Source organism: Polaromonas sp. P1_A2, assembly GCF_056406895.1.
In genome coordinates this window covers 1115528-1173198 of the sequence record NZ_JBFTZI010000001.1, presented here as the reverse complement: position 1 = coordinate 1173198, position 57671 = coordinate 1115528, and the positions used below count along the sequence as shown (strand labels likewise).

48 protein-coding genes and 1 other RNA gene (2 of these 49 running past the window's edge) are annotated in these 57671 nt (G+C 64.9%); 18 read left to right on the top strand and 31 right to left on the bottom strand.

Annotated elements, in window-relative coordinates; genetic code table 11:
- Positions 1–12932, bottom strand: the 5' portion of a protein-coding gene (locus AC1D09_RS05565; RefSeq protein ID WP_477700969.1) for a LysM peptidoglycan-binding domain-containing protein. Its footprint begins 295 nt before the window's first position; the window shows 12932 of its 13227 coding nt (coding positions 1–12932); its start codon is at positions 12930–12932; its stop codon lies beyond the left edge, outside the window.
- Positions 12933–13327: 395 nt separating this feature from the next.
- On the opposite strand from AC1D09_RS05565, the gene AC1D09_RS05560 reads away from it, so the two are divergent.
- The 6 genes from AC1D09_RS05560 to AC1D09_RS05535 all read left to right on the top strand — a co-directional run bounded on the left by AC1D09_RS05560 (position 13328) and on the right by AC1D09_RS05535 (position 18691).
- Entirely contained in the window at positions 13328–14449 is a 1122-nt protein-coding gene (locus tag AC1D09_RS05560; protein WP_477660796.1) for a hypothetical protein, read from the top strand.
- On the top strand, positions 14446–16755 hold the full coding sequence (locus tag AC1D09_RS05555) for a YcaO-like family protein (protein WP_477660795.1): 2310 nt from the start codon (positions 14446–14448) through the stop codon (positions 16753–16755). The genes AC1D09_RS05560 and AC1D09_RS05555 overlap by 4 nt, the downstream gene beginning before the upstream one ends.
- 29 nt (positions 16756–16784) lie before the next feature.
- On the top strand, positions 16785–16976 hold the full coding sequence (locus AC1D09_RS05550) for a hypothetical protein (RefSeq protein ID WP_477660794.1): 192 nt from the start codon (positions 16785–16787) through the stop codon (positions 16974–16976).
- A gap of 68 nt (positions 16977–17044) precedes the next feature.
- Positions 17045–17674 carry a 2OG-Fe(II) oxygenase gene (locus AC1D09_RS05545; protein ID WP_477660793.1) on the top strand — a complete coding sequence of 210 codons (630 nt, stop codon included), beginning with the start codon at positions 17045–17047 and terminating at the stop codon, positions 17672–17674.
- The gene (locus AC1D09_RS05540; protein WP_477660792.1) at positions 17658–18242 is read left to right on the top strand and encodes a hypothetical protein; all 585 of its coding nucleotides are present in this window, start codon (positions 17658–17660) and stop codon (positions 18240–18242) included. The genes AC1D09_RS05545 and AC1D09_RS05540 overlap by 17 nt, the downstream gene beginning before the upstream one ends.
- A 29-nt stretch (positions 18243–18271) precedes the next feature.
- Positions 18272–18691, top strand: a complete 420-nt coding sequence (locus tag AC1D09_RS05535; protein ID WP_477660791.1) for a hypothetical protein — start codon at positions 18272–18274, stop codon at positions 18689–18691.
- A 28-nt stretch (positions 18692–18719) separates the two neighbouring features.
- Here AC1D09_RS05535 and AC1D09_RS05530 read toward each other — a convergent pair whose 3' ends face one another.
- The 30 genes from AC1D09_RS05530 to ompA all read right to left on the bottom strand — a co-directional run bounded on the left by AC1D09_RS05530 (position 18720) and on the right by ompA (position 43815).
- Positions 18720–19895: a hypothetical protein gene (locus AC1D09_RS05530; protein ID WP_477660790.1), complete on the bottom strand. Its 1176-nt coding sequence runs from the start codon at positions 19893–19895 to the stop codon at positions 18720–18722.
- A 47-nt stretch (positions 19896–19942) separates the two neighbouring features.
- Positions 19943–20776: a sigma-70 family RNA polymerase sigma factor gene (locus tag AC1D09_RS05525; RefSeq protein ID WP_477660789.1), complete on the bottom strand. Its 834-nt coding sequence runs from the start codon at positions 20774–20776 to the stop codon at positions 19943–19945.
- 20 nt (positions 20777–20796) lie between these two features.
- The gene (gene fliP, locus AC1D09_RS05520; RefSeq protein ID WP_477700968.1) at positions 20797–21696 is read right to left on the bottom strand and encodes a flagellar type III secretion system pore protein FliP; all 900 of its coding nucleotides are present in this window, start codon (positions 21694–21696) and stop codon (positions 20797–20799) included.
- Positions 21693–22253 (bottom strand): flagellar biosynthetic protein FliO, encoded by a 561-nt coding sequence (locus AC1D09_RS05515; protein ID WP_477660787.1) that lies wholly within the window; start codon positions 22251–22253, stop codon positions 21693–21695. Before AC1D09_RS05515 ends, fliP begins: the two co-directional genes overlap by 4 nt.
- Complete coding sequence (locus tag AC1D09_RS05510) at positions 22250–22690, bottom strand: FliM/FliN family flagellar motor switch protein (protein ID WP_477660786.1); 441 nt, start codon at positions 22688–22690, stop codon at positions 22250–22252. Before AC1D09_RS05510 ends, AC1D09_RS05515 begins: the two co-directional genes overlap by 4 nt.
- Before the next feature lie 37 nt (positions 22691–22727).
- Positions 22728–23666: a FliM/FliN family flagellar motor C-terminal domain-containing protein gene (locus tag AC1D09_RS05505; protein WP_477660785.1), complete on the bottom strand. Its 939-nt coding sequence runs from the start codon at positions 23664–23666 to the stop codon at positions 22728–22730.
- Complete coding sequence (locus tag AC1D09_RS05500) at positions 23663–24853, bottom strand: flagellar hook-basal body complex protein (protein WP_477660784.1); 1191 nt, start codon at positions 24851–24853, stop codon at positions 23663–23665. The genes AC1D09_RS05505 and AC1D09_RS05500 overlap by 4 nt, the downstream gene beginning before the upstream one ends.
- A gap of 33 nt (positions 24854–24886) precedes the next feature.
- On the bottom strand, positions 24887–25297 hold the full coding sequence (locus tag AC1D09_RS05495; RefSeq protein WP_477660783.1) for a flagellar hook assembly protein FlgD: 411 nt from the start codon (positions 25295–25297) through the stop codon (positions 24887–24889).
- Entirely contained in the window at positions 25294–26058 is a 765-nt protein-coding gene (locus tag AC1D09_RS05490) for a hypothetical protein (RefSeq protein ID WP_477700967.1), read from the bottom strand. Before AC1D09_RS05490 ends, AC1D09_RS05495 begins: the two co-directional genes overlap by 4 nt.
- 17 nt (positions 26059–26075) lie before the next feature.
- Positions 26076–26597 carry a hypothetical protein gene (locus AC1D09_RS05485; protein ID WP_477660781.1) on the bottom strand — a complete coding sequence of 174 codons (522 nt, stop codon included), beginning with the start codon at positions 26595–26597 and terminating at the stop codon, positions 26076–26078.
- Positions 26594–28039, bottom strand: a complete 1446-nt coding sequence (locus tag AC1D09_RS05480; RefSeq protein ID WP_477660780.1) for a FliI/YscN family ATPase — start codon at positions 28037–28039, stop codon at positions 26594–26596. Before AC1D09_RS05480 ends, AC1D09_RS05485 begins: the two co-directional genes overlap by 4 nt.
- A complete protein-coding gene (locus tag AC1D09_RS05475) occupies positions 28036–28806 on the bottom strand; it encodes a FliH/SctL family protein (RefSeq protein ID WP_477700966.1) in 771 nt (256 codons plus the stop codon). The genes AC1D09_RS05480 and AC1D09_RS05475 overlap by 4 nt, the downstream gene beginning before the upstream one ends.
- Positions 28803–29444: a hypothetical protein gene (locus tag AC1D09_RS05470; protein ID WP_477660778.1), complete on the bottom strand. Its 642-nt coding sequence runs from the start codon at positions 29442–29444 to the stop codon at positions 28803–28805. The genes AC1D09_RS05475 and AC1D09_RS05470 overlap by 4 nt, the downstream gene beginning before the upstream one ends.
- A complete protein-coding gene (gene fliF / locus AC1D09_RS05465; protein ID WP_477660777.1) occupies positions 29441–30865 on the bottom strand; it encodes a flagellar basal-body MS-ring/collar protein FliF in 1425 nt (474 codons plus the stop codon). The genes AC1D09_RS05470 and fliF overlap by 4 nt, the downstream gene beginning before the upstream one ends.
- 44 nt (positions 30866–30909) lie before the next feature.
- Positions 30910–31218 carry a flagellar hook-basal body complex protein FliE gene (gene fliE / locus AC1D09_RS05460; RefSeq protein ID WP_477660776.1) on the bottom strand — a complete coding sequence of 103 codons (309 nt, stop codon included), beginning with the start codon at positions 31216–31218 and terminating at the stop codon, positions 30910–30912.
- Entirely contained in the window at positions 31215–31676 is a 462-nt protein-coding gene (gene flgC, locus AC1D09_RS05455) for a flagellar basal body rod protein FlgC (protein WP_477660775.1), read from the bottom strand. The genes fliE and flgC overlap by 4 nt, the downstream gene beginning before the upstream one ends.
- 35 nt (positions 31677–31711) lie before the next feature.
- On the bottom strand, positions 31712–32095 hold the full coding sequence (flgB, locus tag AC1D09_RS05450; protein WP_477660774.1) for a flagellar basal body rod protein FlgB: 384 nt from the start codon (positions 32093–32095) through the stop codon (positions 31712–31714).
- Positions 32096–32133: 38 nt separating this feature from the next.
- Positions 32134–33318 carry a flagellar basal body P-ring protein FlgI gene (locus AC1D09_RS05445; RefSeq protein WP_477700965.1) on the bottom strand — a complete coding sequence of 395 codons (1185 nt, stop codon included), beginning with the start codon at positions 33316–33318 and terminating at the stop codon, positions 32134–32136.
- 2 nt (positions 33319–33320) lie between these two features.
- The gene (locus tag AC1D09_RS05440) at positions 33321–33950 is read right to left on the bottom strand and encodes a flagellar basal body L-ring protein FlgH (RefSeq protein ID WP_477660772.1); all 630 of its coding nucleotides are present in this window, start codon (positions 33948–33950) and stop codon (positions 33321–33323) included.
- Entirely contained in the window at positions 33947–34966 is a 1020-nt protein-coding gene (gene flgA, locus AC1D09_RS05435; RefSeq protein WP_477660771.1) for a flagellar basal body P-ring formation chaperone FlgA, read from the bottom strand. Before flgA ends, AC1D09_RS05440 begins: the two co-directional genes overlap by 4 nt.
- Positions 34967–34976: 10 nt before the next feature.
- A complete protein-coding gene (gene flgG / locus AC1D09_RS05430) occupies positions 34977–35771 on the bottom strand; it encodes a flagellar basal-body rod protein FlgG (RefSeq protein WP_477660770.1) in 795 nt (264 codons plus the stop codon).
- A gap of 35 nt (positions 35772–35806) precedes the next feature.
- Positions 35807–36601, bottom strand: a complete 795-nt coding sequence (locus AC1D09_RS05425) for a flagellar hook-basal body protein (protein WP_477660769.1) — start codon at positions 36599–36601, stop codon at positions 35807–35809.
- A 39-nt stretch (positions 36602–36640) separates the two neighbouring features.
- Positions 36641–38725 (bottom strand): flagellar biosynthesis protein FlhA, encoded by a 2085-nt coding sequence (flhA, locus tag AC1D09_RS05420; RefSeq protein WP_477660768.1) that lies wholly within the window; start codon positions 38723–38725, stop codon positions 36641–36643.
- A complete protein-coding gene (locus AC1D09_RS05415) occupies positions 38722–39807 on the bottom strand; it encodes an EscU/YscU/HrcU family type III secretion system export apparatus switch protein (RefSeq protein ID WP_477660767.1) in 1086 nt (361 codons plus the stop codon). The genes flhA and AC1D09_RS05415 overlap by 4 nt, the downstream gene beginning before the upstream one ends.
- On the bottom strand, positions 39797–40645 hold the full coding sequence (locus AC1D09_RS05410; RefSeq protein WP_477660766.1) for a flagellar biosynthetic protein FliR: 849 nt from the start codon (positions 40643–40645) through the stop codon (positions 39797–39799). The genes AC1D09_RS05415 and AC1D09_RS05410 overlap by 11 nt, the downstream gene beginning before the upstream one ends.
- 15 nt (positions 40646–40660) lie before the next feature.
- Positions 40661–40903: a flagellar biosynthetic protein FliQ gene (locus tag AC1D09_RS05405; protein ID WP_477660765.1), complete on the bottom strand. Its 243-nt coding sequence runs from the start codon at positions 40901–40903 to the stop codon at positions 40661–40663.
- A gap of 404 nt (positions 40904–41307) precedes the next feature.
- Positions 41308–41694: a transfer-messenger RNA gene (ssrA, locus tag AC1D09_RS05400) on the bottom strand.
- 12 nt (positions 41695–41706) lie between these two features.
- Positions 41707–42372 (bottom strand): phosphoglycolate phosphatase, encoded by a 666-nt coding sequence (gene gph / locus AC1D09_RS05395; RefSeq protein WP_477660764.1) that lies wholly within the window; start codon positions 42370–42372, stop codon positions 41707–41709.
- A gap of 33 nt (positions 42373–42405) precedes the next feature.
- Positions 42406–43113 carry a bifunctional 2-polyprenyl-6-hydroxyphenol methylase/3-demethylubiquinol 3-O-methyltransferase UbiG gene (ubiG, locus tag AC1D09_RS05390; protein WP_477660763.1) on the bottom strand — a complete coding sequence of 236 codons (708 nt, stop codon included), beginning with the start codon at positions 43111–43113 and terminating at the stop codon, positions 42406–42408.
- A gap of 66 nt (positions 43114–43179) precedes the next feature.
- Positions 43180–43815: an outer membrane protein OmpA gene (gene ompA, locus AC1D09_RS05385; RefSeq protein ID WP_477660762.1), complete on the bottom strand. Its 636-nt coding sequence runs from the start codon at positions 43813–43815 to the stop codon at positions 43180–43182.
- 252 nt (positions 43816–44067) lie between these two features.
- Here ompA and gyrA point away from each other — a divergent pair, with 252 nt between their 5' ends.
- From gyrA to rfaD, 12 genes are all read left to right on the top strand, one after another.
- Positions 44068–46716: a DNA gyrase subunit A gene (gene gyrA, locus AC1D09_RS05380; RefSeq protein WP_477660761.1), complete on the top strand. Its 2649-nt coding sequence runs from the start codon at positions 44068–44070 to the stop codon at positions 46714–46716.
- Positions 46716–47285 carry a DUF2059 domain-containing protein gene (locus AC1D09_RS05375; RefSeq protein WP_477660760.1) on the top strand — a complete coding sequence of 190 codons (570 nt, stop codon included), beginning with the start codon at positions 46716–46718 and terminating at the stop codon, positions 47283–47285. The genes gyrA and AC1D09_RS05375 overlap by 1 nt, the downstream gene beginning before the upstream one ends.
- Positions 47282–48388 (top strand): 3-phosphoserine/phosphohydroxythreonine transaminase, encoded by a 1107-nt coding sequence (gene serC / locus AC1D09_RS05370; protein ID WP_477660759.1) that lies wholly within the window; start codon positions 47282–47284, stop codon positions 48386–48388. The genes AC1D09_RS05375 and serC overlap by 4 nt, the downstream gene beginning before the upstream one ends.
- Before the next feature lie 80 nt (positions 48389–48468).
- On the top strand, positions 48469–49551 hold the full coding sequence (pheA, locus tag AC1D09_RS05365) for a prephenate dehydratase (RefSeq protein WP_074575566.1): 1083 nt from the start codon (positions 48469–48471) through the stop codon (positions 49549–49551).
- 33 nt (positions 49552–49584) lie between these two features.
- Complete coding sequence (locus AC1D09_RS05360; protein WP_477660758.1) at positions 49585–50463, top strand: prephenate dehydrogenase; 879 nt, start codon at positions 49585–49587, stop codon at positions 50461–50463.
- A 10-nt stretch (positions 50464–50473) separates the two neighbouring features.
- Positions 50474–52456 (top strand): bifunctional 3-phosphoshikimate 1-carboxyvinyltransferase/cytidylate kinase, encoded by a 1983-nt coding sequence (locus AC1D09_RS05355; protein WP_477660757.1) that lies wholly within the window; start codon positions 50474–50476, stop codon positions 52454–52456.
- 152 nt (positions 52457–52608) lie between these two features.
- A complete protein-coding gene (gene rpsA / locus AC1D09_RS05350; protein ID WP_007869489.1) occupies positions 52609–54294 on the top strand; it encodes a 30S ribosomal protein S1 in 1686 nt (561 codons plus the stop codon).
- A gap of 67 nt (positions 54295–54361) precedes the next feature.
- On the top strand, positions 54362–54676 hold the full coding sequence (locus AC1D09_RS05345) for an integration host factor subunit beta (protein WP_007869491.1): 315 nt from the start codon (positions 54362–54364) through the stop codon (positions 54674–54676).
- Positions 54677–54738: 62 nt separating this feature from the next.
- A complete protein-coding gene (locus AC1D09_RS05340) occupies positions 54739–55023 on the top strand; it encodes a LapA family protein (RefSeq protein ID WP_477660756.1) in 285 nt (94 codons plus the stop codon).
- The gene (gene lapB, locus AC1D09_RS05335) at positions 55013–56158 is read left to right on the top strand and encodes a lipopolysaccharide assembly protein LapB (protein WP_477660755.1); all 1146 of its coding nucleotides are present in this window, start codon (positions 55013–55015) and stop codon (positions 56156–56158) included. Before AC1D09_RS05340 ends, lapB begins: the two co-directional genes overlap by 11 nt.
- Positions 56159–56179: 21 nt before the next feature.
- On the top strand, positions 56180–57115 hold the full coding sequence (gene rfaE1, locus AC1D09_RS05330; protein WP_477660908.1) for a D-glycero-beta-D-manno-heptose-7-phosphate kinase: 936 nt from the start codon (positions 56180–56182) through the stop codon (positions 57113–57115).
- Between the two features lie 26 nt (positions 57116–57141).
- Positions 57142–57671: the 5' portion of an ADP-glyceromanno-heptose 6-epimerase gene (gene rfaD / locus AC1D09_RS05325; protein WP_477660754.1), read on the top strand. It continues 478 nt past the right edge of the window; 530 of the gene's 1008 nt are visible here — the first part of the coding sequence; it begins with the start codon at positions 57142–57144; the stop codon falls past the right edge of the window.

Here is a 57671-nt window from a genome sequence, read left to right as displayed (position 1 = left end):
TTCCCACTGATTCCGCCTAACCTCTCATTAGGGACTATCTTCGGAACATCGATCATGTGCTCGGGGTACTTGTTGCCAAACAAGACCGCAGCGTCAGTATTGCTCGAATCAATGCCTACTTTCAAACGTGCCGGCGATGTTGCAGCGTTAACCTCTTGGCCAACCCGAATACCTTGAACTACCGAAACACCGAGCTTCGCCACACCATAACCGGCAGTCACAGCCTGCCCAACATCAAATCCCGCCTCAAACGTCGAGCCGATTCCGTATTTGCCACTTTCATAATCCAATTTCGGCACCCCAATTTGAGGTGTAGCAGCAATGGCTTCTTGCTGCGCATCAAATACATGAGGGCTCGTGCCGGCAGCAATGGTCATTTCGGGAGAATTGAGCATTGACTGCGCGCTAGATGTAAGAAGTCCATTGAAGCTGTTAATTATTGAATTCACACCCGCTTTTAGGGAGTCTTTAACATCAGAATACGTGAACTTCTGATCACCAAAGCTACTAGTGTCAAAGCCGCCGCCAAGTGCAGTAGCCCAATTGACGCCTTGATCGGGTGTCCCACTCGCATTCAACTGAGTAATCTCCTGGCGGCGCAGCTCATCAAATGTCAGCTTCTGGTCACCGGTATTCATCGTATCTTTCGGGTCTGCAAGTCCGGAGATCACAACGTATGTACCTTTGCCATTGGCTCGTCTTACGGCCCCGATAGATTTGGCCGTTGCCTCCCAGCTGTCGCCATACTCATCTCCATAGTCGGTAACTGTCTGCCCTAATTGCAGGCGCGTCTCCTGCGCATTGTTCAAGTACAGACCACCACTCGCCGATGCAGCCTGGAAGGGCCCACCAAGGTACTGATAACCCTCCTCGCGCCCAAAGCCGATAGCCGACTGTGCGGAATGGACGAGTTGCTCCTCCTGGCGATCAACAGCAGAGCCGCCAAGGTAGTGATAACCCTCCTCGCGCCCAAAGCCACTCACCGACTGCTCAGCCTCGAAGAGTTGCTCCTCCTGCTGACCGACAACAGGACCACTGCCCTGCCCAACATAACCCCTCAGGGACTCTCCTAGCGTATTACCAAACGCATCCATGGCAATCTGTTGCACGGTGACCCTGCCGCCACGGGCTATTGCGGTCGCGGCGCCCGAGGCCAGGCTCTTGATGGCCGACTTTGCGATGAACTCTCCCATGCCCATTCCCGGGGCCGGGCCATCGCCGGGCAGCCCCAGTGCATCCCCGACCCCCAGGCCCACGGCTGTGCCGACCGCAGCGGCGGCCACGCCTCTCCAGTCGAAGTGGTCCTGCAAGCCGGTGACGACACCAATGCCCTGCGTCAAGGCGTTGGCGGCCGCGGCCTTGACGATGGCCGTGCCTGTTTTACCCAAGGTCTCAACCACTTCCTTGGGAATAAATTCGCTCAGGCCTTCGCTGATGCCGGCGCTGACGCCAGCCAGGGCAATCCCTTCCCAGCTGATGCCGTCCTGCACGCCCAGCGCGTTTCCGGCGACCTGGCCCATGAAGGACCCCAGCATGGCGGCAGGTATGGCTGGCAGGGGCACAAAGATGGACACCACCACCGTAATGACAACCACGATGATCTGCCCAATGACACCGCAGCCATCATCATCCTGCGCCGGCGGCGGAGGCGTGGGCAGGTTGGGCGTGGTGTCGCCCACCATCGCGCTCGGGTCGTAGGGCTTGAAGGTGCTGGCGTTGTTGTTGATGGTCCCGACCCGGCTGGGGATGGTCAGGGTCTGGCCTATCCTCAGGTCGCTGTCGCCTGAGAGGCCGTTGGCCTCGGCGATGCGGTACCACAGCGAGCTGTCGCCGTAGGCGCCCCTGGCAATGCTTTGCAGGGTGTCATTGGGCGCGACGATGTAGGTGCCCGGGCTGGATTTCGGGTAGTTGCCGTTGATAGGCTGGTAGCCGAAGTTGAAGTCCACCACGTTGGCACCGCTGGCGGCGTTGCCGTAGCGGCCCAGCACCTCGCCGGCCACGATCAGCTGGCGCTGGACCTGGCCGTTCTGGGCGGTGTACAAGGCCTTGCCCGAGGCATCGTTGACGAAGCTGCGATTGGCGGCGCCGTTGGTGCTGTCGGTGACAGCCGTCAGGTAGCCGTTGGCGTCGTAGTAGCTGGTCGTCGTGCCGGGCTGAAAGTAGGTGCTGGTGCCGTTGACAGCGGCTTCCTTGTAGCCGTCAAACCGGTTCTGCGCGTAGCTGTAGTAGTTGGTGTAGGCCGTGCCCTCGTAGTTCTGCAGGGAATAGCTTTGCAGGTTGCCGGCGGCGTCGTAGCTGCTGTAGTTGATGTCGTATTTGGCGCTGTTGTCGCTTTTGAGGACGCGCTGGTACAGCATGCGGCCGTTGGCGTCGAAGCGGTTGACGCGGGTCTCGGAACCGCTGGCGCCCGATGCGCCGCCGGTCAACGCGTTGATGTAGGCGGTCGACAAGGTGCCGGCCGGACCGGTTTGCAGCACGCGGCTCGCACCGTCGTAATAGCGGTAGTCCAGCTGCACGCCGTCCTTGACCACACCGGTCAGGCGGTTCAGGCCGTCGTAGTTATAGACCTCGGTGCTGGTGCCTTGGTAGCCATAGAGATCGGTGCGGTAAACCGGGCTGTAACCGACGATGCCCCAGGTCGTGATCGGGTTGCCGGATTCGTCGTAAGTGGGCTGCCCATATTCATTGAGAACCGGAATGGCGCCGTAGACGGGGTTGTAGTGGTCCACCACCTGCACGCTGCCCACGCGGGTGCCCAGGAAGGTGTCGCTGGTGCGGTTGCCGTTGCCGTCGTAGGTGATGCGGTGGCCCACCGAACCAAGGTTGCCGGCGGCGTCCACCGCGTCGACCACGGTCTGGCGGTTCATGGCGTCGTACTGGAAGTAGCGGTCCGCGTCCGAGGCGCCGCTGCCGGTGATGACGTGGGTCTGGATACGCGTACGGTTGCCCATCTTGTCGTAGTCCAGGTTGATGAAGGCGCGGGTGTCGCCCACCCAGCGCAGCCGGCCCAGCGCATCGTAGGCCATGGAGTTGTCCTGGTAGGTGACCCCGCCCTGCACGACTTTCTCGCGCACGGAATGGCCGCCCAGGTCCCAGGCATAGGTCGTGACCTTGCCGAGCGCCGCATCAGTGTTGCGGACCAGCTGGCCCGCGGCGTCGTAGCCGTAGATCAGGTACTGGCCGCGGGTGCTGGTTTGCACCACCAGCTGGCGCGCATTGTCGTAGGCATAGCTGAACTTGGCCCCGCCCAGGTCGGTGTGGCCGTAGAGCTGGCCAAAGTAGTCGTAGCTCCAGGTGGCGCTGTTGTTGTTGGCATCCACTTCGGCGGACTTGCGCCCGCGCAGGTCGAAGGTGGCCTTGACGGTCTGGCCCAGGGGCTGGCGGGTCGCCACGACGTTGTCCAGCATGTCGTAGCTGTAGCTGAGCGTCTCGTAGTTGCCGTTGGTCGAGGTGAGCTTGCGCCCGGCCTGATCCCAGGTGTTGGTTTCCGTGATGGCGCGGCCGTTGACATAAGTCATCGAGTTGGAGGCGCCCACCGTATAGACACTCACCACCGGCCGCACCGTGCTGAGCAGCCGGTTGAGTTTGTCGTAGTTGAAGCTGGTGACAAAGCCGCGCGTGTCCTTGACCTGCACCTTGTTGCCGAAGACGTCGTAGCGGTAGCTCACCACGCCACCGTCGGCATGGGTCTCCTTGACGAGGTTGCCGGCGGCATCGAACTCCTGCAGGTTGCTGTTGCCGCGCGCGTCCGTTGTGGCCAGCTGCCGGCCCATGCGGTCGTAGTAGATGTTGGTGACCGGGCTGGCCGCGCTCTGGTTGCCGTCGGTGTCGGCCTGGCTCTGGCGCACGACCTGGTTGCCGGCGTTGTAGCTGTAAGTGGTCTTCCAGCCCAGGGCGCGCGGGTCGTTGATCTCCAGCACATTGCCCCAGCGGTCGGTCTTCTGGTTGACGACCGGCCGGCTCCACTGGCTGGTGCCAGCCGTCGCCCCGGACACGGGCACAGGCAGCCAGCCCGAACTCGTGGTGGCGCCGCCGGCCACCGTGGTCAGCACCTGGTATTCGTAGGCCGCGAGGTTGCGGCTTCCGCCGTCATAACGCAGCGCGTCGCCGAAATTGAGCAGGCTGACGGTCTCCACCGGCGTGGTGGCACCGGCCGGGCGCAGCTGCAACTGCAGCGTGGTCGATGCGTCGGCCGGCGCCGTCAGCTCTATGCTGCTGCCGCTGGTGCCGAAGCTGCCGCTGCTGCGGTCGGTGATGAGCCGCCAGTTGCCCTGGTAGTCTTTTTTGTACAGTTGCAAACGCGTCACGCTGGCGAGGCCGCCTTCGGTACCCGAGTCAATCCAGCTCATGGTCATGCCGCTGGCGGCCTGGTCCGCGGTCAGGGTGCGGGTGATGTTCCTGGCGGCCGCGGCCACCGGAACCCTGACTCCGATGACGTTGCCCGACTCGTCCGTGGCCGGGCTGTACATGCCGTTTTCGCCGAGGACCATGGTCTGGCCGAGGACGTAGGTATACGGCTGGGTCACATAGTCCATGCTGACCAGGATGTCGCCGCCGCCCAGATTGGCAAGGGACGACCAGGTCAGGTACACATTGTTGCTGCCGTTCCAGCCGGCGCTGTTGCCGTTCCAGTCGTAGGCGGGATAAGAAGCCGAGGCGATGCCGGCGTTGGCCTGGTTGGCGCGGACGGTGACGCCGCCCTGGGTCGTCAGGCGTTCGGCTTGCAGCTGCTGGGTGACGTGGCCGAGCTCGTCATACTTCACGTCGTTGCGCCGCACGTCGGCCAGGCCGGCCACCTGGTCGGCGCTCGCGTAGGCCAGCAAGTTGAGGTTGCCGCGCCCGGAGCCGGCGCTGCGGATATCCGCGGTCTGGTGCCCCTGCAGGTCATAGAGCGACACCTTGGCAATGCCGTCGCCGCTGTTGGTGCGCCAGAGATGGCCGGCGTTGTCGTAGTCAAAATACTCTTCGCGCCCGCCGTTGATGCCCTTGCGGATGACTTCGCCGAAGGCGTTGTATTCGACCGCGGTGTCGACCAGGCCGGCCTGCTGCTGGCTGACGTTGGTGATGCCGGAGCCGTTGGCCTGCGCCGGGCTGCCCTGCCACTTGATGACGAAGTTGCCGCTCGCATTCTGCTGCCACACGCGTATGGTGGACAGCTGCGAGATGCCGCCGTCGGAATAGCCGGCATTGAGCCATGAAAGCGTGACGCCGCCGCTCGCCGCCGCGGCGTTGAAATCCTGGACCACGGTGGCGGCGTGGGGCGCGCCCGGCACAAAAACAGGGACACCGTTCTCACCGGCCCCGACAAATTGGGGGACTGCAACGGTCTGGTAGTCGATCTGAACACGCACCAGGCCGCCGCTCGCATCAATCAGCGACGACCAGCCGAGGGTTGCGCTGTTGCCGGCCCCCGTGAACATATAACTGCCGCTTTCGTTGTACGCGACGTAGGAATAAGTGTCCGAGGTGAAGGTCGTGGTCAGCCCGCTCTGCAGCACCGTGGTCGAGGCCGGGTCTATGACGTGGGTCTGGCGACCCAGCTTGTCGTATTGGTAGGCGCGGAACTTGGTCCGGGTGACGCCGTCGTTGCCGGTGACGGCCTGCCATTCCTTGGCGATGTGGCCGTGCGCGTCGTAGGAGCTGTAGTGGTTGTAGCCCAGCGCGTCCGTCACCTGGGTGGCATGGCCCGCGCGGTCGTAGGCGGTCAGCGTGGTGCGGTCCGCGCCGGAGGCCGCGCCCTGCGTGAAGGCCGTGGCGGTCGCGGTCGCCGCGCCGTTGGCGAGTTGCACCTTGCTGACCACGTTGCCGTAGGCATCGCGGCGGAACAGCGTGAGCGGCGTGAGGACCACGTTGGTGCCTGGCGTGACCACGTCGATGCGCGCCGGTTCGGCCACGGCCGTCACGCGGCCCATCGCATCGTAATAGCTGTAGGTGGTGGCGCCGTTGGCGTCGGTGGTGGCCGTGGTGTTGCCGACGGCATCGTAGAGGTAGCTGGTGACCGCGTTGCCGCGCACGCCGGTGGTGCTGGCGGTGGAGACGCTGTACAGCACATTGACGCGGGTGTCCGAGACCTTGCGGTTGTTGCGGTCGAACACCGAGGTGATCTTGCGGTCGTCGTTGGCGGAAGTGACGGGCGCGGGCGCCGCGGCATGCGTGACGGCGCTGTTCCAGCCCGCGATGGCGGTGGCGTATTCGGTGTGGTCCACGATATTGCCGGCACCATCAAAAGCCTGGGTCGTCAGGTAACCCATGGCGTCGACGATGGCCGTCTGCCCTCCGCGCAAGTCGTAGAAATACTCGGTCGTGGTCCAGGTATCGGTGACGGCATTCTTGAGCAGCGCGACGCGGCTCAGGTCGCCGAAGGCGTTGTAGCTGTTGCGTGTGGTCTTGCCCGCGGTGAAGTACTGCGCGCCCGCGGCGGCCGTCGAATCGTAGGCGTAGCCCTGCGGCTCAATCACCTTGGCAACGCGGCCCAGGCGGTCGTATTCGGTCAGCAGGATGCGGTCCATGCTGTGGCTGAAGCCGGCCGCGGCCAGGGCGGTGCTGATCTGCGTGCCGCTGAGCTGCGCGGGGTTGCCGGTGAGCAGCGTGGTGGCCGAACCGTAACGCGTCAGCGTGGTGACCTCGCCCCAGGTGTTGCGCGCATAGCCGGTCACAAAGCCGAGGGCATCGACGTCATAGCGCACCCGGCCCAGCTTGTCGTAGGCCTTGTAGCTCATGGCGCCGGCGACGTCGCGGTTGGCGACGGCATTGCCGAACACGTCGTAGCTGGTGTGGCTGCTCAGCGTCTGCAGGGTTTCGGTCCGCGTGGCAAGGCCGGTGGCGCCGTTGACGGTGATGTTGTCGGCGGCGGCGTTGTAGACCGACACCGGCGGGTAGATGGTCTTGACCTGGTGGCCGACGGCGTCGTACTCGTAGCTGGTGGTGCGCTCTTCAGCGCGGCCCGAGGCTTCGGTGCGCGACAGCAGGTTGCCCAGCGAGTCGTAGCTCATGCGGGTCACGATGCTGGCATTGCCGCTGAGCGCGGGGTTGACTTCCAGCTGGCCGGTCGTGGCGTTGACCTGCAGGCCGGTCACCGCGACCAGGGGCGAGGTCTCGGTGATGAGGCGGCCGCCCGCGTCGTAGTCGTAGTTCCAGGTGGCGCCGTTCTTGTTGGTGAACGTGAGTTTTTCACCGAGGGCGTTGTAGGTGTTGGACTCGGTAAAGCCCAGGGCGTCGGTGCTGCCGGTCAGGCGGCCGGCGGCGTCATAAACAAAGCTGCTGCTGCGGTCGTTCGCGGTCGAGGTCACGATGGCGGCGGCGATCGCGCTGGCCGTGCCGGCGGTGGCCGCCGGGATGGCGGTGGCGTATTCGGTCACGCCCTTGATGGCGCCGGTGCCGTCGTACACCGTCTTGCGGACATAACCCAGGGCGTCCACGCCGTAGACCTGGCGGTTGCTGGCGTCGAACGCGCGTTTTTCCACGCGGTCGTTCGTTGCGTTGGCCACCACCAGCAGTGCGACGGCGGAGGCCGAGGCCACGGCAGGCAGGGTCGATACGTCGACCAGCGCTGCGTAGCGCCGGGTCTGCACGGCATTGCCGGCGGCGTCAAACGTGGTTTCGGTCGCGGCCCCGCCGGCGTCTATGCGGAAGACCTGGCGGTTTGCCAGGTCGTAGGCAAAGCGCTCCACGCGGTCGTTGGTGGCGTTGGCAACCAGGGAGGCCTGGATGGCGTCGGCATCGGGCGTGGTGGCGGCCACGGGCGGCGTGATGGCCGTGGCATAGGCCAGCTTTTGCGCCACATTGCCGTTGGCGTCGTAAATGTATTTCGTCACGCCACCCAGGGCGTCGACGCTAAAGGTCTGGCGGTTGGCCTTGTCGTAGGCAAACACGGTGATGCGGTCGGCGGCGGAGGCGCTGACGCTGGCCGGCGCGGCTGTGCCGGCGACGGCCGTGGCGTACTGGATGGTCTTGACGGTGTTGCCGCTGGCGTCGTAGACGAAGCGGGTGACGGCGCCGACACCGTCGGCGCGGTACACCAGCCGGTTGGCGGCGTCATACACATTGCGCACACGCGCATCGTTGCCGGATGCCACCACGGCGGCCGTAATGGCAGCAGCGGTGGCGGCGGTGGCCGGCGCAACCGGCTTGGCATAGGCCAGCCGCTCCAGCACATTGCCGTTGCCGTCAAAGGTCTGCTTGACGACGGCGCCCGTGCTGTCCAGGGAGAATATCGCGCGGCCCAGCTGGTCATAGACCGTGCGCATGCGCTGGTCGTGCGCCGCGTCGGCCACCGGCGCGGGCAGGGTTCCGGCCACCCAGGCGCTGCCGCCCGACATGGCCACGCGGTTGGCATAGGCCACACGCTCGATGACGTTGCCGGCCGCATCGTAGGTGTACTTGACCACTTCACCCAGGGCGTTGACGGTGGCGGTGAGCCGGCCGTCCTTGTCGTAGACGCGGTTTTCCACGGCGTCAAAACTCGCGGCGGCAACCACCTTGGCCTGGATCTGGGCCACGGTGGCGGCGGCCGGAAGGCCGGCCAGGTCTGCGGGCGCGAGGGCGGTGGCGTACACCGTGGTCTTGACGATCCGGCCTTGGGCGTCAAAGCCGTTCTGCCTGACGTTTCCGGACGCGTCCACGGTGTAGACCAGGCGGTCGCCGGCGTCGTAGGCATAACGCGTGAGCTTGCCGTTGGCATCGGTAGCGCTGGTGACGTTGCCGCCCTTGTCGTAGGCGTAGCTGCGCGTGAGGTTGAGCCCGGTGGGGTCGACCTGCTCCAGGGTGCGGCGGCCGAGCTTGTCGTAGGTGTAGCGGGTCACCGTGCCGCGCGGGTCGGTGACCGTCAGGGTCTTGCCGCGGCCGTCGTAGCTGTAGGCGGTGACGAGGTTCAGGCCGGCCGGGTCTATGGCCTGCTGGGTCAGCTGGCCCTTGAGGTCGAAGCTGAACTGGCTCACGTGGCCGGCGGGGTCGGTGACGGTGACCTGCTGGCCCTTGGCGTCGTAGCCGTAGGTGGTCGTGAGGTTCAACCCTGCCGGGTCCACGGTGCGAGTCAGGACACGGCCGGCCGCGTCATAGGCCAGCACCACCTGGTTGCCGTTGGCGTCCGTCGTGCTCGCCAGCCGGTTGTTCCGGTCATAGCTTTGGCTCGTGGTGGTCAGCGCCGTCGTGGTGCTGAGCAGGTTGCCGTTGAGGTCGTAGGCAAAGCTGGTGGTGTTGCCCAGCCCGTCGGTGACGCTCTGGGTCTGGCCCAGGCGGGTCTGCACCGTGGTGACGCTGATGCTCTCGGGCGTGGTCACCGTGATGCTTCTGAGCGCCTTGTTGTAGCTGTAGCTGGTGACCTTGCCGAGGCCGTCGGTCTGCGTGAGCACCCTGTCGAAGGCGTCGTAGCTGCTGCCGCGGCTGACGTTGAGCGGGTCCAGGCTGGTGATGACGCGGCCCAGCCGGTCGAAGCTGCGGCTGCTGACGTGGTTGTTGGCGTCGGTGCTGCTCGTGAGACGGCCGAAGGCGTCGTACACGGCGGAGCTGATGGCGTTGATGCCGCTGGCATCGAGCACGGTCCCGGTTGCCAGGCCGCGGCGGTCCACCGTGGTGGTCTTTGTCAGGGTCTGCGAAGCGCCCAGGTCCTGCACGCGGCTGACTTCGTCCCCGAAGGCGTTGTAGCCCAGGGCGGTGACATTGCCCAGCGCGTCGGTGCTGCTGGCCAGGCCGCCGTAGCTGTTGTAGGTGTAGCTGACCTTGCTGTCGAGCAGCACGTTGGCCGTGATGGCCGAGGTCAGCGCGGTGTTGACCAGCCCGCCGGCCAGCCCGGCCAGGCTGATGCGCGTGCCGTAGGTCACGGTGGAGGACAGCTGCCCCAGGGCGTTGTACTGGCTCTCGCGCACTTCGCCCAGGGCGTTGACGGTATGTGTCAGGTGCCCGTCGGCGTCGTAGAAGAACAGCGTCTTGTTGCCGTAACCGTCGGTGGTGCTGGTGCGCCGGCCCGCGGCGTCATAGCTGTGGGCCAGGCCGTACTGGCTCCAGACCAGGTCGATCTGGGCCTGCGTGAGGCCGCCGGTCAGCAGCGCGCTGCCGACGCCGGTGAGCTCACCGACCAGCCGGCCCTGCAGGTCGTATTTCGCGGTCAGCGTGCGGGCCTCCGACGTGCCGGCCGCGGAGACTTTTTGCGTCAGATTGCCGGCGGTGTCGTAAGTGAATTGGGTGACGGTCCCGGCAGCGTCGGTCGAGGTGGCGACACGGTTGAGCAGATCGTAGGTCGCGCTGCTGCTGCGATCTTCCGCGCTGGCGGCCGGGCGCAGGTCCGCGACCGTCGTGCTGGCGCTGAAGGCGGCCAGGGCGCCGGCACTGACCGCCGTGGCGTAGCGCACGCTCTGCGTGAGGTTGCCGTTGGCGTCGTAAACCTTTTCGGTCAGGTAGCCTTCGGCGTCGACCTCGGCCGCCACCTGCCCCTTGGCGTTGAGTACCAGGCGCGTGGTGATGTCCTTGGCATCCGTGGCCGGCAGCAGCTGGGCCAGCGTGCCGCTGGCGCGCTGGGCCTGGGCGGTCGCGGTGGCGTAGGCGGTGCGGCCGACCAGCCGGCCCGCGCTGTCATATTTGAACTCCGTGAGGTAACCCTCGGCATCCAGGCTTGCGCGCAGCAGGCCGTCGTCGTCGTAAAAACTTCTCTGCACCCGGTCGGCGCCCGCATTCGGGGTGGGGACGACACTGCCGGAGGCCGGGGCGGCGCCCAGGGCCGCGGTGGAAACCAGGTTGGCGTAACGCGTGACCGAAACAAGGCGGTTGGCCCCGTCGTATTTCATCTCGGCGACCGCGCCCTGCCCGTCAACCGTTTTCACCAGGCGGCCGGCGCTGTCGTAGATGCGCCAGGACTTGATGTCCGAGGCACCGGTGGCGGGGCGAACGCTGGCCAGGGCCGGGTTCAGCGGCTGGCCCGCGCCGTCGACCAGGCTCGCCACGTTCACCGCGGCCGCGTAGGCGATGCTCTGGGTGACGTGGTTGTTCGCGTCGTAGACGTATTCGGTCAGGCTTCCATTGCCGTCGATGTCGGCCGTCTTGCGGCCGGCGTCGTCATACAGCATCCAGGCCCGCACGCCCGTCGGGTCCTGCGTCATCGTGAGGCGGTTGTCGGCGTCGTAGAAATACAGCGTGGTGCCCAGGTTGGCCGTCTGCGCGCTGCTCTGCGTCACGCTGACGAGGCGGCCCGCGGCGTCGTACACGCGGCTGGTCGACAGGCCGTTGGCAAAACTGACGGTGGTCTTGTTGCCCGCGTCGTCGTAGCTGGTCAGCGTGGTCTGCAGCAGCGCGTTCTGGACCGACAGCACGCGGCCCAGGCCGTCGTAGGTGTACAGGTTGACACCCGAGGTTCCCGAGATGGTCTTGAGCAGCAGGCCGGCCTGGTCGTAGATGTATTGCGTCGTCGACTGGCTGCCGTCGGAAACGCCGTTGCCCGAGGCGTCGACCTTGGCGAACACCGTGACCGACTGCAGCTGGCCGCGCGCGTCCAGCACCCGGTCGGAGCGCGTGCTCAGGGCCAGGTTTTGCGAACCGGCCCAAGTCGCCATGGCCGCTTCCGTGGGAACCGCCGTGGCGCCCAGGGCGGCCACGTTGTAGGCCGCCGCGCCGTACTGGATGCTGCTGACCTGTTCGCCCCAGGCGTTGTAGCGGAACTCCGTCACCCGGCCCGCGGGGCTCAGCACAAACCGCAGCAGGTTTTTGTTGGCCGCGTCGTATACATAACGTGTCGTGAGCGGCGAGGACGGCTGGCCGGCGCCCGCGCCATCCGGGTCGGCCACGGTGTAGCTCGACTCCGTCAGCAGCTGGTTGCGGGCATCGTAAGTGCGCGTGATGGTGTTGCCGGCCGCATCGCGCTGCAGCACCTGGTTGCCGTTGGCGTCGTACTGCATGACCAGCGCCCGGCCCAGCGCATCGGTGACCTGGATAAGGTCGCCGGTGGCGTTGTAGGCGAAGTTGCTGACCTGCGACACGCCGCCCACCGCCGGCGCCGTGACCTTGGTGAGCTGGCCCGCGGCGTCGTACTCGTAGCGGGTGACCAGGCCCAGCGGGTCGGTCACCGTCGTGCGCTGGCTGGCGGTGTCGTAGCTGTAGCTGGTCGTATGGTTCAACCCGTCCGTGACGGTGGCAACACGGTAGTCGGCACCCACTTGCACATAGGTGAAGGCCAGGCTGGTGCCGTCGCTCTGCGTGACGGAGGCCACGCGCGTGCTGGCGCCGTCATAGGTGTAGCTCGTCTGGTAGACACGGTTGTCCGCCGTGCTGCCGTCTTCCGGGCTCAGGTCCACCGTCACCGACGACAGGCGGTTGCTGGTGTCGTAGGTGTAGGCCACGCGCGTGAGCGTCGTGCTGTCGGCCCTGACGGTGCGCACCCTGGAGACATTGCTGCCCACGTAGTCGAGGTAGGTCACATCCCCGCTGGCGCTGGTCATGCTGGAGAGGAAACCCGAGGCGTTGTAGGCATAGCTGGCCGTCGTGCCGCGGGCATCGGCGGTGCTGGTCAGCCGCCCGGTGGCGGCCTCATACGTCTCGGTGAGCCCGCTGTCGCCGTCGGTCCAGACATAGTCGCTGCCGACCGCCTTGAGGGTGTCGTAGGCGCCGGCGCCGTCGGTGCTGACATAGGCGAGCCGGGCCGCGTCCCAGGTGTAGATGGATTCGCTTCCGTCGCGGGCGGTCCGGGTGAGGGTGCTGCCGGCGGCGTTCAGCGTGCCCGTCAGCTTGACCTGCTGGGCATAAGCCCCCATGGACCAGTTGTCGGCGTTGTCGTCGTTGAGTTTGCCCTGGCTGTTGTAGGTGCGCAGCGCCGTGAGGTTGACGCCGTGGGCGACCAGGTAGTCGTCGCGGTCCTGCAGCACCAGGTTGCCGTTGGCGACATTGACAAAGGCCTGCTCGCCGTTGCGCCCCTGCCCGGCCGTGCCCAGCAAGCCGTTTCGCCCCAACACGGCCAAAGAAGTTGAACCCAAGCCCAGGCTATTGCCGCTGACGATTCCTACCATGTTGCTTCATCCCGATGTTGGTCGTCGCTGCGGCGGGATCGCTCCCGTTCGGCCAACCTTTTGACCAAACTCCTCAGCGGTACTACCAATACATCCGGCGTTTTTCCGATTTGTTTAGCGGCCCGGCCGGAAGGGGTGGGCGAAAGCCCGGAACAGGCAAAAAAAGCCGGCAAGGGCAAAAGACCTTGCCGGCGCCTCAGCCCGCGCTAAACAAACCGGAAAACCGGCGGATATATTGGTTGTGGGCATATCGGCCCCAAGCAAACGCTGCGGCCGGATGCCCGAGGGCAGCCGGGAGAAGCCGGTTTCGCCATTCCTGAAACCTCCATCCGAGTCACCGCATGTTTATCGTCATCACGCTAAATCACGTCAGGGCCGTCAAGGCATGGGCGGAAAAGCATGGCGGAAGCGCCAACCTGGACCTGGTCAGTTTTGAACTCGAGGTCAAGGCCAAAAACCGTTTCTACAAGCTGATGCCGCAATTCAAGGGCCTCATCAACGGAAAAATGGTGCACATCCCGGGGTTTTCCAAAGATTCCAGAGGCTTCATCGGCTGGCTGCCCTATCGGCCGCTGCGCTGGCCGCTTGCCGTGGACAAGCTGGCCTTCAAATCGCGCATGCGGGCGCAAGGCGTGCTCACGCCTGAATGGTGGCTGCCCGGTGAACCAAATCCCGGCCATGACTACATCTTCAAAAAGTCCGTCGGCTCTTTTGGCTACGAGATTCGCGGGCCGTTCCGCCAGGGCTCGCCCACACCCATGGCCCCTGGCGACGGCTTCTTCACCCAAGCCGGCGAGGGCGTGGTCTTCGCGGAGAGATTTATCCCCGGCCGCATCGTCAAAGCCTGGTTCTGGGGTGATTCGCCGTTTCACCTGCAATTGCACGACTTTCCCGCGGTGGTCGGCGACGGCCAGCGGACCATCGCGCAACTTCTGCAGGAACTGTTCAAGGACGCGGGCCTGCAAATGGACAACTACGCGGAGATGTCTTTTGTGACGTCCACGCTGGCATTCCAGCAACTCGGCATGGACGACGTTCTGGCACCCCAGAGGCGCGCCTGGGTCGACTTCCGCTACGGCCGCGAATTCTCGCCCGAAAACAGGAACGCGGCGAACGACAACAAGCTGGATACCGTGGCCCCCCACACTTTGGGCCAGCTCCACAAGCTCGGCTGGCACTTGGGGGAATACCTGAAAACGGAATTTCCGGCGCCCGTCCAATATTCGGTGGACGGCGTGCTGGACGAGGACGGCAACATCTGGTGGCTGGAGATGAATTCCAACCCCATCTTCCCGCCAACCGGCTACGGCATGATGCTCGACACCCTCTTTGGCGTGGCGCCCCCGAGGGCGGACGCGACCCCGCGAGACGCCGCCGGGAACGCCGCGGCATCGGCGCAATCCGGGCCCGAAACGGCAGTCCGCAACAAGGCCGCGCCGGCCTTGCCGGAGATGTCCGTATGAGAAAAACCGCGGCCGCGAAAGCCTCTTACCTGCCGGCGTCCGGCAAGAGCAGCCTTCCCGGGGCCATACTCGCGGCGCGCGGGGATGCCGCGCGTATCTGTCCCATGTTCGCCGGCCCCTGCCTGATCAGCGGCGACAAGATCCTGGTCCGGGCGGTTGATGAAGAGATCGAGGTGCGCGCACCGCGCCGCCTGCTCGAAATCGTGTTCCTGCTCTGCGACGGCAGCAAAACCAGGCCGCAGGTACTCGAAGAGTATTCAGCGCGAAGCGCCAGGCCCCTGCCCGTCGAGGAGTTCTCGGAATTCCTGGACTTCCTGTTCGGCGAAAGAGTGCTCATCGACGCCGTCCTGGCCTGCGCCAATGCGAACAGCTATGCCTTTCAGCGCAGCCCCGTGGGCCTAGGCGCCGACCCCAAGCTCACCAACACGATTGCCGAGCGCTTTTCGGCCGCGGATAAAGGAGCCGGAAATCGGGGCCCTGTTTTCAAAATTCCGTCCGCGCCCCTGGAGCCGTTTTTCCAGTCGCGCGAAAGCTGCTATACCTTTGACGACCAGAAGCCCCCCTCGGCGCCGGCGGTCCACAAGCTCCTGTGGTCGATAGCGGGTGTCGTGCAGGCAACCCATCCGCGCTTCATCCGGCACCAGGTCCCCCAGCGTACGCTGGCCTCGGCCGGGGCCATGCACCTGCTGGAGGTTTATGTCGCCCTGCAGCGCACGGTAGGAGACATTGCTCCCGGCATCTATCGCGTCGAATATCCGGCGGAAAAATCAATCCGCTTGCGGCCCGTCAACCAATTGCACGGGCTGCTGCCGCGCGCGTTCAGCAAGCCATGGCAGATCAAATACGCGACCGGGGCCCTCTTTGTCGTGGCCGATCCCGCCGTGGCGGCACTGCGCTACCGCAACAGGTCACTGCAGTATTTGTTCATGGAAGCCGGCGCGGCGCTTCACAATGCGGGGCTTTCGGCGCCCGGCCTGGGCCTTGGTTTCGCCACTTTGGGCAGTTACTACGAGGACGTGGTGGCCAGGTTCTGCGAACTCGATTCGCAACTCATTCTGGGCGCCGCGGTGTTCGGCAACAAGCCCACCCCGGCGCAGGTGGCGCAATACCGCAGCGGCGCGGATTTCGACTTCGCCTGGGTGCAAAACCATTCCACGCTCTATTCGCTGCCCTTTTACATGGGACGCGCCGAGCTCAAGAACTCCCTGCACGAACTGCCCCCCACATGGGGGCGGGATCGCGATCCATGGCTCGCCGCCCTCAAGGCGCAAGCCGAAGCCGTCGAGCGCCTGGGCTACTACGAGCCGAAAAACATCCAGAAGGCCAGGATAGGCGACCTGCCGGGCGCGATAGCCCCCACGGAGTTCGTTCGCTACCACCCGGCGCAGTATGCCGACCCCGACTTCCCCTATCGCCCGTTCGACGACAAGGCCAACTACCTCTGGACCCGCGGCATCGACCTGATCGAAGGGCGCGAAGTTCATGTGCTCGCGGACCTGGTCTACATGCGCAGCGGGCTGGAAAAGCACGGCCATACGCCTTCAGCTCTGGTGACACAGATGACCTCGTCAGGGTGCGCGGCGGGTGCCGGCATCGATGACGCGGTCTACCGCGGCCTGCTCGAACTCATAGAGCGCGACGCGTTTATCGGCCATTGGTTAAGCCAGACCTGCGGCGATCCCCTCGCGCCGCACACGGTGCCGCAAGCCGTTGCGCAACGAATCCGCAGCCTCGAGGCGGCCGGCTGCAAAGTCAGCCTTCAGCGGCTGCACTCGCTCTGGGCGCCGGTCGCGCTGGTCGCCGCGCAGCACGAGGAGCGCCACTTCACGACGATGGCGACGGCAGCCGGCGCGGACTTCACGGCGGCTGCATTGGCCGCGCTCGATGAGCTGGAGGGCCGGGTGTTTTCGCACCTGAACGGCAACCCCTCCCCCATCGACAGCGTGGCGCAAGTGGCATTGGCCGGCCACCATTTCCACATCTACGGCTTCAGGAAGCATTTTCGCAAGGCCGACAAGGTGCTGTTTCCCGCGCCGTCAGCAGCCCGGCTCGAGGCCTGGCCGGAAGCTGAACCCATCGAGAGCCTGGCTCCGCTGCTGGACAAATTCGCCGAGGCGGACTTGCGGCCCATCGCTGTCGACATCACGCCGAAAAACTGCGCCATTGAACAGGGCCGGCTACCCCTGTCCGTCGCAAAAGTGCTTGTCCCCGGATTGTTGCCGATGTATTTCGGCTATCAACGAGAACCTTTGGGAATGGTTACTCGGGTCCTTTCAGGATCAAAATTCCCGCATCCCTTTCCTTAACTCCAGGAGCTTTTATGCAAAAGAAGGCATTGAACACCAAACATGAATCTACGGCGAAAAGGCAGCAAGCGGCTGGCGGCGCCCAGGCGGACTTCCAGGCCAAAAGCGACCTGCGCTGGGGCGCGGTGCATAAGGCCCGCATGCCGAGGCCTCTCGGGGTTCCGCTGAGCAGCGGCGGCGGCGGCGACGACGGCGGCGGCGGCGGCATCGACCGCCTTTAATTGTCTGATGGCCGCAAGCGGGGTTCGGCGGCCCTGGCCCCGAACCCCGCTTGTTTTTCATCCCGCATATGAACAGCTCTCAAATTCCTTGCTGCGAAATTTCCGACGACCTGCTGGACCCGGATCTCGCCGCCAGACTGATCGAAACGGTCCAGTGGGTTCCCGTCTATTTCATCAATCGCCGTGAACGTTTCAATTCGGACCACCTTGACTGCCATTGGTACTATCCATTGGTCTTCACACCAAGCCCGGCTGACGACCTCGGCCCGGTTCAGCTCGCGTTCGATGACCTGGACCCGAGCCTCGATGCCATCAAACAATGCTGGGATGTGATTCGCCGCTCCCATGACGTCCCGGTCGAGCTGTACGACTGCACGCTGTCCAGCAATTCCTTCGGCACCGAAGGCCGGGCGCACTACGATCTTGGCCCGAACGAGCGGGCCATGCGCCATCGCCATGTGACGGCGCTGGTGTACTGTGCGAAGGAATGGCATATCAACTGGGGCGGGGAAACCATCGTCTTCGACGAAAACGAGCATGTCATAGGCGCGGCGCTTCCCAAACCCGGCCGCGTTGTCAAGATTCTGGGAGACCCCATGCATGTCGGCCGCGGCGTCTCGCGCATCTGCCCGTCAGACCGGCGCGTGCTCGCCTTCAAATACCTGCTACCGGAGCATACCGATGGACCATCCTCCTGAAAACGACCGGGCAGCCTCCTTGCTGGCCGAGGGCCTGGCGGCAAGCCGGGCCGGGGCATCCGCGCAGGCCTTCGAGCTGTTCCGGCGCAGTGCCGAGGCCGACCCTCGCGCCGCGGAACCGCATTTGCTGATGGCTGCGCAACACGCGGCGCAAGGCCATTTCGAAGAAGCGGAAGCGGCCTTCGCAAATGCCATCCTGCTGGCACCCGGGTTGCATATCGCGCGCTACCAGCTTGGACTGCTCCAAATGAGCGGCGGCCGGATGGCGCTCGCCGCGCTGAGCTGGCAACCGCTTCTGCAGCTGCCCGAAGGCAATGCGCTGCTTCATTTCGTGCGCGGCTATATGGCCTTGGCCAACGACGAGTTCGCACAGGCGCTGCTTCACTTCGAGTCGGGCCTGCGGCTCAACACCAGCAATCCGGCGCTGTCGGCGGATATTGGCAAGGTCATGGCCCGTATCCGTGAACTCCCGGCTGGGGCTACACCGCACAACGACCCGTCGCCGGATCCGGATAGGGGCGATGTCCAGCACGTGCTGCTGTCGAACTACCAATCGACCGAGAAATAAATGGCACAGTTCATCGAGAGCACTGCAGCATGACGGCCATCGAGCGTTCCTCGCAATTGCTGGCCTTCCTGCGCTCGCGCGTTGCGCAGGCCCAGCCAGTCGACGCCGCTGCGCCCCATAAACCCGCCAGCCAGCCCGCGGCCTCGCCGGGATCGCCCGGCGCGGCGTTGCCGCAGGCGCTCGAGCTTCTGCAGGCGAAGATCAAACAACAGCTGCTGCAGGAGCTGCGCAAGCTCGACAAGGCCGACTCGCAGCTTTCCGCGAAAGCGTTCCGGCTCTTCATGGGCGCCGTGCTCAAGCAGCAATTCCCGGCGCTGGCCGGGCAGGATGCCGAACTGTCGCGCCTGGTGGAACAGGTCACCGCGCAGATGGAATCGGACTCCGAACTGGGACTGGCTATGGAAGACGCCGCCGCACACCTGGTAAGAAACGCCAACACGGCGATTTGACCCGCATGCGGCGACCTGGCGCGGCGGCTTAGAGCAGGCCGTCCGTCATCTCCGTGAGGTTCTGGCCCTTCGCGCTGTCGCGGCTGCTCAAAAGCCTGTGTGCCAACTTGCGGATAGCCTCGGCGTCATTCACACCTCCGTCGAGGATGGCCTGGGCATAACGCCCCGACATATTGGTGCGGTCTATCCGCAGTGCTATCTCCGCATGTTCGCGGGCCAGGTCGGTCCGCTGCTTGAGCGCCATCACCACGGCCAGGCCGCCATGGCTTTCGGCGAAATTCCGGTCCATGGCAAGCGCGGTTGCGAAGCTCTTCTCCGCGGCATCCATATCGCGCATCAGCAGTTCGGCCCAACCCTGGCCGTGCCAGGTGCCGATATGTCCGGGCATGGCCTCGAGCGCCCTCGCGAAGTCGCGCCGGGCCAGATCCAGTTTTCCGTCCAGCATCAGCGCGAACGCGCGCGCCGACCAGGCCCGGCCGTCTTGTGGATTCAGCGCGAGGGCGCGATCAGACCACTCCACCGCCAGGTCGGCCCGCCTTTGCGCCAGCGACAGCGTGGCCTGCGTGACGAAGGCCTCGATAGGCGCTGGGGGGTGGCCCGCCGGGTTCGCGTCGTTCAAGGCCATTGCAACCCAGCGACGCGCCGAAGCGAGATCGGAGGCGTCGATGGCGATCAAGCTGGCGACGCCTGCCGCGCCCGGATCAAGAAGCTGCCTGCCGTCGGCTTGTTTTGCCCACACGCAGGCGCGCTCCAGGTCGCCGGCGCGGTGCAAGGCGCGAAGCCACAACAGCTGCAGCGCCCGCTCCGCCGCGTCCGGCGCTGGGGCCTGCGCGTCGCCGGGCTGCTCCATGTGCGGCGCAAGCCGCTCAACGCAGGCGGCGAACAAGCCTTCGCGCAGATCAATAAAAGCCAGGTTGTGCAACACCACGGCCATGAAGCCTGGCGGCGCGCCGGCAATGCCCGCCAGCAGATCCAGCTGTTCGCGCGCGCGATCGTAGCGGCCCTGGGCCAGCCAGAAATCGCCTTCCTTTAACGCCCATGCCGGGTAGGTTCCCGCAAGCGCCTGGCCATGCCGAAGATGGAACTCGGCGCGCTCCCATTCAGCGCATTGCAGCGCCACATCGAACACCTCCCCGAGCAGCGACAGGTTGTTGGGGTCGGTTTCGAGGTATTTTTCGAGCTGCCGCAAACGGTCCTGGTTCATCGGTTACTTTCAATTGAATAAGTGGAAACACACATGGATTGCCGCGCTCAGGCAAAGACGTCGCAGGCGTCCGGTGCCAGCCCCTGGCGCAGATTTTTCAAGGCCTGCTGGTGGATCTGTGAAACCCGGCTGCGTTTGACTCCCAGCATATGCCCGATCTCGTCGAAGGGAATGTCCTGAAGGTAGTGGCAGCGGATGACGGTTCTCTCCTGCTCGCTGAGCCTTGCCACCAGTGTCCGCAAGCTGTCCTGCAGGCGCTGGATTTCATTTTTCTGGAAATAGGTGACTTCGGCCGACGCGGCCATGGCCGCACCGTCCGCCGGCTCCGACTCGATCATGCCGGTGCCTTCCAGCATGACACCCAGCGCCAGCCCGATGCCGACCTCTGCAAGGTAGGAGAACAGCAACTGCTCCGACTTCTTGCCTCCCGGCGGGCCGGCCGTGCCGTCATGCGTCAAGTTTTGGGAAAGTTTGTCGGCTGCGGCGGTTTTCGCGGCTTGCAGGCGGTCGCGCTGTACTTCCCGGCGGACCGCGATCTGCTGGTTCTTCTCCGTGAGGCGTTCAAGGCCGCTGAGGATCGCGCCCTGCATCCGCCTGGCCGCGAAGGTCCTGAACTGCGCACCGAGAGCCGGGTCGTAACGATCGAGCGATTCGAGCAAACCCACGCGCGCAAGCTGCAAATACTCTTCGAACTCGATTTCATCATGAGTCCGGCGCGCATAGTAAGTTGCCGCGACGACCCGCGCATAAGGCAGATGCCGCTGCAACAGACGCTCACGGGCGGCGGCATCACGCCTCTGAATCCAGTCCTGCCAGAGCGCGGCCTCGCCGTCGTCGGCAAGCGCGGCGGCGGTGGTCTGTGCGTTGCTGCGGGCGGACATCGCGTTGAACCCCTGAAATTTCAGTGAAAACTGCCAACCAGCGCCTTGAGCACCAGGCTCCAGCCGTCGACCAGGATGAACATCAGTATCTTGATGGGCAGGGCGATGGTGGTGGGCGGCATCATCATCATGCCCAGGGCCATCAGGATGCTGGACACGATGAGGTCGATCAGCAAAAAGGGCAGGAAGATCACAAAACCGATCTGGAAGGCCGCGCGCAGTTCGGACAGCATGAAGGCGGGAATGAGCTGGACGTTGCTGATGTCGTCCATGGACTGCGGAACCGGCGCCTTCGACAGCTCCACCATCAGCGCCAGGTCGGCTTCGCGGGTCTGCCGCACCATGAACTCACGCAGCGGCCCCACGCCCTTGTCGTAGCCTTGCTCCATGCCGATGCGCCCCGCCATGAAGGGCTCGAAAGCCTCCACATTGATCTTCTGCAGGACCGGCGACATGGTGAACATCGTGAGGAACAGGGCCAGGCCTATCAAGGCGGTGTTGGGCGGCGTCTCGGGCATGCCGATGGCGTGGCGCAGCATGGACAGCACGATGATGGTGCGCAGGAAACTCGTCAGGCACACCAGCATGGCCGGCAGTATCGCCAGGACCGTCAGGCCGAGCACGACGCGCAGCGCTTGCGAGGTTTCCGTTGCGGGTGTTTTGCTTGCCGCGGCGGGCGCGGGCGCACGCGGGCGGGTGGCCGCCGCGGGTGGCTGCGCCGCGGACAGCGCCGGGCTGGCCTTGAGCTGGACGGAGGGCTCGCCGGCGGAATCCCGGGTGCCCGGCGCTTCAGCGCTGACAGCGCTTTCCACGACCGGCTCGGTGGTTTGCGCGCTCACCGATGCCCAGCAGCACAGCATGCCAACCAGAATGCCGGCGACCCAGCGCCGCGGCAAGGCCGTGACAGGTGAACGCGTCATGGCGTGTCCTCCGCCTCGGGCGATTCAGGCAGCGCGCGCTCGGACAGCAAAGTCATGGTCTGGTCCGCGCATCCGATCAACAGGCGGCGGCCCCGCCATTCGATTTCGTGAACACTGTGCCTGGGCGAGAGGCGCGTGCTGCCATGGAGCAGGAGGTTTTTTCTGGACGGCGTAAGGCCCCATAAACGCAACCCCGTCGCGGCGCTTTCGGGGCCGGAAGCCAGCGCGCGCTTGCGCCATGCCCACCACCCAAAACCCGCAAGGCCGAGCAATAAAACCAGGGCAATGGCGGCCAGGGAGGGACTTGCATCGCCGGAAGCCGGTGCCGAGTCCTGTTTGAAGGGAATCGTCTTGGGCAGAACGACAGGGGCGCTCGCCATGGAGGCGGAAGGGCTTGCAGCGGCGGATGCCGCCGCGTTCTGGGCGTACGCGGCGGCGTGGCTGAACAACAGGCACGCCGCCATCATCCGCAGGATGCGGAAAAAAAGCGGGGGCCGGTTCAGCACGGCTGATCCGCGGCCTTGAGCCCGCTGCAACAACACACCGGCAAGCCTCATGGCTTGGTGTCGGGCGACAGGCCGCCTTGAATATCCAGCGGCAGCGGCAATTCCGTGATGCGGACCGCAAAACGGTCATCGAGTGCCACCAGCTGCCCACGGGCAACCACCTGGCCCTCCAGCAGCAGGTCCACGGGCTCCCCCACAGCCCGGTCCAGCACCAGCAGCTGATTTTTGGAGGCGGACATCAGTTCGCCGACGGTGAGCGTCGCCGACCCCAGGTAGACCTGGAGCGTGGCTTTCACCTGGTGCAGGGGATGGGACGCCTTGCCTTCGGGCCGCCAGCTGTTTTTCTCGGCAGGTGCGCCCTCAGGCTGCTGGCGCCTGTCGTTCGCCGGCGCATGGGGGAATGCAATCGGGCGGACCGTGAGCGCCGAGACCTCGGGCTTGTCGGAATCGGCCCCCGGATAGGCGGGGGTGTGGGGCGGTGGATTCATCATTTTTCCAAGGACTGTATTCACGTTGGGTCTCAGGTTAGGGTTGCGTGCCGGCGAGTTCCAGCGATTTAAAACCGTTTGTCTGCGTCATCCAGGCATGGGCCACTTTTTCGCGGTTTTCAGAAAAGAGCTCAGAAGGCTGGTCCAGCAGGTGCTCAAGCGCAATGACGTCGCCGACCCGCAGGTTCTGGAGCGCGCCAAGCGACAGGGTGCAGGGGTGCAAATACGCATCCAGCGCCAGCGTGCGTTGGCCCAAGGCGGCATCCACGCGGACCAGATCGGTTTGCGGCGAGGTTTTGGGTGTGCCCGGTTTTGCCTCGCCGGCATTCACAAGGATGGCATCCACACCGGCGGCCTCCAGCGCCACAGTCCACTGAAGGCCCGCAAGGTGGAACTCGGCCAGCAAAACGCCGGAAAATTCCTCGGGCCTGGGCCAGTCAAGCGCCCGGACCTTGATCTCCGCCGGCACCGCTGCGACTGCCTGGCGCGGCGTGCACGCAAGGGCCCACTGCCGCCAGAAGTCCTGCCACATGGCCAAGGCCATCTCCGCGGCCATGGACCCGGGGGCCGGTGCGGGTTCCGGCAACTGGCGCTCGTCCGCCGTACCCCAGAGGTGTGCGGCAAAGCGCTCCAGGGCAAAGCCGGGCGCCGCTCCGCCATCATTCACGCGCCAGCGCAGATTCGGCAGGCCGGCGCCGTGGCCGCCAAACTCGCACACCATCCAGGGTTGATGCCAGGCCCCGGCACAGGCCGGATCAAGGGCATCGGAGACCCGGACTTCAAGAGCCCCGGCTTCCGCGCGCGCGCCGCGCCAGTCCCAGGCGCCTTGCCAGCGCGAAAGTGCCGCCGAGATGACAGCGCCCACGCGCTCACGCTGGGCGGCTGAAAACACCCTGAGCTCGCGCAGCCTCGAAGCGGCGTCCGCCTCGGCAATCAGGGCGGTCTCCGCCGCATTCGCATCAACCATCACCATCATTTGCCTTTCAGCGCAAACAGTTCCTGCAGCATTTCGTTGGAGGTCGAGATCACCTGGGAGCTGGCCTGAAAGCCTCGCTGCATCACCACCAGGTCGCTGAACTCCTGCGAGAGGTCCACGTTGGCGATCTCCACGGATGCGGAGCGTATCGAGCCGAAGCCGCCCTCCTCCGCGCTGCCTGTGCTCCAGTGTTCCGGGTCCAGCGCGCTGAACTGGTTGTTGCCCACCGTGCCCACCGCATCCAGGGAATCGAAGCGGCCCAGGGCCAGGCGCGTGCTTTTGACGGTCTGGCTGTTCGAGTAGCCCAGCACCAGGGTCCCCGTGGAATCAAAACTGGCCTGGGTCAAGGCGCCCGGCGTGACGCCATCCTGCGAGGACATGGCCAGTGTCGACAGGTTGCCCGCGGCAAAGGAGGTCACGTCGGTGCTGAAATCCAGCACCAGCGGCATCGCCTTGGCTCCGGCGGGCGTGTAGGTCATGCTGAGTTTGGCGGTTGCGGCGGTGGGCTTGCCGTCAAAAAAGATGATCTGCCGGGTCGCGAGCACCGCGGTGCCCTCGATCAGCTCGACCCTCCAGCTTCCCGGGGTCGTCGCGTCCGTGTTGGTGAATTTGACGTTCAGCGTATGCGCGCCGCCCAGCGCGTCGAGGACGCGCACGCCACCCACGGTCTGGTCGGTGACGGTGCTGGAGAGATTGCCGCTGAACTTGACGGTCCCGGTGGCCTTTCCCGCGTTGGTGCCCAGCCCGGAGAGGCTGATTTCAGTGAGTCCCCCATCGGCGGAGCGGCCCATGACCTTGGCGTTGTCCGCCTGGTTCACCAGCACGCCCGCGCCGTTGAATTTGAACTGGCCGGCCCGCGTATAGGTGATGTTTCCTTCCGCGTCCCTCAGGGTGAACAAACCCTGGCCGTCGATCGCCATGTCCAGCGGATTGTCGGTTTGCCGGATCTCCCCCTGCTTGAAGGAGAGCACGGTCGATCCCGCATTGAGGCCGTAGCCCAGGCCGCCGTAGCTGCCCGAACCGCTGTTGCTGGCCAGGTTGCTGTTGGAATAAAAGAGGTCGGAAAACTGCAGGCTGGAGCCCTTGAATCCCGGGGTGTTGAGGTTGGCCGTGTTGTTCGCGATCACCCGCAGACCTTTGGAATATCCCAGCAGGCCGGTCATTCCGACATAGATCGAATCAAGCATTGTGTTCTCCGGTTGTGCCGTGCATGTCCGGCCTTAACGCACCGCAACGATCTGGCTGATGCTGACGCCGTCTATCACCGCCCCCGAAGCGGTTTTCACGCTGAGGGACGGCGCGCTTCCCTGCAAGGACAGCGCCGTGACGGTGCCCGTCAGCGTGCCCGAGGCCGTCGTGGCATCGACGGTGCGCCCGATCAGCCCCACCGACTGCAAGGCCGCCTGGTTGTTGATCAGGGTCTCGATTTTGGTGTTGAGCTGCTGGGTCTGCTCGACGCTGGTGAACTGGGCAATCTGGGCCATGAACTCCTGGTTGTCCATGGGCTTGAGCGGATCCTGGTACGAAAGCTGGGTCAGCAGCACTTTCAGGAAGTCCTGGAGCCCGAGGCTGCTGGCCTGCAAATTGGACGAGGAACTGCTTTGCGGGGCGCTGATCGCGGAGATGGTCATGGAAACTCCTTGGGCTGGGTGAAATAGGAAAACCTTGAAACGGAAGAGGAAGAAGCATCAAAGACGGTCTTGCCATTGCAGACCAGCTTGGCGAGCCTGCTTCGCTGCTCCTCGAGACAGGCGCGGATTTGGGGCAGAAGCTGCGCCACCTGCGCTTGTGCGGCATCGGCCTGGGCATCGATGCCCAGCCACACGGTGACCTCCGGCCCATGCCATTCGGCATGCAGGCGTATCGCCTGCGGGCCCGGGCCGGGCTCCTCGCTGTACGGGTGCGCCGCCGGCGCATCAAACGCCTGTGCCGCCAATTCGCCGGCTTCGGCGCAAGGCTTGAGGCCCATCACCTTCAGGCGCGACGCGCCCGCCAGCGCAAGCGCCAGGCCGGCAAGCCGTATGTCCATGGCGGGCAGGCGGCCGCTTTCGGGCCCGGGCGGGCGGGCAGCGGTCATGGCGGGCACCGGCATTGCAAGCGGGCCTCGCAACATCGCAGTGGGGACTGCCGGCGCCGGTCCCGCCATCCTGTCCGCCTTCGCCGCATCGCCCGGCGATACCGGATGCGGCCGGCCTGGATTCAGGGGAGCCCGGCCGGGCGCGCCTTCGGGCCGGCCATCGGCGCGCGCCGCGGCCTGCCCCGGTTTGAACCAGCTGTGCCGCTGCGCCTGCTCCATCTCACGCTTCCAGGCGCCGGCGGATGGCTGCTGGTCGCCGGAAGCGGCCTTGGGCGTCGGGCGCGGCCCGACCTGGCCTTCTCGCAAGGGGGGCATGGGGAGCAAGGGGGAACTCATGCGCCGGCTCCCGGTTCGGCCGGCGGGCTTGCCGGTGCCTTGTTGAAAGCCTCGCGCACCATCCAGTCCCGGTCGGCTTCGGCCGCATGGCGCTGCGACTGCTCGCGCACATAAATATCCACGGCCCCCGATTCGTGGGAGCGCAGGCCTTCAAGCCGGGCCTCGGCGGCACGGCATAGCTGCAGCACCTCCACGCGCGTCTTGTCCAGCGCCGCCAGCTGGGACTGCAGCGTTTTCATCGAGGCCTGCAGCTGCGCCAGGTAAAGCAGCCCGGCCTGGTGCCGGGAGGAGTCCAGGCGCGCCTGGAGTTGCCGCCCCAGCTTCTCGCACGCCTGCCGGTGCAGGCCTTCGGCGGCATCCCGTTCGGCGCGCACGGATGCCAGCTGCTGCTGTACCTTGGCGAGTTTCCCGTTCAAGGCATCGAGCTCCCATTGGGCCCGCCTGGCCAGGGACTCCAGCGGATATTTGAATCCGCGCAGGTCGCCTTTTGCGGAATTCCTGTTGCCCGGCGGGTTCATCGCGAGCCTCCGGTTTTTGCGCCCGCGGCTGCGGCCGGGGCCGCCGCGGCTTCCGCCATGCAGGCCCGCAATTGTTCCAGCGCGCGAGGGCGGTCAAAGCCGCCTTCGCGCTGCGTCATCCATTCCTTGAGCACCGTGTCGCGCCGCAATGCCTGGTCCAGCAAGGGATTGGTCCCGGCTTCGTAGGCGCCGATCTCCACCATCTGCCGGTTGCGCTCCACCAGCGAAATATGCCGGGTCACGCGATGGACCAGTTCACGTTCGGCGCTGTCCGTCAGGTCCGTGCGCAGGCGGCTGGTGCTTTGCAGGACATCGATGGCGGGATACTGGCCGGTATGGGCCAGCGCGCGCGACAGCACGATATGCCCGTCCAGGATGGCGCGCAAATTGTCCGAGATGGGTTCGTTGAAATCGTCGCCTTCCACCAAAACCGTGAGAAGGGCCGTGATGGAGCCGCCGCTGTCGGAGGTGCCGAAGCGTTCGCACAGCTGCGGCAGCTCGGCAAATACCGAGGGGGTGTAGCCGCGGGCCGTGGGCGGCTCGCCCGCCGAGAGCCCGACTTCGCGGCGGGCCATCGCAAGCCTTGTGACCGAGTCCATGGTGAGCAGGACCTGCTGCCCCTGCTCCCTGAAGTATTCGGCAATGGCGACCGCCGCATGGGCGGCGCGGATCCGGGCCAGCGCGGGCTGGTCCGCGGTGGCCACCACGACGACGGAGCGGCGCAGGCCCTCGGGGCCCAGCTGCTTGTCGATAAAGTCTCGCACTTCCCGTCCCCGCTCGCCTATCAGTGCGATGACGTTGATGTCGGCTTTGACATGGCGCGCGATCATGCCGAGCAAGGTGCTTTTGCCGACCCCGCTTCCCGCGAAGATGCCCACGCGCTGGCCCTGGCCGAGCGTCAGCAGGCCGTCGATCGCCCGGATGCCGGTCTCGATGATGCGCGCCACCGGGGGGCGTTTCATGGGGTTGACGGGCGCGCCGTGCAAAGGGACGCTGCGCACCGTGGCCGGCCGCGCGCCGCCATCCAGGGCTTCGCCGAAACCGTCGATGACGCGGCCGACCAGGGCCGGCCCCACGCCGAACATCGATGCCCGGCCAAGCGCGACCACTTCGGCGCCGGCGCTGACGCCCTGCAGCGAACCGTAGGGCAGCAGCGTGACATGGCCGGCATGCAAGCCGACCACCTCGGCCAGGACGCCGGCGTCTTCCGCGGGCGGGCCGCTTGCGGAGTCCCGCGCCGATGGGCGGTGCGCCGCCAGGCGCGGGTGAATCCGGCACAGCTCGCCGACCGTGGCGTCCGGCCCCTGCGCCTGGATGGCCAGGCCCTGGACCTGGCGCACCCAGCCTACCCGCCTCATCAGGTCCCGCTCCTTGAGCGCCTGCGAATAAGCCCCCAGCCCTGGGCCGGGGGCCGGGGCGATGTTTGCCGGGTTGGACCTCATGCGGCCCCCTCCGCGCGGCGTGTTGCCCGGGTCTGCAGCAGCATGGACTTGAAGGCCTCGACCTGCACCTCGAGGCGCGCATCAAGCGCGCCCTCGGGCGAACGCAACATGCAGCCGCCCACGGCAAGCTCCGCGTTGGCCACCCAGCGGATCGCGTGGTGCGCCTGCGCGGCGTATCGGTCCGCCAGCTCCTTGTCCCCTTCAAGCCACTCCAGGTCTTGCGGGTGAACATGAATCTCGAGCGCGGCCTTGCCTCGCCAGTGACTGAGCGCGTTCTTGACAGCGGCCCTCACCATGTCCGGCGTTGCGGCTGTTTCACCCAGCACCCGGCAGAATGCCTCAAACACAAGCGCCACCATGTCGTCCTCGGCGCCTTCGAGAAAACCGGTTTTCTCGCGCGCCACCGTTTGGGCCAGGCGGTGTATTTTTTCCAGGGCCTCGGCCAGCTTCTGCTGGCCGGCCTGGTCGCTTTCCAAAGCCGCGCGGCGGTCCGTTTCGGAACGCTCCAGGGCCTGTTGGAGGCCGGCCTCATAGCCGTCTTTTTCGCCTTGGGCCCGGCCGGCTTCATAGCCGGCAGCACGCGCTTCCTGCCGGGCCTGCTCACGGCCCGCGTCGGCGTCAAGAGGCGTCGGGCCGGCCGGCGCGGGCGCCGGTTTCCCGGAACCCGCGGCGTGCAAGGGCAGGACCGCGGGCGCACGCGGCGCTCCGCGCAACTCCAGCGGCGCGCCCTCCGCAACCCCTCTGATGACAAAACTATCGGTATTCATCCGCGGGCCTTGATGGGTGCAACGATGCTGGACCAGAACCGACGACGCTCCCGCCACCAGCGCTCAACACCACCGGCCAGGCCGTGGGCCTCGCTTCGCGAAGGCGTACAGGCCTGGGCGTTCCGGTAACGCTCAAGCAGGCCCCGCAGCAGCGCAAGCTGCAGTTCAGCGGCTTGCGCCTGGCCGGCCCCGGCGCTGAACCCCGGGCTGTCGAGCTGCAGCCGCAGCGACAGCCGCCTGTGCGTCTCCAGCGCCGCCAGCAGGGAGTCGGCCCACGGCCAGGCTTTCAGGGACAGCAGGAACGCCAGCAGCGCGACCGGCTCCGCTTTCAGGATGGGAAGCAACAGCTCCGCGCGCGCGCCGTCGAGCTCGCGCTTGACGGCCTCCAGGGACAACTCGCCGGCGCCGGCCTTGCCCGCGGGGGCGGGTTCCCGGGGCGCCTCATGGCTTGGACGCAGGGCCCCCAGAAGAGCGGGATCGGAAGGCAAGCCCAAACTGCGCAATTCCTCCAGCAGGGATTGCAGCTCGGCCGCCTCGATGGCCGGAAGCTGCCGCAGCAGCCATGCGGCATCCTGCGGCGCCATCGCATGCAATGTCAGCGCGGCCTGCCGCACGGGGGAGGATATGTCCAGGCTCACGATTTCAGTCCCGCGGGCGGTGACTCTTGCTGCATCCAGGCGCGGACCTGGTGCAGCGCTGCTTGCCTCTGTTCCTCGCTCATCGCGGGGGCCGCAGCCTTTTTCCTGTGCAGCAGGAGCCAAACCAGGCCGCCCAGCACGGCCAGCAACAGGCCCGCGATGGCCACGACGGGCGCGGGCACGTCGCCCTGCGCCGCGGCGGATGCGCCCCCGGCGCGGGGCGCGTCGCTGACCGCATCGGAAACCGCCGGCAGGGGCATGGCGCCGCTCTTGAGGCTCTGGACAACCACCGTGTCACCGCGTTCTATCGAAGCGCCCACCGCCGCGGCAATGACTTTTCGCGTCTGCTCCTCGTCGCCGGCATCCAGGGCTTTGCGAACGACGGCGACCACCTGAATGCGGCGGATCGAACCCGGCTGGCTGACCACCTGCTCAACCCTTCGCCCCGCCTGGTATTCCACCTCCCGCTGCGTGCTGCCGTTCGCACCGGTGCCGGGACGCGCATCCAGCGGCGCCACCCCGGAATCACGCACGGACTCGCGCTCGCGCACCATGACCCCGGCGGGGGATTTGTTCTCCCGTCCGGGCGCCGCGATGACTTCTTCGGTGGTGGTGCGGATCTGGTCCATGTTCAGCAGGACGTCCACGCTGGCGATCGCCTGGCCGGCCCCAAAGCTCTGGTCCAGCACCAGGGCCGCCTTGCGGGCCAGGTAGTCTTCGGTTTCTTTCTTGAGGTCGAGCCGGGCCGAGCTGTTGGCCGGCGCCGCGCCGCTTTCCGCATTGGCGGTCACGCGGCTCAGCGCAACGCCCTGGTGGTTGACGACGGCGACGTCGGCCAGGGTCATTCCCGGCGTGGCGGAAGCGACGAGGTGCTGGATGCCGAAGACCTGCTCGGGGCGAAGGTTCTGGCCCTGCTTGAGCGTCAGGGTGATGGCGGCCTTGGGCTTGCTGCTGGCCTGCTTGAACAGGCCCTGCTCCGGAAGCGCCAGGTGGACACGCACCTCGCTGACCTCGGCCAGCGACAGGATGGTGCGCGTCAACTCGCCCTGAAGCGCCCGCTGGTAGTTGATCTTCTGGGCAAATTCGGTCATGCCGAAATCGGTGTTGTTGAACAGCTCGAACCCGACGACACCCTGCAAGGGAATTTCCTTGCCCATCAGCTTGATCCGCGTCGCATGCACCTGCGTTTTGTCGACAAGAATGGTCGAGCCCCCGTCGCCGAGGCGGTAGGGCACTTTTTGCTTGTCGAGCTCCGCCGTCATCGCGAGGGCGTCCTGGGGCTTGAGGTCGGTGAACAGCACCTGGTATTCCACCCTGAAAGCCCACCAGGCAAAAAAGACCACGGTGCCCAGGAACAGCACCAGCCCGCCCACCAGGAGCGCGCGAGCCGGCCGGGCGAGCCCTTTCCAGAAATCGATCATTGCTTCAGCTTTCTTCTTTAAAACAGGTTTGCGCGGGAATCGGGCTATATCTGCATCTTCATGACGTCCTGGTACGCCTCAAGCAGGCGGTTGCGGACCTGCATCATCAGCTGGAAGGCAATCCGGCTTTCTTCCATGCGGACCATGACCTGGTGCAGGTTCTGGACGTCACCCACGGCCAGCGCCTGGAGGTCGCCCTGCGTTGCGAGCAGCTGTTCGTTGACCTGCTGCAAACCCTGGGTCACCATGGCGCCAAAGGAGCCCGCACCCTGCGGGCCCTCATTCATGGGCTGGAGCTGGGGAAGGTTGAGGCTTGTTGCCGCGGCAAGCGGCGCGATCATTTCGGTGCTCATGACGCGCCTCCGATCTCCAGCGCCTTCAGGGCCATGGTGCGCGCCGCATTCATCGCCGCGACGTTGGCCTCATAGGAACGCATGGCGCTCATCAGCGTCACCATCTCGGTCGCGCTGTCCACGCCGGTGTAAGCCACAAAACCCTTGTCGTTGGCCAGCGGATGGCCCGGCTCATAGACCATGCGCGGCGGCAAATCGGTCGGCTCGACCGACACCACGGCCGGCCCGCCGGCCAGGCCCGTGCCGCCCACGCCCCGGCTGAAAAGATCGGCGAACGCCGGCGAACCGGATGCCGCCATCGCGGCGGCCCGGGCCACCACGCGAAGCGGCCGGTACTGGGGCCCTTCCGCGCCCTGAATGGTATTGGCGTTGGCCAGGTTGAGCGAAGCCACGTCGGCGCGCGTGCGCTCCAGGCTCATGCCGGCGGCGCTGATGGCGAAGGAATCGGAGTAGTCCATGAATGCAGGTCCCCTACGTGAATGGGTCGGTCGAATTATTTTTTGCCTTCCGTCGCGGCCGACGAAAGCATGGCGAGGTGGCGCGAAAGGCCTTTCACGAGGGCCTGGTACTGGACCGCGTTGCGGGCCATGTTCCCGACCTCCACATCGAGTTCCACACGCGCCGGCTGGCCGTCGCTTCGAAGCACGGGTTGCTGGCGGAATTTCATGTCGCCCAGCGCCGCCGCGTCGAGCCGCCCGTGCTCGCGCAAGGTCCGGCGCGCCTGCTCGAGCTGGCCTTCGAAATCCAGGGCCTGCGGCACATAAGCTTCGGTATTGGCGTTGGCGATGTTGCTGGCAATGACTTGTTGCCTGGCCGCGGCTGCGTCCAGCGCGAGAGACAGCGCTGCCGTGGTGATGGATTCGATGCTGTTTGACATGGGATGTGGCCTTGGCGTGACGTGGGTGAATGGGGGCGCTATTGGACAACGAGTTCCGCATGCAAGGCGCCGGCTGACTTGATGGCGCGCAGGATGGAGATGATGTCGCGGGTGTTGGTCTTGAGCTTGGCAAGCGACTGGACCAGGTCGGCCACCGTTGTCTGGCCGGCCACAAAACCCGGGCTGTTGCGCTCGTCGACGTCGATCCGGGTATTGCTGACCAGCGCGGTGCGCACGCCCGGCCCGGCTTCCCCGATGAAGAAAGGCTGCGAGACGCTGTTTTGTTCGGTGATGGCGATCTTCAGGTCGCCGTGGGTGATGGCCACCTTGGCGATGCGCACGTCCCCGCCGGCGACGACGGTGCCCGTGCGTTCGTTGATCACCACCTTGGCGCGCCGGTCGGGCTCGACCGTGACGGACTCCAGGCGCGACAGGAAGGCCACGAGGCTCGCGCGCTGGTTTTGCGGCACCTCGATGTCGATGCCCGAGGCATCGCGCGCCTGGGCCAGGTTGGCGCCCAGCTGGGTATTGATGGCCGATGCGATCCGGCTGGCCGTTGTGTAGTCCGGCTCGGCAAGCAGAAAAGTGACGTTGGGGACTGTGGCGGCGATGGACCCGGGCTCCGCGGGGGCGCTGGCCGTGCCGACCTCGACGGTTGCGCCGTTGGGCACGGCCCCCACCGTGGGGTGGTTCTTCTGCAGCACATTGCCGTTGGAGTCATAGCGGTAGCCCCCCACCGACAGCTGGCCCTGTGCCAATGCGTAGACACGGCCGTTGGCGGCTTTCAAGGGCACCTGCAGCAAGCTGCCGCCGACCAGGCTGCGCGCGTCGCCCGTGGACGACACCGTGACATCCAGGGTGTCGCCCGGACGGGCAAAGCTGGGCAGCGAGGCACTGACCATGACCACCGCCACGTTCCGGCTCTGGATCTGCTCGGGCGGCACGCTGAGGTTGAACTGGGACATCGCATTGGACAAGGCCTGGCGCGTGGCCCGGTTGGTCGGCGAATCGCCCGTCCCGGCCAGCCCGGTCACGATGCCGGTGCCGGTCAGCGCGTTGTCGCGCCATCCCTGGAGCTTGCCGAGGTCCTTGATGCGTATGGGGCCGGTCTGGCCGTGCGAATCCGGCGCGGCCAGGCAGAGCGCGCAGAAAAACAGCAGGGGCAAGGCATATAGCCGCGAGGCGGGCCGGTTTCCCGGCCGCGGGAATGAAGTGAGCGCCATTTTCAGAATCCCGTCCAGTCGAGCAGTTTGCGCCACCAGGGCCGCTGGTTGCGTTCGGCGATGTCGCCTTCACCCACATAGGTAATCTTGGCGTCGGCCAGCCTGGTGGAAAGAACCGTGTTGCCGTCGGACACATCCACGGGCCTGACCCGTCCCTCCAGCGTCACGCGTTGCGGCTCCTGGTTGACCGTCAGCGTCTGCTCGCCCATCACCGCGAGGTCGCCGTTGGGCAACACCTCGCGCACCGTCACCGACAGCGTGACCAGCAGCCGGTTGGCGCGCTGGGTGCGGCCCCCGCCGTCAAAGTCGCCGGCCACACTGGCGCTGGTCTGGGCTTTGGTGTCGCCGCGGTGGCTCAAGTCCGCCGACAGGCTGTTTTTCCGGCGGGTATCCGTGTCCGCGCTGCTGCTGGCGCTGGAATTTTCAAAGACCTGGACCGTCAGGAGATCTCCCACGCGAAAGGCCTTGTTATCGGCCGTATAGGGACGGTAGGTTTTTTCGTCGTAAAGGCTGACGCCCTGGGCCTGCGACAGGCCGGCCCAGGCGCACAGCAGCAGCCCCAGCGCGGCGAGGCGCACGGCAGCAGAACTCATGGGCAGGCCATTGCCCGTTTTGAAAATGCGAAAAATCATGGGTACATCTCCACGCGGCCCGGGCCGGCGACCCGAACCAGCAAACTGGCCGCGGCGTTGGCGGGCTTGACTTGAACCATCTGGCCGGCACGGCCGTCCTGCAGCACTTCGGCGCGGCTTTGCACGTTCAAGCCGGCCTGGCGCGCTTCGAGCACGGCCCAACTCCCGCGGACAACGTCGGGAATGGTTTCGGTATGAGCCGCCGTCAAGGCCTCGCCGGCACGGATAGGGCGGCGCAAACGCTGGCCATCCGAAAAGCCGCGCGCCGGACTTCTCTGCGCGGCCGCGGCCCTTGCCAGGTTTTGTTCGCGCACCTCCACGTCACCGGCCAGAAGGGACGCGCCCGCCGGAATGTCCCTGGCGGCCACGACCACCGGCCCGTAGACCGCGACCTCAAAAACGACCGCCACCGATCGCTGGACCTTGCCGGCCGCGCCTATGTCGACCCAGGCCGTCATTCTGGGCGCGAGCGTTGCGGCGCCCATGGGGCGGGGACTCAACTCGACCGATTCATCGGCGACCGCGAGATCATGCGGCACTGCCACCGGCTGCAGCTCGATGCGGCTGCCGGCCGGCAGCTGGCTGCCCAGCTGCTGCCTGAGGGCCTTGTCCGCGCAGGCCACGATATCGTCGCCCGGTATGTCGCGGCTGCGCAGGCTGATGTCGGTAAATGCGGCGCCTTGCCAGGTAATCTGCTCCCCCTGCAGGCCCGCGTGGCTGCGGACCCATCGCGCGAGCACGTCCCGCTCCAGCACAAAGGACTGGCCGGCGCGCGGCGCGCGGCCCAGGGGCAGATCCATCAGGCGCCGCAAGAGCACCGGATCCCGGCTGCCAAGGCTTGCAACGTCGCCCAGCCGCACGTCGCTCTGGCCGACCTGGACGCTGGCCGGAAGGCTGATGCGCGCCAGGCTCGCGGCGGCCTGCGCCTGGGCGGGCCGGGGAACAAGCAGCACCGACAGGCACAAGCCCGCCACCGCGGCGGCGCCAGGTAACGCCGGAAAACGAAGCGCAGGCATGCCCATGCGTCTACCGGCGCAGCGCATTGACCATGCCGAGCATCTCGTCGGAGGCCTGCACAACCTTGACGCTGGCCTCGTAAGCGCGCTGCGCGATCATGAGGTTCACCATTTCGTCGACCAGCTTGACGTTGGAGCCCTCCAGGAATCCCTGGGCCAGCCGGCCCAGCCCCTCTTCGCCCGGCTTGCCGACAACCGGGTCGCCGGCGGCCTCGGCGGGCCGGTAGAGGTTGTCCCCTTGCGCCAGCAAGGCCTGCGGATTTGAAAACCTCACCAGGTCGATTTGCCCGATGTTCACGGGAGTGGCCTGGTTGGCCAGGCGCACGCGCACGGTGCCGTCCGGATCGATCAGCAAGGCCTGCGCGTTGTCGGGAACGCTCAGGCCGGGTTTGAGCGCATAACCCGCCTGGGTCGCCAGCAACCCGTCCTTGTTGACCCGCAAGGTGCCGCCGCGCGCATAAGCCTGCGATCCGTCGGGCAGGGTCACCTCCATGAACCCGTCGCCTTCAATCGCGACGTCGAAGGCGGACTCCGTCTTCTTGAGGTCGCCCATGTCGAAAAGCTTGGCCATGCCGCCTATGCCGACGCCCGCCCCCGCCCGGCTCACCGCATCGATCAAGCCGGCCGGCACGCCGGCATTGGCCGAAGCCAGCGGCGCGGCCGAGCGCGTGACAAGGTCGGAAAACGTCAGCCGTCCCTTTTTGAACCCCGTGGTGTTGACGTTCGCCAGGTTGTTGGCAATCGTGTCCACATTCATCTGCTGGGCCTGCATTCCGGTCGCACCGATATAAAGCGCATCGAACATCAAAATTCCCCTGGTTGGCGTGTACTAAAACGGGCTCAGGCAAGATCGCCGAGCTTTCGGATGGCGGTCCCCATCATTTCGTCGTAACCCGTGGCGACTTTCTGCATGGACTCGAAATGCCGCATGGTCTGCATCAGCTGCACCATTTCCTGCATGGAGGACACATTGGAGTTTTCGAGGAAGCCCTGGCGCACCTGGATGTCCACGTCATTCATCATGCCGGCCGGGCTTTGCGAAGCGAGCAGCCCGTCCCCGAGGTGCTGCAGCGCCTTTGGCGTTTCAAACTGCATGACCTTGAGCTGGCCGACCGGCTCCTGCGCGACGGGACGACTGCCGGCAAAGCCGGCCGGGCCGGACTTGGGCCCGTCAAAGACGTAGCCCCGGGAATCGATCGACGGGTTGCGCGTCGTTAAAAAGATGGCGCCGCCTTTGCCCATCACGGGATAGCCCTGGGCATTCACCAGCCGGCCCTGGCCGTCCAGGTGGAATGACCCTTGCCGGGTATAGGCCGGGCCGGAATCGGTGGCGATCTCGAAAAACCCGTCCCCGTCCAGCGCCAGGTCCAGGCTCTGCCCCGTGGACTTGAGCGTGCCGGGGCGGACGTCCGTCTGCGTTTGCAGCATGCCGCCCGTCGCGTCCGCCGGGGCGGACAGGGCGTCGAACTGGGCGCTGAAGGAGGCGCCCAGCTGCGAATAGGGGGTGGGCCGGACCGAGACCACCTCCCGCTTGTAGCCCGTGGTCAAGGCGTTGGCCAGGTTGGTGCCGACCTTTTCAAGGCGGACGCTGTCCTGGTGCATGCTTTGCAGGGCGACGGCGAGGATATTGCTCATGGTTTGCTTTGGATAAAGGGGCGGGAGTGCCTGGATTGCTTAAAAACTCACCACACCGTAGGACTTGAGTTCGATGTTGTGCGGGATCTCGGCCATGGACAGCACACGCAGGTGCGGCATCACACGCTCGGACAAGGCGCGCACGTGCCTGCGCAGTTCGGGAGAACACAGCAGCACCGGCAGCAGGTTGCTCTTCATCATCTTTTCCGCCTGCTGCACCAGCTTGCCGATAAATTTCTCGGCCATTTGCGGCTCCAGGACAAATTGGCCGGCGGCCTGGCCGGAACCCTCGGCGCGAGAGTTCTGCACGCTCTGGATGAACCGGCTTTCAATGGCCGGATCCAGTGTGAGCACATGCAGCGCGTTGGCCTCTCCCAGCAAACCCTGGCATATCGCGGAGCCCAGCCGGTGGCGCACCACCTCGGTCAGGTAGCCGGTTTCCTTGGATTGCCGCCCGGCGTCCGCCAGGGTCTCCAGGATCGCCTCCATGTGCCGTATCGAAACCTTTTCCCTGAGCAGGTTCTGCAGCACCTTTTGCACGTCGCTGATCGAAAGAACCGTCGGCACAAGCTCTTCCACCAGGCCGGGCTGGTTCTGCCGCACCCGGGCCAGCAGGCGGTCGGTCTCGGCACGGGTCAGCAAGGTGGCGGATTCGCGCCGCAAGACCTCCGTCAGGTGCGTCATGAACACACTGGAGGCATCGACCAGCGTGAAGCGCGCGCGGGTCGCGGCATCCCGCTGGGACTCCTCTATCCAGATGGCGGGCAGGCCATAGGTGGGATCCTTGGTGACCTCCCCTGGAATGGCCGTCACGTCACCCTGGGGGTGGATGGCAAGCAGCCGGTCGGCGCGAACCTCGCCCCTGGCGCTCAGGGCGCCGTCAAGGTAGATCTCATAGCGGTCCGGCCCGAGGCGGGGCGCGTCCTTGAAGCGTATGCGCGGCAGGACCAGCCCGAGCTCCTGCGCATGCTGCTGGCGGAAGGCGGCGATTCTCTCGAGGAAAGAGCCGCCCTTTTCGTTCACCAGCGGCACCCAGCGGGAGCCCACCTGGACTTCTATGGGCTCCACCGCGAGGTGCGCATAGGGGTCGTCCTTGCCGCCCGCGTCGCCGGCCTGGTCCGGCTTGCCGTCGGGGCCCGCTTCCTGCGGCGCGGCGGCGGTACCGGCACGTGAGCCGCGATACGCCATCCAGGCGGCCAGCCCCGCAAGGCCGAGCAGCACGAGTGTGGGAATCGCCGGAATGCCGGGCAGCATCAGCAGGCCGGCCAGGGCCGCGGCCACCAGCAGCAGCGTTTTGGGGAAGGAGGTGATCTGCCGCAAGGCCTCTTTGCTCAGGTGGGCATCCGAGGCCGACCGGGTGACGATGATGCCGGTCCCCAATGCGATGACCAAGGCCGGTACCTGGGTCACGATTCCGTCGCCTATGGTCAGCAGGGTGTAGGTCTTGAGCGCATCACCCCATGGCAGGCCGCGCTGCATGATGCCGATCAGCAAGCCGCCCACGATGTTGATGAGCAGTATCAGGATGCCCGCGATCGCATCGCCCTTGACGAACTTGCTCGCGCCGTCCATCGCGCCGTAAAAGGCCGCCTCTTTCTCGATATTCTTGCGGCGGCGCTGTGCTTCGGCCTGGTCGATGAAGCCCATGTTCAGGTCCGCGTCCACGCTCATCTGCGCGCCGGGCATGCTGTCCAGCGTGAACCGGGCGGCCACTTCGGAGACGCGCTGGGCGCCGCTGGTGATCACGACGTACTGGACCACGATCAGGATCAGGAAAATGATCAGGCCGATGACGTAGTTCCCTCCGACGACATAGGAACCCACGGCAGCGATCACCCGGCCGGCGTCGCCGTCCGAGAGGATCAGGCGGGTGGCGGCGACATTCAGCGAAAGCCGGAACAAGGTGGCGATCAGCAGCAAGGAGGGGAAGGTCGAAAATTCGACAGGCCGCGCCATATAGAAGGTCAGCATCAGGATCAAGAACGCAAAGCTGAAATTCAACAGGATCAGGAAATCCAGCAAGGGGCTGGGGATAGGCGCAAACAGCACCACCAGGACGCCCAGCACCAGCAGCACCATGGCGATGTCGCTGTGCTTGGCCAGGAAATCCTGCAGGGCCTTCACGCCGCGGCCATCCCTTGCCGGCGTTCGCGCATGGCGAAGACCCAGACAATGATCCGGGCGACCTCGGCATACATGGCCTGGGGCACATGCTGCTCCACGGCGAGCTCGCGAAAAAGCCTGCGGGCCAGCGCGGGGTTTTGCACGATGGGGATGTTGTTTTCGCTCGCTATTTTTCTCATCGCCCCCGCGACCTTGCCCGCGCCTTTGGCCACCATTTGCGGAGACGACATTTCCCCATGCCGGTAACGCAGGGCTACCGCCACATGCGTCGGGTTGGTCAACAGCACATCGGCATCTTTGGTGTTGCGCACCGTCAATGTCCGCTTCAGGGCTTCCCGGCGCAACTCCCTGAGCCGCGCACGGATGCGGGGATCGCCTTCCCGGCTTTTCGACTCATCCTTGAGTTCCCTGCGGCTCATCTTCATTTTTTTGGAGAATTCGCGCCGCGTGTACATCCAGTCCACCGCGGCGATCATCGCCAGGATCAAGGCCATCTTCATGCTCAGCGATGCCGTGTCCTGCAGCAAGGTGCGCAGGTATGCCAGGGGCGAAAGGCTGGCCACTCCGAAAAAATGCGGGGCCAGGCTTTTCAGCGCGAAGTAGGAGACACCGGCAAGAAGAACCAGCTTGACGCAAGCCCTGGCCGCGTCGAACAGGGTTCGCATCGAAAACACTTTCTTGAAGCCGTTGACCGGATTGAGCCTGTCGAAATCCGCCTTGATAGGCTCCGTCGTGAACATCGGGCCGGTCTGCACCAGGTTGGCAAGCACCGCAGCCAGCATGATGGTGGCGAAAAAAGGCAGCAGCTGGCTCATCGCCCCCACGGCCATCCGGGATGCCAGCGGCCAAAGCGCCCCGCCATCGGGATCCAGCCCGGCCATGCGGAACAACAGGCTCTGGTCGAAGATGAACTGCGCCCTGACGCTGTCCCAGCCCTTCCAGGTCAGGTAGGCGGCGGCCACCGTCCACACCAGCGCCGAAATGACTTCCGCGCTTTTGGCGACCTGCCCTTTTTCCTGCGCTTTGAGGAGTTTGTGGGGGGTCGCCGCCTCATTGCGGTCAAGGTCTTGCTCATCGGCCATGGACGGCTCCGGGCGCAAGCGTGGTCAGTGAGGCCTCCCTGGACAGCACGGAGTCCCAGGTGGTGTAAATCCCCCGGTAGACCCGCGTCATGACACCGCCTATGCCGGCAAACCACAGGGACAGCGTGACCAGCCCGACAATGATCTTTACGGGGATGCCGATGGCGAACATATTCATCTGGGGCAGGTTTCGCGCAACCACGCCGAGCGCCATCTCAACCATAAAAAGGCAAAAGACGACGGGCGCCACCAAGGCGAATCCCAGCGTGAACAAAGCGCTCACTTGCGTGAACATGGCGGGCAGGCCGTAGGCCGCCGACCATTGGGACGCCACCGGAAAGCGCTCGACGCTGAATGCGATGCCCCGCAGCAGGGCATGGTGGCCGGCCAGCAGGAAAAACAGCAGGACGGCAAAGGTGTTGAAGGCGGAGGTCAGCACAGGCACCTGCCGCCGGGTGACGGGGTCAAACACCTGCGCGATGCCGAACCCGATCTGGATATCAAGAAGCCGCCCGGCGACGTCAAAGGCCGCGAACGCCAGCAGCACCCCGAGACCGAGCGTCGCGCCCAAGGCAAGCTCCGCCAGGGCGGAAGTGAACATCGAAGCGTGATCAACGGCCTGGCCGCCTGCCGCCGGCGCAAAGCCCAGCGCCACGATGAACGACAGCGACAGCAGCATCAGCACCCGCACCGTCGTCGGGATCGGCATCGCGTAGAAAACCGGAGTCAGGATAAAGACACCGGCAACCCGTATCGAAAGCAGGATCACCGCCTCCAGGGGCGGCAAGGCCCATTTCTGGGAAGCCCAGGACCAACCGGCTCCAAGTTCAGCAATCACGCTTGGCGATCCGGGTTAGAACATGGCAGGAATGCCTGCCCACAGCTGGGTAAAGTAAGCGCTGAGCTTGCGCAGCATCCAGGGTCCGAACACAACAAGCGCGATGCCGGCGGTCATCAGCTTGGGCACAAACGTCAGCGACATCTCCTGCACCTGGGTCACCACCTGGACAATGCTGATCAGCAGGCCGGTGAGCATCGTGAATCCGAGAACCGGCAGGCACACCAGGAAGCCCATCCAGAAAAGGTCGGACATCATTTTCAAAGCCAGGTCAGCGTGCATTTTGTTGCGTGCTCTCGCACTTCCATTCGTTATCGTTCGCTCGAGTCCCTCTGCATTCGGCGCGCCAATTTGTAGCCTCTTCACCGCAAGTGCGACGAAATGTTAATTGAAATATCCTGTCCGCACCGGCGCCAGAAAAAATATCGCAAAGCGGATCAAATCCTCTCCTCCAATTGCAGGAGGAAGCGATATGCGGGTGCTCAATCCGAAGTTACAAATAGCGCTGTAAAGCGCAGCATTGTCATCAACTAAATTCGGCAATTCGGGTTTTCCGAACTGGGGAGGATTTGCGTTGGCCGGTGCACTGCACGGTTATCGAGACACACCCGCAAAAAAAAGGCCGCTTACTGAATTTCAGTAAACGGCCTTGGTCGTTATGGTGGTGGAGCTGGGGGGATTTGAACCCCCGTCCGCAAGCCTTGTTCGGGCAGATCTACATGTTTAGCGGTCTGATTTGGGTCTCGCCACCTGTGTCGCGCAGTCGCACGCTACACAGGACGCCAGCACCCTATTTTCTCGCCCCGGGTTAAGGTACCCAGCCCGGAGCCAGCCGATGAAATTATCTTTACAGCCGGGAGCGTTTAACTTGCGCTAAACACCCCTTGCCCAGCCCATCGGCCTGCTGTTGTAAAGCTCACTGGCAATTAAGCAGCGAGTGCGAAACGTTCGTCGTTTGCAGTTAGTTTGTTTGAATCTGTTTTACGAGCACACTCAGCTCGACATGCACCACACCGCGTCCGAACCCACGTCGAAACCAATGCAGCCCCAGGAGGCCTAGTTTACGCCATCCGCAGCAAATTCAAGAGGGCGCCGGGTGCGGCGATGGTCGCATCGGCTTTCCAGCCTTCGGTGTCGGCGGTTTTGCCAAGGTAGCCGTAGGCGGCGGCCACCGTGGGCATGCCTGCGGCGCGGCCCGCGACGATGTCGCGCTCATCGTCACCCACATAAATACAGCGGCCGGGCGCCACGTCGAGCTGGCGCGCCGCCTCGAGCAAGGGCGCCGGGTGCGGTTTGGAATGTGGTGTGGTGTCGCCGCTCACAATGGCCTGGGCGGTGTCGAACAGCGGCATGGCCTTGGTCAGCGGGACGGTAAAACGGGCGGACTTGTTGGTCACCACACCCCATTTGAAGCCGGCCTGGCCGATCCGGGCGATCAATTCGGCCACGCCGTCAAACACCGTGGTGCGCTCCGTCATGCGCGACTCGTAGTTGCGGAAAAACTCTTCCTTGAGCTCGGGAAAGCGGGCATCGTCCGGTGTAAGACCAAAGGCCACTGCAATCATGCCGCGCGCACCCGCGCCCGCCATGGGGCGGTACAGCGCCAGCGGAAGCGATGCCAGCCCCCGGTCAGTGCGCATTTTGTCAGCCGCGGCGCCCAGGTCGGGCGCGCTGTCTATCAGGGTGCCGTCCAGGTCGAACAGCACGGCAGCAATGTCTTTGAACATATCGGGTGTGAATTGAGGCGAAGCGCGGGGGTTTCAGCTCTTTTGGGTGGCGAACAGGTAATTGACGCTGGTGTCGGCGCTGAGCCAGTAATGGCGCGTCAGCGGGTTGTACTCCATGCCGCGGGTCTCCTGCAGGGAGAGTCCCGAGGCCCGGCAGTAGCCGGCCAGCTCGCTGGGCTTGACCAGCTTGGCGTACTCGTGGGTGCCACGGGGCAGCATGTTCAGCACATACTCCGCGCCCACGATGGCGAACAAAAAGGCTTTGGCGTTGCGGTTGATGGTGGAAAAAAATACATGCCCGCCGGGTTTGACCAGCGCCGCGCAGGCTTTGACGATGGACGAGGGGTCGGGCACGTGCTCCAGCATTTCCATGCAGGTGACGACATCAAAGCTGCCCGGTTGCTCGGCCGCCAGCGCTTCGGCGCTGATTTCGCGGTATTGCACCCCTTCCGTCTGGGCTTCCAGCGCATGGAGCTGGGCGACTTTGAGCGCCTTGGTGGCCAGGTCTATGCCCAGGACCTCGGCGCCTTTACGGGCCATGGAGTCGGCCAGAATGCCGCCGCCGCAGCCCACGTCCAGCACGCGCAAACCTTTGAGCGGAACCTGGCCCTCAATCCAGCCCAGGCGCAAGGGGTTGATCTGGTGCAGGGGGCGGAACTCGCTTTCAGTGTCCCACCACCGGTGGGCCAGGTCGGAGAATTTGGCCAGCTCGGCGGGATCGAAGTTATCGCTTGTAGACATGAGGCATTATCGTTGAGGCATAAAAAAACCGCGCCTAGGCGCGGTTTTTGAAGCGATCCCTGAGGATTACTTGTTGGCGCGGGTACCAACCACTTCGATTTCGACGCGGCGGTTCTTGGCGCGGCCTTCGGCGGTCTTGTTGTCAGCAACTGGCTGTTTCTCGCCCTTGCCTTCAGTGTAGACGCGGTTTTTCTCGATGCCCTTGGACACGAGATATGCCTTGACGGCTTCCGAACGGCGGACCGACAGCTTCTGGTTGTAAGCATCGCTACCGACGGAGTCGGTGTGACCCACGGCGATGATGACTTCCAGGTTGATGTCCTTGATCTTGCCGACCAGGTCATCCAGCTTGGCTTTGCCTTCTGGCTTGATCACAGACTTGTTGAAGTCAAAGAAAGCGTCAGCAGCGTAGGTAACTTTCGTTGCGGCAGGAGGAGGAGTCGTTGGGGTAGGAGTAGGCTGCACAGGTTGGCCAGCAACCGGAGGAGCAACAGGAGCCATCGCAGGGGCAATTGCGCCATCGCAACCAGGCGCTGCGGTAGCAGGCGTCCAGTTGGCATCACGCCAGCACAGTTCGTTGGTGCCGTTTTTCCAGACCAGTTCGTTGTTGCCGTTTTTCCAGTTGTCGATCGTTTGTGCACCAGCGGCGGTAACAAGCGCTGCGGAAGCAAACAACATTGCCACTTTGTTGAGTTTCTTCATGGTTCTCCTCTAGAGAAAAGCCGCAGACTTGCTGCGATTAGTAATTTACACGCCGTGAGTGACCATCACTCAAAGCGTTACATCGATTGTGCCACACCTGCCCCAACCTTCAAGCACGCTATCGGCTTCGTCTGACACAGACTTAAGATTCTTGAGCATTTGTTGCTGCCCCGCCACAAGTGGCCGCTATAAACTCAAGCCTTAAAATCGCTGGCTTTCCTCAAGAATCTCGAAATCCCAACCAGGCCGCTCATGACCCAGTTCGCTAAAGAAACCCTGCCCATCAGTCTTGAAGAGGAAATGCGGCGCAGCTATCTCGATTACGCCATGAGCGTGATCGTCGGCCGGGCCCTCCCCGATGCCAGGGACGGCCTCAAACCCGTGCACAGGCGCGTTCTGTACGCCATGCACGAGCTGAACAACGACTGGAACCGCCCCTACAAGAAGTCGGCCCGTATCGTCGGCGACGTGATCGGTAAATACCACCCCCACGGAGACCAGTCGGTCTACGACACCATTGTTCGCATGGCCCAGGACTTCTCCCTGCGCCACCTGCTGGTCGACGGCCAGGGAAATTTCGGCTCCGTGGATGGTGACAACGCGGCCGCTATGCGGTATACGGAAATCCGCCTGTCGAAAATCGCCCATGAATTGCTGGCCGACCTGGACAAGGAAACCGTCGATTTCGGCCCCAACTACGACGGCAGCGAACAGGAGCCCCTGGTCGTTCCGACCCGGCTGCCCAACCTGCTGGTCAACGGATCGGGCGGCATCGCGGTGGGCATGGCGACCAATATCCCCCCCCACAACCTCAACGAAGTGGTCGACGCCTGCCTGCACATGCTGAAAAACCCGGAGGCTTCCATCGACGAATTGATGGAAATCGTGCCGGCGCCCGACTTCCCCACGGGCGGCATTATTTACGGCATCAACGGCGTCAAGGACGGCTACCGCACCGGCCGCGGCAAGGTGGTGATGCGCGCCAAATGCCACTTCGAGGACATCGACAAGGGCCAGCGCCAGTCCATCATCGTCGACGAGCTGCCCTACCAGGTCAACAAAAAGACGCTGCAGGAGCGCATGGCCGAGCTGGTGCATGAGAAAAAGATCGAGGGCATCAGCCACATCCAGGACGAAAGCGACAAGTCCGGCATGCGCCTGGTCATCGAGCTCAAGCGCGGCGAAGTGCCCGAGGTGGTGCTGAACAACCTGTACAAGCAGACCCAGCTGCAGGACACCTTCGGCATCAACATGGTGGCGCTGGTCAACGGCCAGCCCAAGCTGTGCAACCTGAAGGACCTGATCCAGGTTTTCCTCTCGCACCGCCGCGAAGTGGTGACGCGCCGCACCGTGTACACGCTGCGCAAGGCGCGCGAACGCGGCCACGTGCTGGAGGGCCTGGCCGTGGCCCTGGCCAACATCGATGACTTCATCGCCATCATCCGCAACGCGCCCACGCCGCCGGTGGCCAAGGCCGAGCTGATGCTGCGCCCCTGGGACAGCAGCCTGGTGCGCGAAATGCTCACCCGCACGCGCGCCGACGGCGGCATCGTCAACGCCGACGACTACCGCCCCGACGGCCTTGAAAAAATGTTCGGCATGGGCAACGACGGCCTCTACCGCCTGTCGGAAACCCAGGCCCAGGAAATCCTGCAGATGCGCCTGCAGCGCCTGACCGGCCTGGAGCAGGACAAGATCGTGGCCGAATACAAGGAAGTCATGGCCGAGATCGACGACCTGCTCGACATCCTGGCCAAGCCCGAGCGCGTCTCCATCATCATCGGCGAGGAACTCTCCGCCATCAAGCTGGAGTTCGGCCAGACCAAGCTGGGCGCGCGGCGCAGCCATATCGAGCACAGCTCCTTCGACCTCAGCACCGAAGACCTGATCACGCCGACCGATATGGTGGTGACGCTCTCGCACACCGGCTACATCAAGAGCCAGCCGCTGTCAGAATACCGGGCGCAAAAACGCGGAGGCCGCGGCAAGCAGGCCACCGCCACCAAAGATGACGACTGGGTCGACCAGCTCTTCATCGCCAACACGCACGACTACATCCTGTGCTTCTCCAACCGGGGCCGGCTCTACTGGCTCAAGGTCTGGGAGGTTCCCGCCGGGTCGCGCGGCTCGCGCGGCCGGCCCATCGTCAACATGTTCCCGCTGCAGGAAGGCGAAAAAATCACCGTGGTCCTGCCGCTGACGGGCGACAAGCGCAGCTTCCCGGCCGACCAGTACGTCTTCATGGCCACCTCCATGGGCACCGTGAAGAAGACGGCCCTCGACGAATTCAGCAACCCGCGCAAGGCCGGCATCATCGCCGTGGACCTGGACCCGGGCGACTACCTGATAGGCGCGTCCCTGACCGACGGCAAACACGACGTGATGCTGTTCAGCGACGGCGGCAAGGCCGTGCGCTTTGACGAAAACGACGTGCGCCCCATGGGCCGCAACGCCCGCGGCGTACGCGGCATGACGCTGGAAGACGGCCAGGGCGTGATCGCCATGCTGGTGGCCGAGGACGAGCAGCAAAGCGTGCTGACGGCCACCCAGAACGGCTTCGGCAAACGCACCTCCATTACCGAATACACGCGCCACGGCCGCGGCACCAAGGGCATGATCGCCATCCAGCAGAGCGAACGCAACGGCAAGGTCGTGGCCGCCACGCTGGTCCACGTCGACGACGAGATCATGCTCATCACCGACAAGGGCGTGCTGGTGCGCACGCGCGTCAGCGAAATCCGCGAGATGGGCAGGGCTACACAGGGTGTTACGCTGATCGGCCTCGACGAGGGCTCACAATTGAGCGGCCTGCAGCGCATTGTCGAAAACGATGCCACGCTGGACGACCTCGATACCGAAAACGACACCGGCACAGACGCCTCCAACACCGAAAGCAATTGATGAAAAAACTGATCACCGCCCTCGCGATCGCCGGCCTGGCCTGCAGCGCGGCCGTCCACGCCCAGACCGACCCCAAAATCGAGCTGGCCAAAAAAGTGGTCGCCCTGCAGCAAGGTCCCGAGCTGGACCGCCTGGTGGGCCAGCTGGCCGGCAGCACGGCCCAGGACCTGATCAACAAATGGGGCCCCCAGCTGGAAGCCAACGTTCCCAAGGCCAAGCGGCAAAAGGCCTCGGAAGACCTCAACGCCGAACTCAAGAAGTACGCCGATGACGCCAGCCAGCTGATCAGCAAGCAGATCGGCAAGGTCAGCGCCGAATCGCTGGTCCCTGCCTACGCCGAGCGTTTCACGCTGGAGGAACTCCAGCAGCTCGCCGCCTTCTTCGAATCCCCCGCCATCAAAAAATACCAGGCCGCCGCGCCTGAACTCGGTAACGTCTTTGTGCAAAAACTCGTCGAGGCCTCGCGCACCGACGTGGTGGCGCGCATCAAGCAGTTCGACGAGACGGCGGTGAAGATCGTCGGCACCAGCCCTGCCCCGGGAGCAGCCAAGCCGCCCGCGAAGAAATGACCCGTCCGTTCAATTTTTCCGCCGGCCCCGCGAACCTGCCCGAGGAGGTTTTGCAGCAGGCGGCGGGCGAAATGCTGGACTGGCACGGCAGCGGCATGAGCGTGATGGAGATGAGCCACCGCGGCAAGGAGTTCATCTCCATCTATGAAGCCGCCGAGGCCGATTTCCGCGAACTCATGGCCGTCCCGGCCCACTTCAAGATCCTGTTCATGCAGGGTGGCGGCCTGGCCGAAAACGCCATCGTTCCGCTGAACCTGTCGCGCGGGCGCTCCGCCGATTTTGTGGTGACCGGCAGCTGGAGCGACAAGTCGCAAAAGGAAGCGCGCAAGTACTGCGACGCGCAGGTCGCCGCCAGCAACGCCGACAACGGACACACGCAACTGCCCGCGCCTTCGGGCTGGAAGCTGCGCCCGGACGCGGCCTATGTGCACCTGTGCACCAATGAAACCATCAACGGCGTGGAATTCCAGAGCCTGCCGGACCTCAAGGCCCTGGGAAGCGACGCACCCCTGGTGATCGATTTTTCGTCCCATGTGGCCTCCCGGTCCGTCGACTGGTCGCGCGTCGGCCTGGCCTTCGGCGGGGCGCAGAAAAACCTCGGCCCCGCCGGCGTGACGCTGGTGGTCATCCGCGAAGACCTGCTCGGCCACGCCATGGCGGCCTGCCCCAGCGCCTTCGACTACAAGACGGTGGCGGACAACCAGTCCATGTACAACACGCCGCCCACCTACGCCATTTACATCGCGGGCCTGACCTTTCAGTGGCTCAAGCGCCAGCGGGAAGGCTCGGCCGCCGGTGTCGCGGCCATGGAAAAGCGCAACCTGGCCAAGGCGCAGCTGCTTTACGATGCGATCGACAGCTCGCAGTTCTACCTGAACAAGGTCGGCAAGGACTGCCGCTCGCGCATGAACGTGCCTTTTTTCCTGCGCGACGAGTCGCGCAACGAGGCGTTCCTGGCCGGCGCCAAGGCGGCCGGCCTGCTTCAGCTCAAGGGCCACAAGTCGGTAGGTGGCATGCGCGCCAGCATTTACAACGCCATGCCGCTGGCCGGTGTACAGGCGCTGGTGGCGTACATGCGAGAATTCGAACAAAAACACGCCTAGGACGAAATACCCCATGCCCGCCACATTCACTGTCCCCCAGGGGCATCCAGTGCAGATGGCGAGGGCGGACGGCCCCTGATATGACTGCCAACCTTGCTGATTTACGCGTCCAGATCGACGCCCTGGACAGGGAACTGCTTTCCCTGCTGAACCGCCGCGCCCAGGTGGCCGAGCAGGTCGGGGAGCTCAAAAAGCGCGAAGGCACGCCGTTTTTCCGTCCCGACCGGGTTGCCCAGGTGATAGAACAGATCCAGCAGGCCAACCAGGGACCGCTCAAGAACGAGCATGTGGCGGCCGTCTGGCGCGAAATCATGTCGGCCTGCCTGGCCCTGGAATCCCCGGTGCGCGTGGCCTACCTGGGCCCCGCCGGCACCTTCAGCGAGCAGGCGGCGCTGCAGTTTTTCGGCGCCAGCATCGAACACGTTCCCTGCGTCAGCATCGACGAGGTCTTTCGCGCGACGGCGGCCGGCAGCGCCAGCTACGGCGTCGTGCCGGTGGAAAACTCCACCGAAGGCGTGGTCTCGCGCTCGCTCGACCTGTTCCTCAATTCCCCCCTGCACATCGTCGGCGAGATCAGCCTGATGGTGCGCCACAACCTGCTGCGGCTCTCGGAGTCGCTCGAAGGCATAGAAGCGGTCTACGCCCATCCCCAGGCGCTGGCCCAGTGCCAGGGCTGGCTGACCACGCACCTGCCCCACGCCGACCGCCGCACCGCCTCCAGCAACGCAGAGGGCGCGCGCCTGGCCACCACCAACCCGGCCTGGGCCGGCATCGCCAGCGACCGGGCGGCCACCCAGTTCGGCCTCTACACGGCGGCCCACGCCATCCAGGACGACGCCTTCAACCGCACGCGTTTTGCCGTGGTCTGCCTGCCGCAGACACTGCCCTCCCCGCCCGCCTCCGGCAAGGATTGCGTCAGCCTGGTGGTGTCCGTGCCCAACCGCCCGGGCGCCGTCCACGACATCCTGATGCCGCTCAAAGCCCACGGCGTCTCCATGACCCGCTTCGAATCGCGCCCGGCACGCTCCGGCCAGTGGGAATACTATTTTTATATTGACCTGCAGGGTCACCCCTCCGAAGACCATGTCAAGGCCGCGCTGGCCGATTTACAGCGGCTGTGCGCCTTTTACAAGGTCCTCGGAACCTATCCCATCGGCGATTAATGCAACGACTCACAACCTCCCTGGTGCCACAACATGTTTGAACAATTAGGTCTCATTGGATGCGGCCTGATGGGTGGCTCATTCGCGCTGGCGCTCAAACGTGCCGGCCTGGTCAAGCGCGTCGTCGGCTACAGCAAATCCCCTTCCACCACGGAGCGGGCGCGCCAGATGGGCGTGATCGACGTGGAAGCGCCCTCGGCGCTGCTGGCGGTCTCGGGCGCCGACATCGTTTTGCTGGCCGTGCCGGTTTCCGCGACGGAGGCCACCTTCAAGGCCATACGCCACCTGGTCGGCCCGAACACGCTGATCATGGACGTCGGCTCGACCAAACGCGACGTGGTGGACGCCGCCCGGCGCGTGCTGCGCGACAACGTGGGCTCTTTCGTGCCCTGCCATCCGATCACCGGCAAGGAAGTCTCCGGGGTCGAGCATGCGGACGTGGACCTCTACGCCGGCAAGCAGGTCATCCTGACGCCCATAGAGCGCACCTTCACGGTACAGCTGCAAAAAGCCAACGACGTCTGGACGGCCCTGGGCTGCCATGTCCTCAAGATGTCCCCCCAGGCCCATGACGCCGCCTACGCCGCCGTCAGCCACCTGCCGCACCTGATCGCCTTCGCCCTGATCAACGGCATCACCGGGCAGGACCATGGCAAGGAATACATGTCGCTGGCCGGCCCGGGCTTTCGGGACTTCACGCGCATCGCCGCCAGCGACCCGAAAATGTGGCGCGACATCCTGATCGCGAATCGCGAAGAACTGCTGGCCCAGTCCAAGATTTTCCAGGAGACCCTGCAGTCGCTCGAGGAGCTGATTTCCAGCAGCAGCGGCGACGTCCTTGAAGTGCTGATCGAGCGGGCCAGCGAGACCCGGGCCAACTGGCGCATCTCCTCACAGAAATCGCACAAATAATCCCCAGTCCATGTTCGACACCGAGTTCCTGGACATTCCGCCCCTGCGCAGCGCGGGCGGCACCGTCCGCCTGCCCGGCTCCAAAAGCATTTCCAACCGCGTCCTGCTGCTGGCCGCCTTGAGCCACGGCGAGACCACGGTCCACGACCTGCTGGCCTCCGACGACACCGCCGTGATGCTGGCCGCGCTCAGGCAGCTCGGCTGCACGGTCCGGCAGGACGGCAACACCGCCGTCATCAGCGGGCTGGGCGGGCGGCCCGTCCAGACCCCGGCCAAGCTCTTCATGGGCAACGCCGGCACGGCCATGCGGCCACTGACGGCCGCGCTGGCCCTGCTGGGCGGGGAGTTCGAGCTGTCCGGCGTGCCGCGCATGCACGAAAGGCCCATAGGCGACCTGGTCGACGCGCTCCGGCAACTGGGCTGCACCATCGACTACCTCGGCAACGAAGGTTTTCCGCCGCTGCGCCTGCGCCCCGGGCAACTCAGGCTAGAGCAGCCCATACGGGTGCGCGGCGATGTCTCCAGCCAGTTCCTGACCGCCCTGCTGATGGCCCTGCCGCTGGTCGCCGAGCGGGATATCCGCATCGAAGTGGTCGGCGAGCTGATCTCCCGGCCCTACATTGAAATCACGCTCAAGCTGCTGCAGCGCTTCGGCATAGACGTCAGGCGCGAGGGCTGGGAACGCTTCACCATTCCGGCCGGCAGCCGCTACCGGTCGCCGGGCGCCATCCACGTCGAGGGCGACGCCTCGTCGGCCAGCTATTTCATCGCGCTGGGCGCCATCGCGGCGGCACCTGCGGGACACACCGGAATCGAAATCCAGGGTGTGGGCGCCGCCTCCATCCAGGGTGACATCCGCTTTATCGAGGCCGCCGAAATGATGGGCGCGCGGGTCGACAGCGCACCGAACTCGCTGCGCATTTCGCGCGGCACCTGGCCGCTCAAGGCCATAGACCTGGACTGCAACCATATTCCGGACGCCGCCATGACGCTGGCCGTGATGGCCCTGTACGCCGACGGCACCACCACGCTGCGCAATATCGCGAGCTGGCGCGTCAAGGAAACCGACCGCATCGCCGCCATGGCCTGCGAACTGCAGAAATTCGGTGCCGTGGTCGAGGAAGGCCCGGATTACCTCAGGATCACTCCGCCCGCCCAGTGGAAGACGGGTGCGGTCCATACCTACGACGACCACCGCGTGGCCATGTGTTTTTCGCTGGCGGCCTTCAACCCGGCTCAGCTGCCGGTGCGCATCCTGGATCCCAAATGCGTCGCCAAAACCTTTCCCGACTACTTCGAAGCCCTGTTTGAAGTGGCCCAGGCCGACACGCCCCGCGTTCCGGTCATCTGCATCGACGGCCCGACGGCCTCCGGCAAAGGCACACTGGCAGCCCTGGCGGCCCACCGGCTGGGCTACCACTACCTGGATTCGGGCGCGCTTTACCGCCTGAGCGCCCATGCCGCGGCGCTGGCCGGCGTTTCGCTGGACGACGGGCCCGGCGTGGCGGGCGTGGCGCGCACCATGCCGGTGCGTTTTCAGGGTGGCCACATCTTTCTCGGGCCTCAGGACGTGTCCGAGGCCATACGCACCGAGGCCGCCGGCATGGCCGCCTCACGCGTGTCAGCCCACCCCGAGGTTCGCGCCGCCCTGCTGGAGCTTCAGCACAGCTTTCGCAAGCTGCCTGGGCTGGTCGCCGACGGCCGGGACATGGGGACCGTCATCTTCCCGGACGCCCCGCTCAAGGTTTTCCTCACGGCCAGCGCCCTGCACCGAGCCGAACGCCGGCATAAGCAGTTGATTTCAAAGGGAAATTCGGCTACAATCGACGAGATTCAGCAAGATTTAGAGGCACGTGATGCGCGCGATTCGTCGCGAAAAGCAGCCCCTTTGAAGCCTGCTGATGACGCCCGCCCCCTGGACAACTCCTATCTGTCGATTGAAAAGTCGGTGGAACAGGTGCTGGAATGGTGGCAAGGCACCCGGCCCTTCTGACCCCCGACGCGCAACCTGCGCTTGGGTCAGCAGGTTCATCAACGTAACCCGCGGCCTTACCAGACGTCTGGCCGCAAAAACACCGCCGCAAGCAGCTATAAAAACAATAGCAATTCCGCTATTGGAACCCTGTTGTGTGGACTAGGAAAATCATGTCTGAATCTTTTGCCGACCTATTTAACGAATCGCTGCAACGCTCTGAAATGCGTACCGGTGAAGTCATCACCGCCGAAGTCGTTCGTATCGACCACAACCACGTCGTTGTGAATGCCGGACTCAAATCCGAGGCTTATGTCCCCCTCGAAGAATTCAAGAACGACCAGGGCGAGCTCGAAGTCCAGGTCGGCGATTTCGTCTCCGTGGCCATCGACTCCGTCGAAAACGGCTACGGCGACACCCTGCTGTCCCGCGACAAGGCCAAGCGCCTGGCTTCGTGGATGAGCCTGGAAAAAGCCCTGGAATCCGGCGAATTCGTCACCGGCCAGACCAGCGGCAAGGTCAAGGGCGGCCTCACCGTCCTCGTCAACGGCATCCGCGCCTTCCTGCCCGGCTCGCTCATCGACACCCGCCCCATCAAGGACTTGTCTCCCTACGAGAACAAGACCATGGAATTCAAGGTCATCAAGCTGGACCGCAAGCGCAACAACGTGGTGCTGAGCCGCCGCGCCGTGGTCGAAGCCAGCATGGGCGAAGAGCGCGCCAAGCTGATGGAAACCCTCAAGGAAGGCACTGCCGTCAAGGGCGTCGTCAAGAACATCACCGAATACGGTGCCTTCGTTGACCTGGGCGGCATCGACGGCCTGCTGCACATCACCGACATGGCATGGCGCCGCGTGCGTCACCCAAGCGAAGTGGTGACGGCCGGTCAAGAGATCGTTGCCAAGATCCTGAAGTTCGACACCGAAAAGAACCGTGTTTCGCTGGGCCTGAAGCAGATGGGCGACGACCCATGGATGGGCGTGAACCGCCGCTACCCGCAAGGCACGCGCCTGTTCGGCAAGATCACCAACATCGCCGACTACGGCGCGTTTGTGGAACTCGAACCCGGCATCGAAGGCCTGGTCCACGTGTCCGAAATGGACTGGACCAACAAGAACGTGGCCCCGAGCAAGCTCGTGGCCCTGGGCGACGAAGTCGAAGTCATGGTCCTCGAGATCGACGAAGACAAGCGCCGCATCAGCCTGGGCATGAAGCAGTGCAAGGCCAACCCATGGCAGGAATTCGCGCAGGAAACCAAGCGCGGCGACCGCGTCAAGGGCCCGATCAAGTCGATCACCGACTTCGGCGTCTTCGTGGGCCTGGCTGCCGGCATCGACGGCCTGGTGCACCTGTCCGACCTCTCGTGGAACGAACCCGGCGAAGCCGCTGTTCGCAACTACAAAAAGGGCCAGGAAGTGGAAGCCATCGTGCTGGCCGTCGACGTCGACCGCGAGCGCATCTCCCTGGGCATCAAGCAGCTCGACTCCGATCCTTTCACCACCTTCGTGTCGATCAACGACAAGGGTGCGATCGTGACCGGCAAGGTCAAGACCGTTGACGCCAAGGGCGCTGAAATCGACCTGGGCGAAGACATCATCGGCTACCTGCGCGCCAGCGAAATCAGCCGCGACCGCGTCGAAGACGCTCGCAACGTGCTGAAAGAAGGCGACGAAGTCTCCGCAGTCGTGGTGAACGTGGATCGCAAGACCCGCAACATCCAGCTGTCGGTCAAGGCCAAGGACAACGCCGACCAGCAGGAAGCCATGGCCAACCTGAGCCAGCAGTCTTCCCGCGAAAACGCCGGCACGACCAGCCTGGGCGCCCTGCTGCGCGCCAAGCTGGACAACAACGAAAAGTAAGGCAACCGCGCGGCGGTGCGATACGCCCCCCAGGGGCGGGTCGCATCGCTGTGCAGCTACTTGATCCATGACCCGAAGCGACCTCGTCGAAGAACTGGCGGCCCGATTCAGCCAGCTGACGCACCGCGACGCCGAATATGCCGTCAAGACGATTCTTGACGCCATGAGCGACGCGCTGGTGCGCGGCCATCGCATTGAAATCAGGGGTTTCGGCAGTTTCTCCATCAACCGGCGCCCGCCCCGCATGGGGCGCAACCCGCGTTCCGGCGAAAGCGTGGCCATCCCTGAAAAGCGGGTGCCGCATTTCAAGCCCGGGAAGGCATTGCGCGAAGCCGTCGATGCCCGCACCCAGGAATTGCTGGCGGTCACGGAACCCAAGTAAGGTCTTGCTGGTGTCCCTCGGTGGGCTGGCTACAATCGCCAGACCACCCGGGGGATTACCCAATGAAATACCTCATGTGGCTGCTTAAAGCAGCCATTTTTTTTACGCTCTTCGCTTTTGCACTGAATAACCAGCAAACGGTTGCGGTGTATTTCTTTTTTGGCACCATGTGGCAAGCGCCCCTGGTGCTGGTCGTGCTGGCGACTTTCGCCTGCGGACTGGCGCTCGGCATTTTTGTCATGATGCCGCGCTGGTGGAAAAAGCGCCGTTCGGCCAAGTACGCCTACACGACCCTGGGCCCCCACACCGTCAGCGAAGACCCGTCCACGATGCACCATGGAATTTGACTTCACCTGGGTCTTGCTCGGGTTTCCGATCGCCTTCACGCTGGGCTGGCTGGCCTCACGGCTGGACTTGCGGCAGCTGCGCATCGAAAACCGCCAGGCGCCCAAGGCCTATTTCAAGGGCCTGAACTTCCTGCTCAACGAGCAGCAGGACCAGGCCATAGACGCCTTCATCGAGGCGGTGCAAAGCGACCCCGACACCTCCGAACTTCACTTCGCGCTGGGCAACCTGTTTCGCCGCCGCGGCGAGTACGAGCGCGCCGTGCGCGTGCACGAACACCTGATGTCGCGCGGCGACCTCACGCAGCCCGAGCGCGACCGCGCCCAGCATGCCCTGGCGCTCGATTTTCTCAAGGCCGGCCTGCTGGACCGCGCCGAGGCCGCCCTGCGCAAACTCGAAGGCACGCCCTTTGAAGAAGAGGCGCGGCTGGCCCTGCTGTCGATTTACGAACGCTCGCGCGACTGGGCCAATGCCACCGAAATCGCCGCCCGGCTCGGCAGCTCCAGCCACGGCAGCTTCAGCGCCCGCCAGGCGCACTACCTGTGCGAGCAGGCCGGCGCCTGCGTGGCCGCCGGCGACACCACCCGGGCCTTGGGTGCCCTGCAGGAAGCCATCGCCATGGCGCCGGACCTGGCCCGCCCCCTGATAGACCTGGCGAAGCTGCAAAACCAGCTGGGCCGCCCGCAGGACGCCCTGCAAACCCTGCTCAAGCTCGAAAAAACCGCCCCGCAAGGCCTGCCGCTGGCCGCCGGCCTGCTGGCCAATATCGCGCAGGCCGGCGGCCAGGAGGCCATGGCGCTGGAGCTGCTCAAGGCCAGCTATGCCAACATGCCGTCCATCGACGTGATCGAGGCCATCGTCAAGCTCGAAAAAGACCCGGCCTCGGCGCGGCAGTGGTATGTGAAACACCTGGAGCGCCAGGCCTCGCTGGTCGCGGCCGGAAAATGGATCGCCGGTGAAAAGCTCCAGGACGAGCAGCACCACACGCTGGTCCAGCGCGCGCTCGACCAGGCCACCAAGCCCCTGATGCGCTACCGCTGCGCGGCCTGCGGCTTTGAGGCCACCCAGCACTTCTGGCACTGCCCAGGCTGCCAGGCCTGGGACAGCTACCCGACGCGCCGTATTGAAGAGCTGTAGAAAAAGACACGATAGATGAGCATGCAATTGACGCCTGAAAAGATTTCCAAGGCCCGCGTCCTCGTGGTGGGCGACGCCATGCTGGACCGCTACTGGTACGGTGCGGTGGACCGCATCTCGCCCGAGGCGCCGGTGCCCGTGGTGCGCGTCACGCGCACCGAGGAGCGCATAGGCGCCGCGGCCAACGTGGCCTACAACATCGTCACGCTGGGCGCGCAGGCTTCGCTGCTGAGCGTGGTGGGCGATGACGAGGCCAGCCACCAGCTCGAGGCGCTGGTCGCCAAGACCGGCATCACGCCCTATTTCGGCCGCGATGCCCAGCTCAAGACCACCGTCAAGCTGCGCGTGATCGGCCGCCAGCAGCAGCTCATACGCCTGGACTTCGAAAACACACCTGAAAACGAGGTGCTGGCCTCGCAGTCGGCCACCTTTGAAAAGCTGCACACCGAGCACGACGCGGTGCTGTTCTCCGACTACGGCAAGGGCGGCCTCGCGCACATCGTGCTGATGATCGCCCAGGCCCGCGCCGCGGGCAAGGTGGTGCTGGTCGATCCCAAGGGCTCGGACTACGCGCGCTACAAAAACGCCAGCGTCATCACCCCCAACCGCGCCGAGTTGGAGCACGTCATAGGCGCCTGGAGCAGCGAAGCCGACCTGCGTACCAAGGCCCACAACCTGCGCGAGGCGCTCAATCTGGAAGCCCTGCTGCTCACGCGCAGCGAAGAAGGCATGACGCTGTTCGATGCCGAAGGAGAACTCAACGTCCCGGCCGTGGCGCGCGAGGTGTTCGATGTCACCGGCGCCGGCGACACCGTGATCGCCACGCTGGCGGCCATGACCGCCACCGGCATGCGCCTGCGCGACGCCGTACCGATCGCCAACCGCGCGGGCGGCATCGTGGTCGGCAAGTTCGGCACCGCCACCGTCAACTACGGCGAGCTGTTCGCCGCGCAGTGAGCTTGCGCTCACCTCAAGGACCCATCATGAAAATCGTAGTCACAGGCGCCGCCGGCTTCATTGGCAGCAACATCATCAAGGGCCTCAATGCCCGCGGTATCGACGACATCATCGCCGTCGACGACCTGACTCATGGCGACAAATTCCGCAACCTGGCCGACCTGAAGATCGCCGACTATGTCGACGCCGACGACTTCTACGAGCTGTTCGCCGAGGGCGCCTACGGCCGGGTCGAGGCCGTGTTCCACGAAGGCGCCTGCAGCGACACCATGGAAGCCGATGGCAAGTACATGATGGACAACAACTACACGCTGTCCTGCGAGCTGTTCCACGCCTGCCAGGACCAGGGAACGCGCCTGCTCTACGCCTCCTCGGCCGCGACCTACGGCGGCTCCGACACCTTCACCGAGTCGCCCGAGTTCGAGCGTCCGCTCAACGTCTACGGCTACTCCAAGCTGCTGTTCGACCAGCGCATGCGGCGCGAGCTCGGCGCCCGCTTTGAAAACGCCGCCACCCAGGTCGCGGGCTTTCGCTACTTCAACGTCTACGGCCCGCG

What these genes read in the sequence shown, in the direction of transcription:
- AC1D09_RS05560 (WP_477660796.1), top strand. Translation starts at nt 13,328, where the DNA reads ATGTTTATCGTCATCACGCTAAATCACGTCAGGGCCGTCAAGGCATGG.
- AC1D09_RS05555 (WP_477660795.1), top strand. Translation starts at nt 14,446, where the DNA reads ATGAGAAAAACCGCGGCCGCGAAAGCCTCTTACCTGCCGGCGTCCGGC.
- AC1D09_RS05545 (WP_477660793.1), top strand. Translation starts at nt 17,045, where the DNA reads ATGAACAGCTCTCAAATTCCTTGCTGCGAAATTTCCGACGACCTGCTG.
- AC1D09_RS05540 (WP_477660792.1), top strand. Translation starts at nt 17,658, where the DNA reads ATGGACCATCCTCCTGAAAACGACCGGGCAGCCTCCTTGCTGGCCGAG.
- AC1D09_RS05535 (WP_477660791.1), top strand. Translation starts at nt 18,272, where the DNA reads ATGACGGCCATCGAGCGTTCCTCGCAATTGCTGGCCTTCCTGCGCTCG.
- AC1D09_RS05530 (WP_477660790.1), bottom strand. Translation starts at nt 19,895, where the DNA reads ATGAACCAGGACCGTTTGCGGCAGCTCGAAAAATACCTCGAAACCGAC.
- AC1D09_RS05525 (WP_477660789.1), bottom strand. Translation starts at nt 20,776, where the DNA reads ATGTCCGCCCGCAGCAACGCACAGACCACCGCCGCCGCGCTTGCCGAC.
- fliP (WP_477700968.1), bottom strand. Translation starts at nt 21,696, where the DNA reads ATGACGCGTTCACCTGTCACGGCCTTGCCGCGGCGCTGGGTCGCCGGC.
- AC1D09_RS05515 (WP_477660787.1), bottom strand. Translation starts at nt 22,253, where the DNA reads ATGAGGCTTGCCGGTGTGTTGTTGCAGCGGGCTCAAGGCCGCGGATCA.
- AC1D09_RS05510 (WP_477660786.1), bottom strand. Translation starts at nt 22,690, where the DNA reads ATGAATCCACCGCCCCACACCCCCGCCTATCCGGGGGCCGATTCCGAC.
- AC1D09_RS05505 (WP_477660785.1), bottom strand. Translation starts at nt 23,666, where the DNA reads ATGATGGTGATGGTTGATGCGAATGCGGCGGAGACCGCCCTGATTGCC.
- AC1D09_RS05500 (WP_477660784.1), bottom strand. Translation starts at nt 24,853, where the DNA reads ATGCTTGATTCGATCTATGTCGGAATGACCGGCCTGCTGGGATATTCC.
- AC1D09_RS05495 (WP_477660783.1), bottom strand. Translation starts at nt 25,297, where the DNA reads ATGACCATCTCCGCGATCAGCGCCCCGCAAAGCAGTTCCTCGTCCAAT.
- AC1D09_RS05490 (WP_477700967.1), bottom strand. Translation starts at nt 26,058, where the DNA reads ATGCCCCCCTTGCGAGAAGGCCAGGTCGGGCCGCGCCCGACGCCCAAG.
- AC1D09_RS05485 (WP_477660781.1), bottom strand. Translation starts at nt 26,597, where the DNA reads ATGAACCCGCCGGGCAACAGGAATTCCGCAAAAGGCGACCTGCGCGGA.
- AC1D09_RS05480 (WP_477660780.1), bottom strand. Translation starts at nt 28,039, where the DNA reads ATGAGGTCCAACCCGGCAAACATCGCCCCGGCCCCCGGCCCAGGGCTG.
- AC1D09_RS05475 (WP_477700966.1), bottom strand. Translation starts at nt 28,806, where the DNA reads ATGAATACCGATAGTTTTGTCATCAGAGGGGTTGCGGAGGGCGCGCCG.
- fliF (WP_477660777.1), bottom strand. Translation starts at nt 30,865, where the DNA reads ATGATCGATTTCTGGAAAGGGCTCGCCCGGCCGGCTCGCGCGCTCCTG.
- fliE (WP_477660776.1), bottom strand. Translation starts at nt 31,218, where the DNA reads ATGAGCACCGAAATGATCGCGCCGCTTGCCGCGGCAACAAGCCTCAAC.
- flgC (WP_477660775.1), bottom strand. Translation starts at nt 31,676, where the DNA reads ATGGACTACTCCGATTCCTTCGCCATCAGCGCCGCCGGCATGAGCCTG.
- flgB (WP_477660774.1), bottom strand. Translation starts at nt 32,095, where the DNA reads ATGTCAAACAGCATCGAATCCATCACCACGGCAGCGCTGTCTCTCGCG.
- AC1D09_RS05445 (WP_477700965.1), bottom strand. Translation starts at nt 33,318, where the DNA reads ATGGCGCTCACTTCATTCCCGCGGCCGGGAAACCGGCCCGCCTCGCGG.
- AC1D09_RS05440 (WP_477660772.1), bottom strand. Translation starts at nt 33,950, where the DNA reads ATGATTTTTCGCATTTTCAAAACGGGCAATGGCCTGCCCATGAGTTCT.
- flgA (WP_477660771.1), bottom strand. Translation starts at nt 34,966, where the DNA reads ATGCCTGCGCTTCGTTTTCCGGCGTTACCTGGCGCCGCCGCGGTGGCG.
- flgG (WP_477660770.1), bottom strand. Translation starts at nt 35,771, where the DNA reads ATGTTCGATGCGCTTTATATCGGTGCGACCGGAATGCAGGCCCAGCAG.
- AC1D09_RS05425 (WP_477660769.1), bottom strand. Translation starts at nt 36,601, where the DNA reads ATGAGCAATATCCTCGCCGTCGCCCTGCAAAGCATGCACCAGGACAGC.
- AC1D09_RS05415 (WP_477660767.1), bottom strand. Translation starts at nt 39,807, where the DNA reads ATGGCCGATGAGCAAGACCTTGACCGCAATGAGGCGGCGACCCCCCAC.
- AC1D09_RS05405 (WP_477660765.1), bottom strand. Translation starts at nt 40,903, where the DNA reads ATGATGTCCGACCTTTTCTGGATGGGCTTCCTGGTGTGCCTGCCGGTT.
- gph (WP_477660764.1), bottom strand. Translation starts at nt 42,372, where the DNA reads ATGTTCAAAGACATTGCTGCCGTGCTGTTCGACCTGGACGGCACCCTG.
- ubiG (WP_477660763.1), bottom strand. Translation starts at nt 43,113, where the DNA reads ATGTCTACAAGCGATAACTTCGATCCCGCCGAGCTGGCCAAATTCTCC.
- ompA (WP_477660762.1), bottom strand. Translation starts at nt 43,815, where the DNA reads ATGAAGAAACTCAACAAAGTGGCAATGTTGTTTGCTTCCGCAGCGCTT.
- gyrA (WP_477660761.1), top strand. Translation starts at nt 44,068, where the DNA reads ATGACCCAGTTCGCTAAAGAAACCCTGCCCATCAGTCTTGAAGAGGAA.
- AC1D09_RS05375 (WP_477660760.1), top strand. Translation starts at nt 46,716, where the DNA reads ATGAAAAAACTGATCACCGCCCTCGCGATCGCCGGCCTGGCCTGCAGC.
- serC (WP_477660759.1), top strand. Translation starts at nt 47,282, where the DNA reads ATGACCCGTCCGTTCAATTTTTCCGCCGGCCCCGCGAACCTGCCCGAG.
- pheA (WP_074575566.1), top strand. Translation starts at nt 48,469, where the DNA reads ATGACTGCCAACCTTGCTGATTTACGCGTCCAGATCGACGCCCTGGAC.
- AC1D09_RS05360 (WP_477660758.1), top strand. Translation starts at nt 49,585, where the DNA reads ATGTTTGAACAATTAGGTCTCATTGGATGCGGCCTGATGGGTGGCTCA.
- AC1D09_RS05355 (WP_477660757.1), top strand. Translation starts at nt 50,474, where the DNA reads ATGTTCGACACCGAGTTCCTGGACATTCCGCCCCTGCGCAGCGCGGGC.
- rpsA (WP_007869489.1), top strand. Translation starts at nt 52,609, where the DNA reads ATGTCTGAATCTTTTGCCGACCTATTTAACGAATCGCTGCAACGCTCT.
- AC1D09_RS05345 (WP_007869491.1), top strand. Translation starts at nt 54,362, where the DNA reads ATGACCCGAAGCGACCTCGTCGAAGAACTGGCGGCCCGATTCAGCCAG.
- AC1D09_RS05340 (WP_477660756.1), top strand. Translation starts at nt 54,739, where the DNA reads ATGAAATACCTCATGTGGCTGCTTAAAGCAGCCATTTTTTTTACGCTC.
- lapB (WP_477660755.1), top strand. Translation starts at nt 55,013, where the DNA reads ATGGAATTTGACTTCACCTGGGTCTTGCTCGGGTTTCCGATCGCCTTC.
- rfaE1 (WP_477660908.1), top strand. Translation starts at nt 56,180, where the DNA reads ATGCAATTGACGCCTGAAAAGATTTCCAAGGCCCGCGTCCTCGTGGTG.